The following is a 57,671-nucleotide window of genomic DNA, read 5'->3' as shown; positions in this document are numbered from 1 at the left end:
TGAGTAAAGCATTAGGTTGCAATACCAATACAGGTGATGGATTGCTGATGGCAGTAGAAGCTGGTGGCGAACTCTCCAGCATGGAAGCTTCTAATCACTATGCCATCTCGACGGCTTTCAATGCCACAGTGACACGGGGGGTTCCCTTTGGTTGGGCTAGCTTTAGTGATGAAGCGGGTAACGATCTTGGTGGTTATATCAATGGTCGTCGCGATCCATCGTTCCTTCCCAATGCACTCTTAAAAGGGCCCGTTTATGCTCGTTTGGATCGAGCTACACCTGAAGTCAAGGCAGTGATTGAGAAGTCCCATTTCATCTCTTATCTACCTTACAAAAAAGCTGGGATTGATCCCTATACAGAACGAGTCCCTGTCACCTTGGTTTTAGAAGGTACTGTTCGTGGTACGGGTGGAATCCGTTTGACTGATGATAGTTGCGGTACGAAAGTACCCGGACTCTATGCCGCAGGGGATGCAGCCTCACGCGAATTTTTAGCCGGTTTAGCTTCTGGTGGTGGTGGCCCCAATGCCGCTTGGGCGATTTCTACAGGTCAATGGGCTGGAGTCGGTGCAGCAGTTTTTGCCAAGAGTCTCGGCGCTCATGTAAATGAACGGGTTGCACGTCCTACCGGTCAAGCTGGATTGCGATCGCCCCAGGCGGACAAAACGCCGTCTTCTGCTTCATTCGATAGCGAAGCGATCGTCCGTGGTATTCAAAATGAGATGTTCCCTCTAGAGAAAAATCACTTCCGTTCTGAGCAGCAGCTTTTGGATTCTCTTTCTAAATTAGAGAAACTATGGGAGCAGGTACAGGCGAACCCGAAACAAGATACAGTGCGCGATGTGGAATTTTCTCGTCGAGCAGCGGCTCTAACAGCTGTAGCCCGATGGGGATATTTTAGTGCTTTACATCGCACGGAAACGCGTAGCGAACACATTCGCGTAGACTACCCCGAAACCGATCCAAATCAGCGTTATTACCAGGCAACAGGTGGCTTAGAAAGGCTATGGGTGAGGCGTGATTGGATCGCAGATGAAATTGCTACACCACCAGTGCTAACCACTCAAACCACACCTTCTGTATCAAAATTGTAGTCGGAGCATTATCATGATTGAGCTTGTCAGCCATAAACTCTGTATTAATTGCAATGTATGCGTCCAAGTTTGTCCTACCAATGTCTTTGACTCCGTACCCAACCAACCACCTGCGATCGCTAGGCAAGAAGACTGTCAAACTTGTTTTATGTGTGAAGCTTATTGTCCTGCGGATGCGCTCTATGTTGCGCCTGAATCTCATACCAATGTTGCAGTCAATGAGGATGATTTAATTGAACGTGGCATCATGGGTGAATATCGTCGCACCTTAGGTTGGGGATATGGCAGAAAAAACAATAGTGAATTGGATACTGCCCATAAATTGCGCCTACTGCCGCGCCCCTATCAAAGTTAATTGGGGATTACTAAAAAAGTAGAAAAAGATAAAGAGGCTCGAATAGGGGATGCAGGGGAGGAAAGAGGATTATTGTTCATTCATTCTTCTCTTCCCCTGCTTCTCCTCCGATGTATACATAAGTCGGATTCTTCTCTCGTTCCCAGTCAGAGACTGGGAATGCCTATTAGAGGCTCCGCTTCCGGCCAAAGATTGAGTCAGAGACTCAATGAATGCATTCCCAGTCTCCGACTGGGAACGAGGAAACGAGGAAAGTCATATCAAGCTAGGTTTTTAGAACTTGTGTGTACACTGTAGCCCTGCTTCTCTTCTACGCTTGCCTACCTTAACCGAACCGTATTGTCCTGCCTCCCGCTCTCTGCCTATCTTCGGTAACAATTTAGGCATTAACAATCACAATCAAGCTAACATCTCTCCACAGAAATATCTTTGGATCATCCTTTAATTTAACGACAAACTTTCAATTGCAAACTCTTTCATCTGGCACTTGCCAATCATTTTTTTGGGTTTTAATGTTCTTCTGTCTGACTTTAAGACATCTGTCTATAGTAGGGTAAAACTCTCAATATATATTTGATAAGGTTGCTAAGAATACTGAATTAATTGCAATTGGAGTTAATCATGACATATACGCAAACTAACGATCCAGTTATTCGTGAACATGTTCAAGCTTGGCAAAATTTAAATGTAGATCAACAACTTGCTTTGTTTTGGTTTATCTATAAAGAAATCGGGCGTTCAATTACTCCAGCCGCCCCAGGTGCCAGCACTGCTTCTTCGGAAATAGCTGAAGGTTTGTTTAATCAAGTTAAGGAATTATCTCACGAACAACAATTACAAGTTCAGCGTGATTTAATTAATAAAGTGGATAGCCTAATTTCTCGTGAATATGGCTCTTTGGGTGATACCACCAAGCTACTATTCTGGTATCTATTATCTCAAGGTATGGACAATGGTAGTATCATTCCTATACCTGATGATTATCAACTTTCTTCTGAATCTAAAGCGTTGTTTGGTAGAATTCAAGGATTGGAATTTGAACAGCAGATTACTCTTTTCCGTGATTATGTTTCCCCAATGGGTACTGAACCAAAACCAGGCGCTGAAATTTAGCAACTTTGAACTTTTTAGACTGCTTAAGGGTATCTATTAAGTAATTTACAGCAGGGAACAGGCAATAGGGATCAGGGTTGAAAATGTCTTACTATATGGCTTTTCTATTAGATTTTGTACCTCATTTACCTGAAATCTGCTGTATTTAAAAATACAGTTAACTTAAGGATAATCACTTACTTGCTGGGCTAAAGCAGTATCATCAGCTAATTGATAAGCCTGACTAATTAAATTACCTGCTGTTGAGTATAACCAAGTTCCATATATGTGGTAGCTGCTGCTGATGCCAATTCTAAAAAATTAAGAGCATCATGTAACAATAACCAAATTGCTTCCTCTCACCTTACACGTACACCCAATTTTGTATCCCAGCGCAGGGGTTTATCTGCTTTGGGCAACGGAGACTCCGGTATTTGACCTACTGAAACACCATATTTCCAATCTGACGGACAAATAGCAATGTAACGTGCATAACCTCCTAAACCACCTTTAAATTTCGGATACCCAATAGAGAGCAAAGCGCCTGTTTCTGGCACCTGCTCTAGATTTGTAACACCTTCTGCTTGGGTATATCCATTTTTTAATAGCCAAGCTTCTCCCTCCAGGGTTGGGGTGCTGTCTGTATCGAGGGGTTCGTGTCCGTGGAAAAGAATTTGGCGCTCAAGATGCAAAAACTGCAAAGTTTCTAGCTTCACCCCAGGAAACTTGGTTTTTGTAGCTAGTTCGGGGTTTGGCCATTCTTTAGACCAGTCAGAGCGAACAAATACAACTGAGCCTTGTGGAATCCTGCCATGTTTGCGTTCCCAATCCTGAATATCTTTGACACTCAGATGGTAATTGGGGTCTTTGGCAACTTTATCCTGAATCGGAATTACTACTAGAGGCCGAACAGCAAAGGTCGCTGGCAACTCATCGATAGCTGGATAGTCAGGATTCCAGTGAGCGGGTGGATCTAGTTGGGTTCCTAGCTGATCGGTGGATAAATCGTAATTAGTTGCTTCAAAACCATCCTTTTGGTAAGTGTATGGCTCACCTGTTTTTGGGTTGATGGCAGGTGCAAACTTGGATGAACCAAAACCTGACCATACAGGAATTGCTGGAGCGATTGCATGAGTCAAGTCAACATATTTTGCTGACTTGAGTGACTGCTGATAAACTTGCCATAGGGAAGGCTTACGCAATGGCTGTACTGCGTTCACAGATAGAAAACTAGCACTAAACAGAACTATTAAACAAACAATTCCCCACAAAGTTTTTTGAAATGGTTTCAGATGTGAATAGTTGAATTGCGGCAGTGTTCTCATGTTCGATCTGATTACTTTTGAAGGCTCTAATTGTTCTACCACAAATTCCTACACTGTCTAGCCTGTAATCCTTTCGGTGTATTTTGTGTTTCCCTAAAGCAGCTATCTCATCAGGCTTGGAGATTAGCGGTTCTCCCCTTGTATTAAACTATAGTTAAGTATTCTACCAATGGTGCAACTATGCTTGATATTAGGACTTAAATATGTCACTAAGAAACGAGATTAAAAATATAATTGTTGGATTTATTCTACTACTATTACTTCATCTAGCAGCCGCTCTTTTAATTCTTAGTTTTGCTGCTCTTACACAAAATATTTATAATTTATCTTTGATTATTATAGTTTATGGAATATACGGATTTTCTCTCTGGCAGATTGTATATGTGATTCCACTTTGTTTATGGCTGAAAAATAAAGGCAAAATTTATGGGGAGCATCTCACCTTTGCAAATATACCAGGCGATTAGAAATCGCGGCTACACAAACGTTCGCGTAGCGTCTCGCAGAGAAGTCCGCCTTGACTGCGGAACGCTACGCGAACGCGGACTTAAAGGATTTGAAACCCATGGAGGTGAGTTTTGTCTGTATAGCCAAGTCAGTGCGGTCTTGGGGGTTTCCCCATGAGCAACTGGCGCGCGAATTCCATTCGCTAGGGCAAACTTTTTTAGTTCATGGAGGATGCTTTTTATTAGTGATTGCTTCTATTGTCCGTTAATTTCCAGACGGGTACATCATTGCAGCAATTCTATGAGAACGCTATTTGCCCTATGCTGAAGCAGAAACTAAAAACAACAGCTATGAAATTTGCCCAAAATCCCATCCCTCACCAAGGCTTACTGAAAGCCCTGACTTTAGCTTTCTTTGTATTAGTATCTATAATGCCACCAATTGTTTTAGCCAACGAAAGCGAAAAAACGACATTCAACAGCACAACTACACTCCAAACCATACTCAAAAGCAGTCATCGCTCAGAGCAGAATCGCCTCCGAGACAAGTACCGCCACCCAGCCCAGACTCTCGAATTCTTCGGTCTGCGCCCAAATGTGACCGTAGTTGAATTGTGGCCAGGAAACGGCTGGTATACTGAAATATTAGCCCCATTTCTAGCTGCCAAAGGACAACTCATAGTTACTAACTTGGCTAATAGCGCGAGTAAACCCGCTTTGGCTTTTCAAGAAAAACTAGCAGCTAATCCAGAGATTTTTGGTAAAGTCAAAGTAGCTCAAATCAATCCCCCAAATGAACTTACCCTAGCCCCAGACAACTCTGTAGACATAGTTGTTACCTTCCGCAATATTCACAACTGGGTTAAAGCTGGCTATGCCGAGCAGGTTTACGAGGCGGCTTATAAAGCACTTAAACCAGGGGGCATCTTGGGAGTGGAAGAACACCGTGCCCTTGCGGGGACTTCTTTAGAAGAAAGTATTAAAACTGGCTATATGTCTGAAGATGGGGTAATTGCTGCTGTGGAGAAAGCTGGTTTCAAATTGGTAGGCAAATCAGAGATTAACGCCAACCCAAAAGATACCAAAGACTATCCAGCCGGAGTTTGGACACTACCTCCAACTTTAAGCCAAGGTCAAAAGGACAGGCAACGCTTACTCAACATTGGAGAGAGCGATCGCATGACCCTTAAATTTGTCAAACCCAAATGACAACTCTGTTAATAATTGCCTTCCTCACCACCATTCCATTAGATCAACGGTTAACAGTACTCATATCAGGGTAGCGCTCACCTGCGGCCACATTTTTTGGTGCAACTGCTTCAAGTCGATCTAAATCTTGTTCTGTCAGAGTAATTTCGGTAGCTGCAATATTCTCCTCTAAGTAAGTACGGCGTTTTGTACCCGGAATTGGTACTATATCTTCGCCTTGAGCCAAAAGCCATGCTAGTGCAAGCTGACTAGAAGTTACTCCTTTTTCGGTGGCGATCGCCTTGACTTGCTCCACTAATTGCAAGTTCTTAGAGAAATTTTCGCCTTGAAAGCGGGGTGAATTTCTTCGATAGTCATCAGGTGCAAGATCGTCAGGACTGGTGATTGCACCTGATAAAAACCCTCTTCCTAATGGGCTATAGGGAACAAACCCAATTCCTAATTCCCGCACAGTATGTAAAATTTCATCCTCTGGCTCTCGACTCCAAAGAGAGTATTCTGTTTGTAGTGCAGTAATGGGGTGAACTACTTGCGCTCGTCGAATTGTAGCCGGCGCAGCTTCCGAAAGTCCTAAATAGCGCACTTTACCAAGCTTGACTAACTCTGCCATTGCCCCGACTGTATCTTCAATGGGTACAGTTGGATCTACCCGATGTTGATAATAGAGGTCAATAACTTCAACCCCTAGACGTTTTAGTGAAGCATCGCAAGCTTGATGGACATATTCTGGTCTGCCATTAACACCTTTAAAACCACCATCTTCAGTACGGACATTGCCAAACTTAGTTGCTAATACTACTCCATCTCGGCGATCTTTAATTGCTTTGCCTACTAATTGCTCGTTGGTAAAGGGCCCATACATATCAGCAGTGTCGAGAAAATTTACCCCAAGTTCTAATGCCCGATGAATTGTGGCGATCGCCTCAATTTCATCACGACCACTATAAAACTCAGACATTCCCATGCAACCAAGTCCAATGGTTGAAACTTCTAACCCTTGTTTGCCTAGTTTCCTGGTTGTCATAAAATAATACCCTAGTCAGTAATAGTTCTGTAGAATATTAGGTCTTTTCTATTCAGCAAGTCATCTATTCTTAGAAGTATTTACCGAGAGACTTTATCCAATCTTGTGGGGTGGACATCTTGTCCGCCCTTGGCTATGAGCGCTCGTGTCCATTGGTGTCAACTTAAACTGAAGCTCCTTTAAAACCCAATACGCTTGGGTTAGGTTTTCGAGACGCGATAAATCGCCGTCTCTACAAGTGTTTTGTTGCTCATTCTGAACTGTATTGCTTTAAAGGCTCGTTTCCAGACTGAGGCTGGAAATGCTGCTCCTGGCGGCTCTGCTACAAGCAAGGGAGGCGGAGCCTATAGGACGGCATTCCCAGTCTCCGACTGGGAACGAGGAAAGTTTTTCAAGTCTGCAATGGAACCCTGCTCAGGTAGGATTGGGGATGACGATTTCAGGGTTGACAGGGGTAATTGCTCAAACACCCATTGGGGCATTAGTTGATCGGTTACGCCAGAAGCGATCGCTAAAAGCAGTGGGCTTTCACGCTCCCGTTATCTCCGGTAAGCTCTAAGTCGGAGCTTGCGACATTTAGGGAATAGAGCAATGGTAGTTCTGCGATATCTGATTATTATCCTCGCCTACATCGGTTTAGGACTAGGATACTTACCTGGACTGCGGATGAATCGGGCCACGATCGCCATTGTTGGTGCTGCCTTTTTGATGGCATTGGGAGTATTAGATTTACCTGCGGCGTGGGGCGCGATTGACTACAAAACTCTAATTTTCTTGTTTGGCATGATGGTAATCAGCGCCAATCTCGCCGCTTCGGGATTTTTCCAGCTTGCCCTGGATTATACAATCCGTCGCATCCACAGCCCATTCGGGTTACTGGTGGTATTAACTTTTGGCAGTGGCATCCTCTCGGCACTTTTTCTCAATGATACAATTGCTCTCATCTTGACACCTTTGGTAGTTGGTGTTACCCAGTTACTCAAGCTTAAACCTATTCCCTATTTGCTGGCGCTGGCAGGTGCAACTAATCTCGGTTCCGTTGCCACCTTGAGCGGTAATCCCCAGAACATTTTAATCGGTTCCTTTTCTGGCATTAGTTATCTAGACTTTGCCAAAGCTTTAACGCCACTTGCTTTGATATGTTTGACGATTCAGGTAGGTTTGCTGTGGTGGTTATATCCAGAAGTGCGATCGCTTCGCCCTTATTTAAAAGTCAAACCACCCCGTTACCACATCTTCAAGCCATTATTAGCTAAAAGTCTATTAATTACTATCGGATTACTAGTGGCATTTTTAATCGGAATTCCCACTGCTGAAGTTACCTTAATTGCTGCCGCACTATTACTGGTAACGCGTCGTCTCAAACCAGAGCGAATTTTACAAAAGGTAGATTGGGATTTGCTGTTAATGTTTTGTGGATTGTTCATCCTTACTGAGGGTGTACAAAAACTTGGTTCTTTGGAATGGCTTTCTCGTTTTGTTCACGATCCCTTGAGCATTTTGGGAATAACGGCGTTGCTATCAAATCTAGTGTCAAATGTGCCGGCTGTTCTGCTACTACATCACCTAATTCCCCATCCTGATACCCGCACTTGGTTACTACTAGCGGCGGCTTCAACACTGGCAGGAAATCTCACTCTGTTGGGTTCGGTGGCAAACTTGATTGTGGCGGAGGCTGTTGCCAAACAGGGATATCGGCTCACTTTTGGAGAACATTTTCGATTTGGGCTACCGCTGACTGTTATTACCTTGGTGCTTACCTATTTTTGGATTTATTAGCATCTCCGAAAAAGAATGTACAGACGTAGCAGTGCTACGTCTGTACAAGGGTTATGGGTAACGCATATTTAATTTCTGGAGATGTCGTCTATTAAGTTTACGTGCGAACGCTACGCGAACAAAACTTGGGTAGTGGTCTGAATCCCCGAACAATTTTCCCAGTCCCTTTTTCAATGCTATTAAAGCTAGCGGAGTCCACCCGCGATGTACAGTGTTTCGCCAGTAATCCAGGCGGAATCGGAGGACGCGAGGAAAACAACAGCAGGTGCAATGTCCTGCGGCTGTCCAATGCGACCAAGTGGGGTTTGCGCTTCAATCTGTTGGCGGCTTTGACTGTCGGCTGTGGATATTCCTGCTGTGTGCGTGCCCTCCGTTTCCACCATGCCAGGATTGATGGAATTAACGCGGATGTGGTGCGAACCCAATTCCTTGGCCAGGGACTTTGTTATAGCATCGACAGCAGCTTTAGTAGCGCTGTAGACCGAGGCATTTGCAGGCGTGAGGGTACTAACAATCGAACTGATGTTAATAATGCTGCCACCCTCTGAGCCGAAGTGCTTGACGGCTTGTTGTGAGGTGAGAATTAATCCCAGCACATTGAGATCAAAGTGCTTGTGGAAGTGTTCTTCGGTGATGCTTTCGAGCGGGGAAAATTCATAAATGCCAGCATTATTGACCAAGATATCGAGCTTGCCGAATGTCTCCTGCGTCTTTGCAAACAGACGTTCGATTTCTGTCCTTTGGCTAACATTTGCTTGTACTGCGATCGCCTTACCGCCATCACCGAGAATCTTGTCAACCAAGCGATCTGCTCCCTCTTTACTAGAGGCGTAGTTGACAACAACGGCTGCACCTTCCGCTGCCAAATCCAAGGCGATCGCAGCACCAATTCCTTTGGAGGCACCTGTGACAATTGCAACTTTTCCTTCTAGTTTTTTCATGGTTATGAGTTTCCTATGTTGTTGAATTTGAAAAGCCATCCGTGGACATCATGTCGAATGAGCAAAGATGTTGATGCGATCGCAACAACATCTTCAATTAAGGTATTCCCAATGAAACGAGTTTCAAAAGCCTTGAATAATAAGAATAACTGGGAACTGGTATTTTTACTCAGCACCTATCACGGGCTAAACCTTAGCTATCCGCTAACAGCACTCTCAAATCAGAGGCGATATTACCAAAACGTTTGATGTCCCACCCAGCGATCGCGTGACAGAAATATTCTAGACGGCTAAATTGAGGATGGAACGAAGCGCTGGACAAAGGCAAGAGAGATGTCGGCGACTTCTCGCCAGCCGCTATCAATTGTCAGTGCGTGTCCTCGGTTAGGGATCTCGACAATCTCAGTCACGCCGCTATTGTGCTGTTGTTGCTGGAACGATGCGTTTGCGATTTCCCACGGAACCGTATTGTCCTTCTCGCCGGAGACGATCAGCAATGGCCCGCGCTCTGGGTTCTCGGTGTCTACCTTCGCCTCAGTCCACGGGTTGAGGTTGGCGGTTGCCGCCTGAAAGAGTGGCACACCTGATGCTGGCACCGAGAAGGTTTCGTAAAGCTCTTTAGCCTCCTCCTCGCTCACAGCATTGGCGAAACTGAAGCGAAACTGCTCATAGGTGAGCGGGATCGCCCGATTACGATTCGCTGGATTGCCAAGAACTGGCCATGCGGACTTCAGCGCGGAGAACGGTAGAGGCAGCACACCTCGAAACGGAGCCGGATCGATCGCTACTGTTGCTGAGGACAGCCCGCGTCCGGCGAGGATCTGCACGAGCAATCCGCCGAAGGAATGACCGATGATCGCAGGTTTTTTGTTCAGCCTACGGATAATCTCATCGAAGTGGTCTGCAACCTGCCTAACGGTCTTGTGTGCGAAAATTTCGGGGTTTGCATTTGCCTCGGCAACAGTCTCCGGGTCGTCGGGCCAACCGGGCGTCAGTACGGTGTAGCCAGCCTCCTCAAACACTACTGCCCAGCGATCCCAACTGCTTGGCAGCAGCCAGAGTCCGTGGACAAAGACGATCGGTTGCTTTTTCGTCGCGTTAGCACGCTCAACCTGTTGTGCTTCATGTTCTGCGATCGTCCCCGTATGGGTTGGCGGGGCCTGGAATGGTAAGCTAGTCATGGTTATCCTCCTAGATAGCGATTACGCAGCGCTAATAGTCAGTTTGGCAATGAAATTTTCGGTGGATACTTGCACATTTTTCAGCAAGGGTGCAGTCCAGGGGGACAAATTCAGCTTGGAGACTGGAAATCGCTTGTTAATTGAATTTACCTAAAAATGAAGACCATTTTTGACAAAGTTATCCTGTCGTTACAATACTTTTTCATCTTCTAGCTGTTTAAGCTTTAAAAATTATCATGAGCTTTAAGACTAATTTGAGTATTTTGACTGATTGACAAAAAACATTCGATATTAAATTTATCATAAATGATTTATACTTCATCCTTTTGGCCAAAGAGAAGATGTTCTGGCAAAATTGTGCGTCCAGCGGAAAGGATCGCTGCTCGTTCTAAGGCGAGAAATTAAAGAGGAATTTTTTGAGCTTACCTTGAGTATGTGCTTTTACGGACTGTGGTGCTATATTTTTTTTTGTGATTATTAGCTAATGCTAACTATTTGGCTACAATTTACTTACTAATGGCTAACCATCAGTTAATTATACGTAAATAACTGAACATTTTTACAATCAAGGCACTTACGCGCCCGCAGCTTTTCGCCTCCCCCCCACCCAGCCCCATCAGCACGGAAATATACCCACTGACTTACTGATTCTCCAACGGTACGACCCCAAGCAAAATTTTGTGAACCGCAAATAGGACATGGCGTTTCTTGTGGTATGTAGCTTTTTTGATCTGGTTGGTTGTTCATAAACTCGACTCTAAATAATTGATGCAAAATCCTGAGTTGCTCATGTTGGTGTTTCAAGACTCCTAGACGAAATTGGAATCGTCAAAATAGTATCGCCCCTGGACTTGAAATATGCGTTCAAAGAGTTCTGGAATGCTCTTAGCAATAACTATGGGACTTTGAAGCTGATTATGATCTAAAGTCTGCTTGCCCAAAAGAATCAAACATTCGCTCTTGCGAAAGTTAAAGATATATGCAATACAGCGCCCATCTTCGAGATCAATTAGGTGGGTTGCATCATAGCAGAAAGAATTTGGCTTAGGGATTTCGTAGGTTTTACCAGAATTAAACTTTGGAATTTGCCAAGAATGACCGCTATTAGCATAAAGTATGGCTCCATCAAATCGCTCCAGGATTTGAATGTGTTCCTTGGGAACTGCATCAGAAAAGTTTGTATAAAATTCTGACCAATTAATAGGCGCTTGTGTGATGTGCTGCTGTTGAATTTTGTCGAGTAACTCTGCAAAGTTATTATTACGTTCACGCACAGCCCAGCCAATTTCGGGTTGTAAAGTTTGCTCTTTGGAATCTTGATGAACGCCAATGAAACCAGCAAGTAGTTCTAGAGAATATTCTTGTCCATCTGGCGTTATCAGCTGAAATGGAGTTTGAGAGAGTCCCAAAGGCAAGCATTCAGGAGAAATACCATGAGCAATTTGTTTGAAAAATAATGGTTCAGATAATGACGCGTTCGGAAGTTCGCAGCGATCAATTTCCAGAACGGGATTCTTCACCGAGGGGGCTTTAGTTACTGAATGCGTAATATAAGGGAACAAATCTGTCAACCAGCCAGTAATTAATTCAACACCATAAACAGGTTCAGGTTTGTAGATACAGCGCCAAAACTCTAGTGATGGTCTTCCTGAAGCCGTTTCTACAAATTCTCGACAAATTGGCATTAAACGATCTGTCCACCAGTCTAAATCATACTCAGCCATCATTTGAACGCGATCGCTGATACTTTGCCAATCTTCTACAGTCCCCAACAGCGTAATCTCAGGAATGCCACACACGCAGTACATTACGTAGTCAAAATATTTTTGGAAGGCATTCATCATTACGACATGACTAGCTGTGTGAGTGATGGGTGTTGTAGTACTGAAGTTACACTCTAGCAATCGATATAGATCCGCTCCTACATAATTGCGGATATGCAATGCCCATTCTTGAACTGCTTGACTCCAGTGCTGGGGATGGCTGGGTATTTGTCGAGTTTCAATTATCAGTTGTTGTTTCCCCTGGCGATTAACCAAGCGCGATCGCAAACTTTCTGCATGATTGTTAATATGTTGAGCAAATCCTTGTGATAATGTTATCCAAATAATGTCAGGTGTTAACAATAACGGGCGGTGTTCGCTAAAGGCAGTGTGAACAGCAAGCGCCAGCGAATGAATACCTTGGTCTGGAATTACCTCAAACGTATCATTGTGGCTAAATGCCAGCAGTTGTTTCCCTAATTGCTTCTCTAACTGAAATTTCGCATTTTTTCCAGGTAATCGCTCCTGTGTGCTTTTGACATCATCTACACAAAAGCGAATCTTACCCACAGTTTGTTCAAGGATAGGTGCCAGTACTGTCATCAGCTAACTCGACTTAATATTTTCATCATGAAGAAATTCTGGCACTTTTTGGGAAAATGTAATATGGGTATAATCCCAGGAGTTTGAAATAGAGACTCTAATTTCAAAGTAGAATTTTCACTAGTTTTTGGAGTCGCTAGGGAAGCCCAGAATAAAGGTAGTATCTGAAGATGATGGAATCCCCAAGAAGTTATTACGATGCTGAGTTTGGACAGATGAGATTGGAAGATAGCCACTGGACTTTAGCACAATACGCTGTTTTGGGCGATCGCCGTGTATCGATTTGTGTGGATTTTGAACAGGGGCAGATTGGGGAACTTTCATCGCTTCAGCGTGAAGCTATTCGGCAAGCTCTAGCCTTGCCACCCGATGTGTTACGCATCACTGCTCCTCTGGTGCTGCAAAATTATGATGTATATCGTGACATGATTGGAGATGATTCAATGCCGCTGCTGGCTAATCCCATTCAGGTCTGGGAGCAGGTCACTTTCTCATATATCTATGTGCCGCCCCACGTTGAGTTTGATCTGCATATTACTACCTTTCAGTTGCTAGCTGAGTGTGACTGGGACCCAGAACACGGCTTAGAAGTACGCTTTCGCAATGGAGTAGCAGACGATGCAGATCAGATAGGTGAAATAGGATGGTAAAAACTATCTAGCTTGGTATAAAACCGTGGTGAATTGAAGCATATCGCTTATATGCTGCGATCGCCATGTTTACATCTATAGTCGGTGGAGACAAGAGACACGATTTAGGGTGAACAGTATTGGCATTGCTCCTACCGTAGCTCTATCAGATAAAGAAAGTAAGACTCAAAGCCTCTCTCCTAAAAGCAGACAAATTCTATTCCATGCAATTCAGAACCACTACAATCGCCAGTTTTACCAAAAGCCAAAAAAATAGAGCAGTTGCACTGTAATACAACTGCTCTAAAAAGTACTTAGATAGATATTTTCTATCTATCCACAGATCCCATAATTACGTCAACACTACCGAGAATCACCACAATATCTGCAACCTTCATGCCGCGCAGTAAATGTGGAACAATTTGGAGATTGTTGAAATCTGCTGCGCGAATCTTCCAACGTGCAGGAAATACGTTATCGTCGCCAACCAAGTAAATTCCTAATTCACCTTTACCACTTTCTACACGGGCATAGATTTCACCTTTGGGAATTTTAAAGGTGGGGGAAACTTTTTTACCGATGAATTGGTAATCAAATGCGTCCCACTCAGATTTTTTACCTGCGGCTAAACGCTTGGCTTCCAGATTTTCGTAAGGGCCGCCAGGAAGTCCTTTAATTGCTTGGCGAATAATTTTCACAGATTCGCGCATTTCCCGCATCCGCACCACGTAACGGGCAAAGCAATCACCGGCAGTTTCCCACTGTACATCCCAGTCGAAATCGTCGTAGCATTCGTAATGATCAACTTTCCGCAAATCCCATTGCACGCCAGATGCGCGTAACATTGGGCCAGAAAGTCCCCAGTTAATTGCTTCTTCACGGGTGATAGTACCAAGTCCCTCAACACGTCGCCGGAAGATGGGGTTATCGGTTACTAAGCGTTCGTACTCATCAATTTTAGGTAATAAGTATTCGCAAAATTCCAGACACTTATCTACCCAACCGTAAGGTAAATCGGCTGCTACTCCACCAACGCGGAAGTAGTTGTTATTTACCATCCGATAGCCTGTGGCAGCTTCCCACAAATCATAAATCATCTCCCGTTCCCGGAACTGGTAGAAGAAGGGAGTTTGAGCGCCTACGTCAGCTAGGAAGGGGCCAAACCATAGCAAGTGGTTAGCAATGCGGTTCAACTCCAGCATGATGACGCGGATGTAGCTAGCGCGTTTGGGGACAGCGACACCTGCAAGCTTTTCTGGGGCGTTGACAGTGACGGCTTCGTTGAACATTCCCGCAGCGTAGTCCCAGCGACTAACGTAAGGAACGTACATTACATTAGTGCGGTTCTCAGCAATTTTTTCCATTCCCCGGTGCAAATAGCCGATAACTGGTTCACAGTCAACGACATCCTCGCCATCCAGAGTCATGATTAGCCGCAGAACCCCGTGCATTGAGGGGTGGTGTGGCCCCATGTTTAGCACCATTGGTTCAGTGCGGGTTTCTAGTCTGGTCATAGATTTTGTGTTCTCCGTTCGTGAAAAGATTGAATTCAACCGCGCAGATGCCAACTAGACCCAATTTATCTTGTTTGTCAAGCCAAAGTAAGGGTTGTGGGAGGAGAGATTTGATTTGATGTTTAATTTTGTTGCACTTCTTCAACTATTATATGGAAGCTGGATATGCAGTTAATTAAGGCATCGAATTTTTTTATCTCATGGGGCTGGGATAAGAAGACGGGGTGCAAGAAGACGCATTTTCTCAGTGATGACTATTGACTTCTGAGCTTTTACGTAAGCTATAGAGATATTGTGTCAGCTATATTACAGTTTCATGAGGCTGATACAGACGCTTTGCTGCTTCCCGCAGGGTAGTCCGCGCAGGCGGACTAAAGGTGTTTTAAACCCACCTCCGTGGGTTTTGTCTCGTGTAGATGCGGTTTCTAACCACCCTTTTACTATGAACACACAAAGACACAAACAAAAGAATACATAATTAAAGTTGATCTGTGGTTTTGTGCCCTAAGTCTCATGAATCGTCAGCTAGCTATTGAAGAACCGATATTTTCCCATCTACCAGTGTTACCGCAAGAAGTGATTACAGGTCTAGCGGTATCTCCCGGAGGTCATTATCTTGATACGACGGTAGGGGGTGGTGGTCATAGTCGCCTAATCTTAGAAGCTGCGCCAGATGTGCGGGTAACGGCAATTGACCAAGATGAGGATGCTTTAGCAGCAGCGAGGAAAGAATTAGCAGAGTTTGGCGATCGCGTACAATTTATTTATAGCAATTTTGCTGACTACGAATTTCCCCCCAACACTTTTGATGGTATCTTAGCCGATTTGGGGGTGAGTTCTTACCATTTAGACCAAGCAGAAAGGGGTTTCAGCTTTCGCCAAGCTGCAAATTTGGATATGCGAATGGATCGGGGGCGATCGCTAACTGCTGCTGATGTGATTAATAATTGGGATGAAGCCGAATTAGCTGATATTTTTTTTAAGTACGGTGAAGAGAGATTATCGCGGCGCATTGCGAGACGTATTGTCGAACGGCGGCCGTTGCACACGACTACAGAATTGGCTGATGCGATCGCTTCTTCAGTTCCTCCCAAATACCGTTATGGGAGAATTCACCCCGCTACCCGTGTTTTTCAAGCTCTGCGAATTGTCGTCAACGATGAGTTAAAATCCCTAGAAACCTTTTTAGATAAAGCCCCAAATGCCCTTGTCCCTGGTGGCAGAATAGTGATTATCAGTTTTCACAGTTTAGAAGACCGCCCGGTGAAGCATGGTTTAAGAAATTCACCTTTATTAAAAGTTTTGACAAAAAAGCCGATTACTGCACAAGAAGAGGAAATTAGCAAGAATCCGCGATCGCGATCGGCCAAGCTGAGGGTAGCAGAAAGAAAGCAGGAGTGAGGTGACATAGAGATGATAAAAATCTGGTTAATCCTCATATCATTTAGTACAAGTCATGAAAAAGTAGGAATGCATCCCGAAGAAAATTTCCAAGAGAACAAACATAGATAAAAGGAAAATGGCGTAGTGGTACATTACTCTACACCATCCTTGAAAATGAATTTTCCTCTACTCGCTCTTGACTTTACCCAGTGAGAAGAAATCTGACAGCCTGATTTTTAAAGCAGAAATTACCAAAATGACAGTTTTCAAAACATTATTAAGATTAACCAGCCAACGAGGATAACCTTTATACAGCATTTCACTATTGACTTCGTACAAATCCCCTAGCCATTCTTCGCGTCTTTCTGGAGGGAAGAGGTAAGCAATTTGGGAAGCTATCCACCTACTAGTCCAAGTTTCAGCAGGATCAGATTTTTTATACTTGCGTAATTTCTTCCTTAACTTAGAAAGCTTCTCTAGATTTTCTACTGAGTCTTCTAAATCGTCCACGACTTTCTGAACTATCAACTCTTCCCCAACTTTGATAACTTCGTCTGATTTTAAAGATGTTATGTCATGTAGGTGTTGTGCGTTTAGTTGAATTTCTTTTATAGTAAATTCCCAATCGTTATCCTCAATTTCTGTGCCTGCTGTTCCGCTAACTGGGCTGCCAAGTAAGTAGATTAGAGCGGAAAGACTGGACGGCTTCGAGAGTCGCAACACCGCTGCCTGTAAGTTTGTAATAGCGCCGTCTTGCTCCACCTCGTTCTTCACGCCCTTCATCTCCCCAACGGGATTCGACAAGCCCTTTCTTTTCCAGAGAATGGAGAACAGGGTAAAGGGTGCCAATCCCCATCTTAGTATTACCGCCACTAGCCTCTTCCATAGCCTGCGGAATTTGGAGACCATAAAGTTCTTTGTTGTATAGTGCGAGCAATACGATTTCTTCTCGTGGTGAAACTTGGACATTCGTTGAACCTTTGTTAAGTATTATGATTTCTTCTCGCGCCATATTTTGTACTCTCATGTGTCCTTTGCTACTTAGATATTTCTCGTTGTTACGACCCCTGTTATGGGGCAACGAGCCTACTCACTGTTACGACTCTTGTAACGGGGCAGTGAGGCTTTTATCTTAAATACAGTATATCTTATAAATTTGATAGTTATTGGAAATATCTATACAGCTTCGGCAAGCCGTACTTGCTGCCTGACTTCAGTTGGTGAAAATTCTATTTCCATAAGAGGAAATTAATAAGAATCTGCGATCGCGATCAGCCTAGTACAAAATTTTTTTCACCACCGCCAAGCGTTTGAGGTCACATAAGCGTTAGCTTAAGAAGATGTACCAGTTGTGCTAAACAAAAAGTAATTTTTAGAGATTTCTAGGAAACTAGTAAATAACTATATAATGAAAAACTTTCAGGAGGAGCGGTAGTGAGCCTACAAACTCTCGTTGACCAAGCCACCATCCCCCCAGATTCAGGGTCAGCATCTAGTCCCTTTGAGGTAGATAGCTTTAATGAAGCTGTCATGTCCACCTATGGACGGTTTCCCTTAGCCCTAGAACGGGGTGCTGGATGCCGGGTTTGGGATACACAGGGACGAGAATATCTGGACTTTGTGGCGGGAATTGCCACTTGTACTTTAGGACATGCCCACCCAGCGATGGTAGAAGCGGTGACACGCCAAATCCAGAAGTTGCACCACGTCTCTAATTTGTACTATATTCCTGAGCAAGGTGAATTGGCAAAATGGATTGTCAATCATTCCTGTGCCGATCGCGTATTTTTCTGCAATTCTGGAGCTGAGGCTAACGAAGCCGCAATTAAATTAGCCCGAAAATATGCCCACACAGTATTAGACATTGAAAAACCAATTATTCTAACCGCCAATGCCAGTTTCCACGGACGGACTTTAGCGACCATTACCGCTACGGCACAACCGAAGTATCAAAAGTACTTTGACCCATTGGTTCCTGGGTTCCACTACGTAAATTACAACGATATTAACGCTGTGGAAGTGGCGATTAGTGAGTTGGATGAAGGCGATTATCGGGTAGCGGCAATTTTAATCGAGCCATTGCAGGGAGAAGGCGGTGTACGTCCAGGAGATGTTGCCTATTTCAAAAAACTCCGGCAGATTTGCGACGAAACTGGCATTTTATTGATTTTTGATGAAGTGCAAGTTGGTATGGGGCGCAGTGGCAAATTATGGGGTTACGAACATCTCGGCGTTGAACCGGATATTTTCACCAGTGCCAAAGGCTTAGGTGGCGGTATCCCTATCGGTGCAATGATGAGCAAGAAATTCTGCGACGTTTTTCAACCAGGGGAACACGCTAGCACCTTTGGCGGAAATCCTTTTGTGTCTGGTGTAGCACTCGCTGTTTGCCAGACATTAGAACGGGAAAATATTTTGCAGAATGTGGAAGATAGGGGTGAACAGTTGCGATCTGGATTGAGAGCGATCGCAGCCAAATATCCTCAGCACATTAGCGATGTTCGGGGTTGGGGTTTAATCAACGGTTTGGAGTTGCGAGCCGACATTGCCCTAACCGCAGGCGATGTCGTCAATGCTGCCATCAAAGAGGGCGTATTACTAGTACCAGCCGGGCCCAAAGTAGTCCGGTTTGTGCCACCGCTAATTGTCACAGAGGCGGAAGTAAACACTGCCTTGCAAGCTGTGGACAAAGCAATCGCGGTTCTCACCAAATAGAATACTGTTTGTTTTGTGTAGAGACGTTGCAATGCAACGTCTCTTTTTCATTCTGGGGAAATTTGCCGATAAGCTTGTCGGCATTGCTCATAATTGTCTGGCAAAATATCGGCATTACCAAAACATAATTGCTCGTGAGTGGTAATTAAAGTTTCATAAGGCTGTATGGGAGTCACAGCCGATCGCAGTAATTGCAGATATTCTCCATCTGTACGGCTGAGTTTGTGAGGTGCGATCGCCTTTTGATGTAACTGCTGCAACATTGCTAAATAAATACAACGGCAAGCTTCACGGTAGTTACCTTGACGGTAAAATTTTTGCGATCGCTCCAACAAAAGGGCTATGGATAACTCACTAGAGGGAGTTTTTACGCGAAAATCAATGAGATTGCCAGTTTTATTCAGCCAAGAATATATGTAAGGACTGAATTCTCGCCATAATCGCCAACACACCCAAGCGATAAACAAGCCCAGTACCAGCCAAAACAAGAATTTCAGCAATTCACTCAGCCAAGGGCTAATCGACCATCCAGTAGGCAATTCTGGCAAAGCTTGTTCAAAGCGGTAAAACTGGTATTCCCACCATTCACCCGCTTGTTGTTGGAATTGAGATAACTGCCAATTCCAGTTAGTTTTTTCAAAAGTTTCTGTCATAGGGGAGAGTGAGGGGCAGGGAGCAGGGAGCAGGGAGCAGGGAGCAGGGAGCAGGGAGCAGGGAGAAGAATTTTCTCCTCCGCCCCCCGCACTCTGCCCCTCTGCCTCTTTTCAATGCCCAATGCCCAATGACTAATGACTAATGACTAATGACTAATGACTAATGACTCTTGACTCCTTTTTTATCATTATCCAGCCGATAACAACAAGTAGGGCACCGAATGCAAGAAACCCTAAATCCCAAGCTAACTGATTTGAGCCTGATTTCACGTGATGAACACCGAGAATTTGGTGGTCAATTAAACCTTCAACCAAGTCAAATAACCCAGTTCCAATCAGTATCGAGCCAATAAAAGTCTGTGATGACCAAGGAACATCATCACGCCCTCCAGCACGCCATAGTAACACAAGTCCGACCACGGTAAATACCCAATTCAAGGTATGAAATAACCCATCCCATACTATGTTCAAATCTATATTTGCCGTGTTGGTCAGAGGTCGAATGCTACTGAGCATGTGATGCCACTGGAGGATCTGATGCAGTAAAATCCCATCAATAAACCCTCCAAGACCCACACCAAGAAAAATTCCAGCAGTAATCAGTGGTGCGCGTCGGTTGAGGTTTTCACTTTTCGCCTCCATTGTCAACCTCATAGATAGGCTTTTTTACAAAAATACAACTCCTTGAGGAGAAATATCTTCTATCTTGAGACAAGTAAAATCATTCAATTTACGGCGTTTTTCAAGTAATTGAACTACACCATTTACTTGAAAAATGCTGTAAATTAATCAATCTTCAAATTTAATCTGCATACCCGCCTTCACTGGATCGAAATCTTGAGGAAAATGGGTGTTGCGTTGGCGTAGCCTACCGTAGGTAATCGTAGTCTGCTTTTTCCAGGTTCGCTCCTTTGAGAGAGGCTTGACGGAGATTCGCTGACATCAATAATGTTCCCCGAAGATCGGCATCCTTCAAATTCGCTTGACCCAGATCCGCAAAACTCAAATCAGTTCCCCTCAAATTAGCGCTACTCAGGTTAGCTTCACTCAAGTCAGCATAACTAAGGTCAGATCCTTTCAAGTTAATGCTTTGCAAATCAGCATTACCTAGTTCTGCTTTACTAAAGTTTCGTTTTCCGGCTGCATAACTCTCCACCAGAGTAGCGGTACTATTGATGGGCTGCTGAGAATTGACTTCAGGCATATAACAGCGTTATGGGTTGCTAGTTATGACTTTCAGATACCCTTTTTAATTACGAATTACGAATTAGTAATTATTTGGTCATCCTTCCTAAATGTAATACATTAGCTCCTTCTGTTCTCGGATTGCTCTTCGATCGCAAAGGTCTTGGAGTGTATATTTTTCCAAAACAGAGTTAGCAGCCTGACGTGCTTCCTGCCACACTTCCTGAATTAGCTCACCTTCTACCGTGTTGGGAGTCGGCTCACAAGGAGAGACAACAATATCTGATCCTTCCATGCAGCTAAAAGCATCAAACACTGTAATCTTTGCAGGATCTCGTGCCAAAACATAGCCACCTTTGGCTCCGCGTATACTTTTAATCAAACCTCCACGTCTTAATGTTGCTAGAAGTTGTTCTAAATAGCGGTTCGGTATGTCTTGCAATGCCGCTATTTCCCGAATTTGCAGGGCTTCACCCTTAGGGTAGCAGGTTGCTAACTCTAACAGGGCTAGAAGCGCATATTCTGATTTATTAGAGATTACCACAGGCGTAATATTTTAAACTGATACCTAAAAATACAAAGTGTCGAAGCCTGTTTCCTTAAGCTAATGCTAAGAAAACTTTACAATCAACCTATTGTCGACCGGCTAACTCTACTTTAAATACCTTTTAGGATAGAAGCAAATACTTTTGTTTTTAAATTCAATAAATAAAAGTGATTGACTATTGTACCGTTTTCATAGGTGAAAAGTGAGTTAAGAGCTTACGTATCTAGCCTTCAATCCAGTTTTAATCAGCATTTCAGAGATTGTACGGGTGAGGATTATGCAATTAATGGAGTGAAATCGTAGCTGGAGTTATGATAAAAGCACTTTTTTGGGGTTGTGGAATTTTTACACTTACCCCTTAGTGCATTTGAGATACAGGAACCTAGCTAGAAGGAGGTTCAGCAAAAAAAATTGTTTCGTCTCGTGGCTGTTCTCCGCCAATGCGTTCGACTTTTCGCTAACAACAGCCACAGATAAAATAAAAGCGAACGCTGTCAGTGTCGGGTTTTATTAATTTAGCTAAACGCGATCGCAATTTAGCATACTGAGTGGAAGTGATATCGCACTCAAACACACTCAACTGCATCCATTGTCCGTAAGACTTGAGAATTGAATGAATTTTAGTCCGACGCTTATCTTCTGGAATGTCGTAGCTGACAACAATATACATGGGAGTGGGGAATGGGGAGAAATTACAAGTTATTTGAGAACTAGGGGCGGATATTTATCGATTTCGTTCATGAGGTACTTACTCAATAACCTCGCCTGAATTTCAAAGGCTTCCTGGTAGGTGCATTTGTTTCCCATAACTGGATGCTTGAAATTCGATTGTTTCTTTTGTTCGTAGGCGCGAAGAAATGTATGCAGTCCTTCTTTGGTCAAAGACACAGCACCACTGAGCGGTTCGGTGGTAAAGTCAGTTAGCGTGAGCGATCGCTTGTTAATCAGCGACAACACCATAGCATCCACTATTAAAGGACGAAATTCTTCCATCAAGTCTAAGGCTAGGGAAGGTCTACCATAACGCTCGACGTGTAAGTATCCTAGATAGGGATCAAAGCCAACAATATTTAAAGCACTTTGCACATCATGGCGTAGTAATGAATACCCAAAACTCAGTAGGGCGTTAACTGGATCGGTTGGTGGGCGGCGGTTTCTGGCTTCAAATCGAAATTCTGGGGTTTTGATTAGGTGTTGAAAACAACCGAAATAGGCTGCACTACCCGCACCTTCTAAGCCTCTGAGGGAATCAATACTACTAGTGTTTTCGATTGGTGCGATCGCGTTTTCCAATCGAGTGATGTTATTATTCAGGTCAGTATCAGGATGTTCTCGCTGAGTGCGAAGTAAGCTATGGCGGTAATTTTTCAATTTACCCCGCACAAATCCTCTGACTAAATGGATTGCTGGTTCTGATTCTCCCACAGCTTGCCATTGGGCTTTACGAACAAAGATATTTTTAGTAGCTTCTGGTTCTAAACGCCCTAAATATCGTCCGTTTTGTGTAAGAAATGTTAAACAAATGTGACGTTCTAAAAGTTCACTGACGATGGCGGGAGAAATAGTAGCCCGTCCTAGTACTACAATTCCCTCTATTTTAATTAAAGGGATATCCAATATTGTTTTTTGTTCAGCTTTGACGGTAAGACGTTCGTCAACTTTACCGATAAAAGCATCGGCTTGTGTTACGTAAAGTGTTCCCATTTTTGATTCTTCCTAGTAATAATTGGGGGTTGGGCAAATAGATTTATCAGGTATAATTCAATACGGCTCAGGCAGGGGTTGTTGGTGTAAATAATTGGTTTCTTAAGACGCGATTTATCGCGTCTCTACATGATGGTTTTGTTGCTCATTCTGAACTGTATTGCGGTATGATTTAATGTACTTCTTGATAACTTTTGACTTTACCGGTTGCTTTGGGCAAACATTGCGAATAAAGACTGCATCCTTGGCAGCGTTTGCTGTAAATTGGTTTTGGCATTGCTCCTGTTTCTAGGAGATTTGCGACAGATTGAATAGTCGCGATCGCACTTTGCCGTAATTCTTGATTAATCTCTACTAATTGCCGTTGATGGGAGTGGGCATAATAGATATATCCAGTGTTAACAGGTTGTCCGGTCATCTCTTCTAAACATAAGGCTTGGGCACAAACTTGCAACTCATCGTTATCCCATTCGCCTTTGCGTCCTCGTTTGTATTCTACTGGATAAACTTGACCTGATTCGGCTTCAATTAAGTCAGATTTGCCGATGAGTTTGTATTGCTCAGACTTCAACCAAATTGCTCGAATCTGCCAAGTTTCTCCTCGCTGTATATCGCTTGTGGTGTGGACGCGATCGTGTAAAGTTGTACCTTCAATTGTATATTGGTTATCGGTAAATTCACATGCACAGAACATCCGCCAACAGCGATGGCGGACAATAGGCATATTGATTCAATGCCGCAATGGAAATATATTCGGTTTGATTCATAACTTAGGTGGTTTTTAAATGATGTTTGAAATTATGGAGAAGACAGGCGCCGCGTCATCCCCATGCCCATTGTTGTTTTACGACCAATTCCTGCATACAAAGCAAAGTCAGCTAAAGCATTAATTTGCTTAATTTGTATCGGTTCAATTTTTCCCAAAATCTTGTAGGTAACTTCGCCAATAATGCCAATAAATTTGCTGCGAGAATCAGCTAATATTTCTGTGTGAATATTGACAAATGAAGGAAAGATTGACTCAATAGCAATCTGAGTAAATTCTATACCACTGTATTTATTCCACCGCGAAAGTAGAGAATTGAAAACAGATTCTCTGGTAGGAAGGGTAGTATCATACTGTCCTTGACGGAAGGCGGTAGGCGTGGAAAAGGTAAGATTAATAGAAGAATTGCGTAGGCGTAGTCCGTCGCAGACATCGCTAGCTTCTTCGTATAATTGAGCATAAGTACTGGCATTCGCCCAAGGTTGAATAGATTGGGGTGTGCCTTGAATGCTGGTAATGTACAAGTCAGCTGGGCCAAGATGCCAAGGGCGGTTGGGATTAAGATTTAGCCAGAGTTGGGTAAGTTTGCTAAATAAAGTGTCATCTAATAAAGAGATGCGCCACCAACAAGGAGTTCCGGCGGGAATGGGTTGTTGATGTGAGTACTGCAATTTAGATCCCCCCTTACCACCCTTCAAAAGGGGGGAATTAACTTGTAAGGGAGAGAGGGTGAAAGCTTTATCTGCGGTGGAATCGTGCAAGCGATCCCCTAATGTGCTATCTACAGAACTAACGAGAGTTAAAAATAAGGCGTGGAGATGTCTACCTGTAAGATACTGTGGTGGAATGGGCGATTGAGGTAGCAAATTCAACACTAAACTATGAGGCATACTTTCTCTTTTTGGTTGTAGACTGAGTGCTTCTTGACTCTACAGTGAACTCAGGGATTTCCTGGAGTTCAGCATCACTCAAACTATACTGCTCACAAACGAGACTTAGGCGATTTCCTGGGGTTTTGACAGCATTAACCGAATGGGTTAAATCACCTTGAAAATAAACTAAAGTATTGAATTGGGGCTTAATTTGCCCAAGTTGGCGTTTGTGCGATCGCAATACCAGTTCTCCCCCTTCCATATCCGCAGGTACGCGCACATAGAGAACACTGACAACCGCAGGCGGTTCAATGGTTTTGGAGTAGGAACGTAAGGAGCGATCGATATGCGGATCGACGCGGGAGCCTTCTTTGAGCTGTAAAGGATTGAGGTAAAAAGCATTACAACTCGGCTGGAGAGCTAAATCGAGGTAAGGCTTGAAGTAGGGAAACTGCTGTTCTACTTTTGCTAATCCAGAACGCTGAAATACTACGGAAAATCCTTTAGTAGCGACAAAATCGCGGTTGAGGTTGTTGATAGCAAAGTAAGGACAAGCTTGGATTTCTCCCCACAAGTTGTTTAGGTAATCGCTGGGGAAAGCGTTAGATTGTTGTTGATAGTGTTTCACGGGCGATGTGAGAAAAATATACTTATAAATTGATGTTCTACAAATTCTCGCACCATTGGTGCGAGAATTTAATTACTTATCACACAATAAAAACCTCATCATCTGGAAGACGTAATTGTTTAAACTTCATTGCCATTGTTAAAATTCCTGACAAGCCTGTAAAGAATCTATATTCTTTCTCCATATCATTACAAACGATGGTTATTGGATAAGAAATAATTCCTTGCTTGTTTAATTGAAAAATAACAGCAGCATTTGTTCTGGGGCAAAGAACCGAGCGTTTCGGGCTTAATAGTGGCGATCGCACAACAATCTGTAGAGGTCGGAAATCCCTTTACGCTTGACTCTAACCAAGTTAATGCCTTACAGCAAGCAATAAAAGCTTTGAATGATGCAGGTCAGATAGGAGAAGCGCAAATTGTACTTGCACTTTTACTAGAACGTGGCAATCTCGAAGCACCTCTTCGTCAATTGCTGATGAAACAACTTAGTCAACCTATCCAAGAATGGCGAAATACGATAGAAGAACTAAGTAAAGCTAAACAGCCTTTCTACATTCTCTATTCCAACTCTCAAGGTCACGAGTTAGATTACAAAGTTCGTCATGCTGAGGTGCGGTTTTTTGAGAAACGCTTTTATCTCATGATTTGGTGCGAAGAGACAGCAGACGTAGAAAACGATATCCCAGAATTACCCGAACTTTGGCACAATCGTTGCTTAAGCTTTGAACGAATTAAGTCTGTTGTCCCGACAAGTGGAGATTGGCGGGGTCAACTTGATTATGTAAAAGTGCAATTACACTTTCGAGGTTGGTTAGCCAAAGCCTATCAACCCAAAGAAGATGATATTGAGGATGACATGATTAATGATGTGCGTCAGGTGGTGCGGCGAGTAGCTAATCCTTTCTGGCTGATTCGAGAAGTATCGCGGTATTGGGAAGATTGCGTGATTGTATCACCTGAGAGTCTGCGCGATCGCCTCAAACAAAAACTCCTCACCCTATGTAATTTATACGATATCGAAACTAGGAGTTAAGTCTTGTGAGGTTAGGCATCTTATCTACTCTATTAATTATCAACCAATTGTGTATTCATTTGTTTCTGCAATCCTTTACTTATCGCAAAATTTGCTCAATCATCCGGTTGGCTTGGGAAGCATAACCGCCGCCAAATAAATTGAAGTGATTCAGAATGTGATACAGGTTATAGAGCGTTTTTCGGCGTTCATAGCCTGCATCTAAAGGAAAGACTTCGTTATAACTTTTATAAAACGCTGCTGGGAAACCACCAAATAATTCTGTCATGGCGATATCAACTTCGCGATCGCCAAAATAAGTTGCTGGATCAAATATCACTGGTTCTCCCGATGCAGTACACCCAGCATTTCCACCCCATAAATCGCCGTGTACCAACGAAGGTTGTATTTGATGATTTGCCAATAGTTCCGGGATAGCTGCTAGTAACTTGTCTTGCTGGGGAAAATTACCTCCCCGTCGCCTTGCCAACTGAAATTGATAACCCAAGCGATGTTTAGTATAAAATTCTGTCCAGTCTGCTGTCCAAGTATTGATTTGGGGTGTGGAACCAATGGTATTGTTAATTTTCCAACCAAAACCTTGACTGCTGCTAGCTTTATGCATTGCCGCTAACTTGCGTCCCATCTCTTCCCATGAGTTGCCGTTACCGCTAGCAAGTTCTAACCATTCCAGGATGATGTAGCTAGAATTATCAGCAGTACTCCAGCAAATTGGTTTGGGGATGCGAATACTAGCTGTTGCTTGCATTTCCTTTAAGCCCAACGCCTCAGCTTCAAACATCGGAACTTGGGATGCTTGGTTTAGCTTGACGAAATAGGTTATCTCACCATTGGAGACAGCATAACCTTCGTTGATGCACCCACCGCCAACCGATCGCCTTTGCTGACTCTGAAATTTTTCGCCAGTCACCTGGCTAATATGGGTGTCGATTTGAGTCCACATCATGCAATAATTTTGGATTATAGATTTTAGATTTTGGATTAGTAACTGGGCATTGGGTACTGTTTATTAATTATCTTTCCCATGCCCTATTCCCAATTTTTAATTTACGGCTTGACGAAGACTACACCATAAGCATCTGAAGATAGATACTCTTTGGCTGCTTGCATCAAGTCTGTTGCATCTTGGCTCTGGATTATTGCTGGGTAGTTAAAGGCGGGTTCCAAATCTCCCACCAAAGATTGATAATAACCATACAATCCAGAGCGATCGCTTGGTGTTTCGTTTCCAAAAACATATCTATTAGCTACTCGTCGCCCTATACGGGCAATTTCTGATTCTGTTACCAACTCTGTTTGTAGTTTGCCAAGGTGTTGAGCGATCGTATCCTCTACAATTACTAAATTTTCTACTGCACATTTAGCTGAAATATAAAATATCCCTTGCAGCTCATTGCTCATGTTGCTCACAGAAATTGAAGAAACTAATCCCCGTTCTTCTCGTAAATCCCTCACCAGTCTTGATGTCCTTCCGTGTCCCAAAATTCCGGCTAAAACATCCAGTCCATAGGTGCGATCTAACTGTGTCATTCCGGGAACTCGCCAAACCATCACTAGCCTTGCTTGTTGCAGACTTTCATCGATAAATTCTCGACGAACAATTTCTGTAAATGGTGATTCAGGATTCAGGGGAGAGACGCGATTAATCCCGTCTGTACTGGGCTGGGGAGTAGCTTTTGTAAATCCTTCTGCAACAGTTGCAATTAATTCTTCTACGGGCAAATTACCCACAGCTACAGCAGTAATTGACTGGGGTTGATACCAATTAGCATGAAAATCTCGCATCTCCTGGGGTTTCAGTTCGGCAATCACCGATTCTGGCCCCAATACTGCACGGCGATAGGGTAGATGATCAAAGGCTGTCTCCATCGCCCGCCGATATGTACGCCGTTGAGGATTATCCTCGGAACGCCTAATTTCTTCTAAAACTACTAATCGCTCACGTTCAAAAGCATCATCAGGAATACTCGCATTCGATACTACATCTATTTGTAGTGGCGCAAGCTCGGCAAAATCTTTGGGAGCAGTGGTTATATAGTAATGAGTATAATCTTGGCTCGTAGCGGCATTGGTAACAGCACCCCGCTCTTCAATTCGACGTTCAAACTCGCCGCTAGCCAGTCGTTCTGTTCCTTTAAAAATCATGTGTTCTAGAAAGTGAGCCATACCGTTAATGGCATCAGGTTCTACAGCAGAGCCAACTTTAATCCATAAATTGAGGTTTACGGCTTCCACTGGCATTTGCTCGGCAATGATTGTCAAACCATTGGGCAGCTGATGCAGTGTCGGGGCATTGAGACGGGGAAGTTTCCGTAGGGTTGAGGTCATTGCTACTTGTGTGTGAGGAGCGATGTTACTTCTTTATCTTATCTGGGACTTAAAAATAAGCACTCCGATCGCTTCTTCTGTCGGAGAAGCGATCGCATGAGCAAGTAAGGCAAGAATTTCCCCTCGTCCATACTTGGGTTAGATAACGAACCACAGAGGTGCAGAGAACACGGAGAGGAAGACCCTCACCCAGCAATTTTGGGTTGGTCAAGTAGTACTCATGAAGTCATTAATCTCGATAACGCTGTAAAATTATGAATAGCAATATTAAGAATTATAAAGATAAATATCAATGTCCAGCATTTCTGTTGACAAAACTAAATCTCATGTAGTGGTTATTGGTGCAGGAATCGGTGGACTGACTGCTGGAGCATTATTAGCTCATAGAGGTTACAGCGTCTTAATTTTAGATCAAGCGATCGCACCAGGAGGCTGTGCTTCGACATTTAAACGCCAAGGATTTACCTTTGACGTGGGCGCAACTCAGGTGGCGGGGTTGGAAGCCGGGGGAATTCACCACCGCATTTTCTCAGAATTGCAAATAGATTTGCCGACAGCAACGCCTTGTGACCCTGCTTGTGCGGTGTATTTACCTGGGGAAAGTACACCTATCAACGTTTGGCGCGACCAAGAAAAATGGAAAGCAGAACGACAAAAACAATTTCCTGGTAGCGAACCGTTTTGGCAGTTGATGGCAACTTTATTTGATGCCAGTTGGGAATTTCAAGGACGCGACCCGGTACTACCACCGCGTAATTTATGGGATTTGTGGCAGCTAATCCAAGCGGTGCGTCCCAGTACATTAATTACCGTACCCTTCACCTTATTTACGGTAGGAAATGCTTTACGTTTATGTGGACTGGGAAATGACCAACGACTAAGAACTTTTTTGGATTTGCAACTGAAGCTATACTCCCAGGTGGATGCAGACGAGACAGCATTACTTTATGCAGCCACAGCCTTGAGTGTATCCCAACTGCCCCAAGGATTGTTTCACCTCCAGGGAAGTATGCAGGTGTTGAGCGATCGCTTGGTACAATCTTTAGAAAGAGATGGCGGCAAGTTGTTGATGCGCCACACTGTAGAACAAATCAAAGTAGAAAACGGTAAAGCTACTGCTGTTGTAATTAGAAATCAGAAAACTGGCGAAGTCTGGACGGAAGCAGCCGACCATATAGTTAGTAACGTCACCGTGCAAAACTTGGTGCAGTTATTGGGAGAACAAGCGCCATCTGGATATAAAAACCGGGTGGAAAAACTACCCCAAGCATCGGGCGCATTTGTGGTGTATTTGGGTGTAGACGCCAGCGCGATTTCGCCTGGGTGTCCTCCTCACCTGCAATTTCTGTACGATGTCAATGGCCCCATTGGCGAAAATAATTCCCTATTTGTTTCCGTCAGTCATCCTGGAGACGGTCGCGCACCGGAGGGGAAAGCGACTATTATCGCTTCTTCATTTGTCGATCCTGCACAGTGGTGGCAGACTGAAGATTATGAAGGACTAAAAGAAAAGTTTACCCAAAAAGCGATCGCACGTCTTGCTCAATACTTTTATCTCAAACCAGAAACGATTATTTATCAAGAAGCTGCAACACCCCGCACCTTTGCCCACTTCACAGGGCGCGATCGCGGTATAGTTGGCGGTATTGGTCAAAGAATACCTACTTTTGGCCCCTTTGGTTTCGCCAATCGAACACCCATTGAAAATTTGTGGTTAGTTGGTGACTCGACCCATCCAGGGGAAGGCACTGCTGGGGTGAGTTACTCAGCGTTAACGGTAGTCAGGCAGATTGAAGCGCAAATATAGTATTTTGTCAATCTGAATTCTGAATTCAATTACAACTATTTATATAGAGCCGAAATTTTATTAAATAGTATAAATCATACTTATAACCGATGCCAAAGGGGACGCAAAACTGATGAAATAAGGATAATGTTGCTGACCCGGAGTAATGAGAGACAGCGTTTTAATTATTGGTGGACGGGGGCGGATTGGTAGCAGTGTTGCTCAGGATCTCGCTACCCATACGCAGGCTCAAATTACGATTACTGGGCGTTCTGCGGAGTTTGGCAAGGCTGTTAGCTTGTCTTCGGGGGGACAAGTGCAGTTTTTGATATTAGACTTGGCAGAAGTTGACAAGTTGCGAGATGCGATCGCAAACTCTAATTTAGTCATTCACTGTGCTGGCCCATTTCACTACAGAGATACTAATGTTCTTGAAACCTGTATTGCCCAAGGCGTTAATTATCTAGATGTCAGCGACCATCGTTCTTATACCAGCAAAGCTCTAAATTATCATGAAAAAGCTGCTGCTGCTGGTGTGACAGCAATTATTAATACTGGCATTTTTCCTGGTATTTCTAATAGCATGGTACGTCAGGGAGTTGAACAATTTGACCAACCAGAAAAGATCCATTTAAGTTATTTAGTTTCTGGTTCTGGTGGTGCTGGTATTACAGTGATGCGGACAACTTTTCTGGGGTTACAGTATCCTTTTGAAGCTTGGATAGATGGAAAATGGAATACAGTCAAGCCTTATAGTGAAAGAGAAGTAATTGAGTTTCCATCTCCTTATGGACGCAGTGGAGTTTACTGGTTTGATATGCCAGAAACATTTACACTGCCTCAAGCCTTCCCATCAGTGAAAACTGTAATTACTAAGTTTGGCTCTGTTCCAGATTTTTATAATCATCTAACTTGGATTGCCGCGAACGTTTTTCCCAAGTGGTTAATGCAGCAACGTTCGATGATTGAATTCCTCTCTCGTGTCAGCCATTTGATGACAGATGTCACTAATAATTTTAGTGGAATTGGGGTAGCCGTTCGTTCGGAAGTTACAGGGCAAAAAAATGGTGAAACTGCCATTTATCGCTCAACTATAGTGCATGAAAATACATCTGTGGCTTCTGGTTGTGGTACGGGTAGTATTGCCCAATTATTGCTAGAAGGCAAACTCAAAAAGCCAGGTGTTTTTGCTGTAGAAGAAGCACTCCCAACAAATTTATTTGAAGAGGTAATGCAAAGCCGAGGAATTAAGATTACTCATAGTTGGTTATAAAGCAATATAGTTCAGAATGAGCAACAAAACACTTGTAGAGACGACGATTTATCGCGTCTTGTGATGATTGCAATGGTAATGTAAGTGCCCTTGTCTATGGGTTCAGTACGGCAGTTTGACTATTACAAAAATTTAGACAGTTCTAGATACTAAAAGATTTAGATAGGATTGACTGAACTATAGTTAAAAATTAATATACCTTACGGTAGAAGTAAGAACTGTAACTAAACACTTAGGATGCCTGTGAGCTTTAAATATTGCATATATCCATACATGACACAGGCTCACAAAAACTAGGAGTGTTTTACCATGCAAAAAATTCTATTAACTTTAAAGCAAGCGTTTCTTTCAAGCCTTTTGGTTATTTGCTTGATGATCTCTATCAGCTTGTCAGGTTCGTTGATTTTCTTTCAACAAGCTAGTCATGCAACTACACTTGAAGAATTGAAGTTAATACCTCCAGAGTATAAACCAAATTCTGAAGAAAAAATTAATCGCGCTAACGAATACGATCCAGGTGTTGGCGTTCAAGAAGAAAAACGAGAAGAAGCTTATGAACAAGCAGTAAAAGATTCAAAAAATCTTAATACTATCGAGAAGGCTTACGAAAGAAATTTGAAGGCTGAAAAAGCACAAAATCCTCCAGAAAGTCTTGGTGAAAAGGCGAAAGAAGTTCTTGAAAAAGTGACAGGTAAATAGAGAATATAGATATAATTCCCAACCCGCTCACTACTAGCGTTGGGAATTATATTCAAACCCACATTCTGATTTAGAGTGAGATTAAAAAGCTAGATCATATCAAATTTTAAGATAGTCGCGATCAAAAATCGCTTTTACTCAAATTCATCAATTGTGGTGGGAGGAGTAGTCTTTTTATTATTAGCAAAGTTGCGCTCATACCACTTCATTAATGGAGTTGCACTAATTCCATGCACAATTACCGAAACTACAATGGTTGTGTAAGTTATCCAAGCAATTTGTTCGCCTGCTTCACCTTTTAAGCCATGACCAAAGGCATAGGCAAGATAATATAAAGAGCCGACACCGCGAATACCAAACCATCCGAATAACCAACGAGTTCCTGGGTGTAAGGTTCGGCGGTGTGAGTCTAGAGGACGTTTGCCAATTGTGCTAATCCAAACTCCTACAGGTCTGATGATCAAGAATAACAAAATTATCACTAAAAAAGATTGCATAGCATAATTAAGCATTGGTTTCAATAATAATATTGAACCTAATAGTAGGATTGTCCCCACTTCCAGCAACTTTTCAACTTGCTCAATAAATTCTAACTGTTTTAGCGGTTTTTCATGATTTCTGTAACTGCGTTGGACAACTAACCCAGCAACAAATACTGCTAGAAATCCATAGCCATTCACCATTTCTGTTAAGGAATAAGTTATTAGAATTGTGCTGATAGCAATAAAATCTTCCATTAACTCGTCAGCAGGACGGAGTTTGTGAACTCTTTTTTCAATCCAAACTATAGATTTTGCAACAACAATTCCCATAATAATACCAGTTGCGATCGCCCATATTAAATCAACCGTAATCCACTGTTTAAACCAGTTACCCCAGTTGTTATCTTCTAAGGCATGAATGCCAAAATAAACGAAGGGAAAAGCTAAAGCATCATTTAACCCACCTTCAGAAGTTAAACCAAATCTTAACTCATCTTGGTCTTTGGCATCGGTCAGTTGTACTTCTGATGCTAAAACCGGATCGGTAGGTGCAAGAATTGCTCCTAATAAAATCGCTTCTCCCCAATTCATTCCTAAAAATAATTTACCAACAGCAGCCAGAGCCAAAATTGAAATTGGCATCAAAAATAAAATTAATCGCGCCGTAATATCCCAAACCCCCAACCTAAGAGGACGAACAATTTTTAAGCCGCAGCTAAATACAGAAATAATTACTACAAGTTCTGTTATTCTCTCCAGCAGTTCGGTGTTAAAAACTTCATCCCGACGTAATTGAATCAGCCCTAGACCATAAGGGCCTAGAAAAATACCAACTAGGAGATAGATAATGGCAAAAGAAAGAGGTAAGCGAGTAATCCAACCTGACCCTAACGTTACTATCAGCAAAAGTAGACCTATCACAAATAGGTCAATAATATAGACATCTACCATATAGCTATTTATACAAAAATTAGGTGTTGTTCTGTCAGCTTAATTGCTATAGCTTTAATTAGAAATTGCCTATAGGAAGATATTCTAGGATTGAGGATTCAGACGCGCCACCAAATTGGCAGAGAATAGATAAATTTGGCGTTGGCTTTAACCCAATACGGTTGGGTTAAGAAATTTATCCGTTGAGGCAGGTAGGGGGAGCAGGGGATGCAGGGGGGAGAAAAAAGCTTATCTGAAGCGTATTGGGCTTTAACCCGCTCTAGACATGGCGCTTTGATTGTTCGTGTAGCCCCAAAACAATCAGATACAGCTAATACAGACCTGTACGCACTCCTAGCAATGATCTATATTCCCTACTTTTTTACTCAGATATCGTCCAATTTAGTACAAATATACTATAATAAAAACAGCGTTCACAAAGCCTAGCCAAATGCATAACGGCTCTGTGAAAACCTTCTGGAAGATGGATTCAAGGGTTAGTTCGATGATGAAGCATTATATTCTCAACCTCAATCCGACTGCCAAGCATGAATGGGATCGGTGTATTTTACGCGATCCGCTGACTGCCAAACGCCCAGACATTGCTAAACTAATTGCTGAAGCGGTTGGTGCTGATACAGGTAGTTATTTAGTGAGCGTGAATATCGAAGTTCAAGTTTTACAGCAAGCCGCAGTACCTCAAGCCGAACAACTCTCGCTTTCATTTCCAGAGGTGAGTGTGTCATCACAACCACAACTGCGGGAAGCAGCTTAAGTATAACTAAGTTGTGAGATCCCCGACTTCTCTAAGAAGTCGGGGATCTGAACATGGTAAATTAAAAGACTGGGTGCGATCGCTATTTGGAAATATCAGAATGAGTAAGTGCGATCGCCAGCATTAAATCAGTTTTTTTATTTCTAGATTTAATGATAATCGCACTAATTCTCTCAAAAAGTGCATATCTTAGTCAAAATAAAAGTGCAGGAAAAATATTTAAAGTTTCCACATAACAATGCCTGACCAGATGAAAGGAATGCTGACAACTAGGCATAGAATAGAAACTGGTACATCACCTTTAAAAAGTAAGCTAAATCCCGCGATTACAGAACATACGCCCAAATAAATGCAAAACCCAGCAGTTATCCGCCGTAGCACTTTTAGTATGGGATTATGGGTTTTTGGTGTAGTTGTTTGATTTGATGAAGAGGATTTTGGCTGATAAGGAATCTCCACACGATGATGTGGCTGTACTGATGGTGGAGCCTCAGAAAAGTTAATAGGTTGATGTGTGGCTTCTTCTGCAATTAGTCTTGCCTCAATTGATTCCACATCTTTCCTGTTAAGTCCTAACATTTCCTGATAACGCTCCAAATCATGACGAGTATAATCACTCAAAGGAAACTCTCTCTTCATCTCATCAACTAATGCCTGCTCATATTGCTGCAATTTTTGCTTGTACTCTTGATAAGGTTTTAAAACCTCAGCTTCAATTGCAGCAACTTCTTCAGGAAGCAATCCCAAATTGTCACGTTGGCCATCTAATATTTTGCGACCAATCATAGGAATCTCGCCCCTACTAGCGTAATGCTCAACTTCTTTGCGATACCTCAGTTTTGGATTGCCAATTGGTGCTTTAGCCAAAAAGATTTTGAATCCTTCTCTGAATGCAGAGATTCCTGGCCGCATCGCTGGAGATGCTTCTTGAACTTTCTTTTTGGCGTACTCATGCAACTCATCAACTGAAACCGCACCATCGTTATCTTGATCTGCGGCACCTGTTTCAATGCCTTCAATCAAATAACGAGTATAAATCGAAAGATTTTCTCCCGATTGCTGGAAAGAATACTGAGTAGCAGTGGAAGAACTTAGAACAACTCGCCCTTCTCCTCCCATTTCAACTTGAATATTAACAGAACCGTCATCTTTAGCTGACCAACCTTCAGGAAATGCCCCACTAAAGCAGCAATCAAGAATTATGACTTGTCGCTTAGAGCGGCTTTCACTCATAATGTCTTGAATAAAACTCGCAGGAACAGCAGTTGATTTGATCAGCCTTCCTTGGGGATTTTTGCGGGTAAAGCGAGTAGCTAGGTGAAGTTTGCCGTTCTCGTCTTTAATGCCGTGACCGGAAAAGTAAAATACTACAAGGTCATCTTTGGTACGATCGCTAAACAACGTCTCGATCGCTTCCTGCATTTTCTGAGGATCGGGATTCTCCAGTTTTTGGATGTCTACTTCAGCAAATCCGCCCATTTCTGGATGCTGCAAAACTTTGGCGATCGCTTGCATATCATTGACTGAGGCTGGTAATGTCTCAAGACCAGGCTCATATTCGCTGACTCCGATTAGAAGTGCTACCCTTGCCATCTTGTTATCCTCTTTTTTCTTATGGGGTTTCTTAACCTACGCCTACAAACCTTTGAGCGGCTTCCAGCGCTGCTGTTAATTCTTCTTGGCTGCTGACTGTAATTTTCAGCTTTTTACCGTTGGCTTCTACTTCCAACTCAATTGGTTTATTTCCCAAGCGCTCGCCCAAAAATCCCAACAATTTCTTAAAATTATTAATACTCACCTCTGCCTGCAATACTCCCAGCAAAAAACCTCCAAACGCTTTTGAGCCTGGAGGAGTTTGTGTAACTCCCACAAGTTCAGCACTTTCTACATCTAAATCTCTAATCTCTCTGAGCAGATTCCGTGTTTCTCGTTCTTGCTCTTCTGCATCTAAGTCTGGATTAGAAAGAGCGATCGTTAGTTTGACGTTAGATTCAGAACTCATTTTGTACCCTTTTTCAGTTTTTAAGCAGTTGACTGTCAACTATATTGCTGTGATTTCTCTATTGACATCATATCCGCTATGTAATTTTCCTGAAACTTCTTCAAAATTTTTACAAAAACTCATAAATTTTAAGTAAAAATTAGTAGAATCGAGGGGCGATCGCTCTGAATCTAATATTCTGTTTGGATAGTTAATTATCAATACGGTGCAAAGACGCGATAAATCGCCGTCTCTACAAGTATTTTGTTGCTCGCTCTGAACTGCATTGCCACAGTTATTTCACGCCACACGCAGAATTTCTGGGGCGTTATACTCTTCCATACTTTGAGTAAATTGAGAAGCCTACACTGTACCGGACGGTATAGTGTAGGCAGTAGAAATTATGTGAAGTTAATTAAAACAAGTTCAAATCTGTCACAGCACCAATGCTGCTAGAAGATACTAATTTGGCATATTTCGCCAACACGCCTTTAGTGTAACGCGGAGCGGGAGGTTGCCAGTTGGCACGACGACGGGCCAATTCTGCTTCAGATATATTCAACTGCAATAAACGAGCGGGTGCATCAATAGTAATACTATCGCCTTCTTCTACAAGGGCGATCGCACCACCAACTGCTGCTTCTGGTGCAACATGACCAACCACCATACCGTAAGTACCGCCAGAAAAACGTCCGTCGGTAATTAATGCCACAGCATCACCCAAACCAGCACCGATAATTGCAGAGGTGGGAGCTAACATTTCTCGCATCCCAGGGCCACCCTTAGGCCCTTCGTAGCGGATGACTAGAATATCACCAGGTTGAATTTTACCCGCTAAAATTGCATCTAAAGAAGCTTCTTCCGATTCAAACACTCGTGCAGGCCCAGTAATCACTGGTTTTTTCACCCCGGTAATTTTGGCGACAGCCCCTTCTGTTGCCAAATTACCTCTGAGAACGGCTAAATGTCCTTGGGGATACATTGGGTTATTCCAAGGACGAATCACATCTTGATTGGCGGATGGTTCTTCGGGGATGTCTGCTAATATCTCTGCAATTGTTTTACCAGTGATAGTTAGACTATCACCATGTAATAAATCATGTACAAGTAGCATCTTCATTACTTGGGGAATGCCACCAGCTTTGTGTAAATCTGTAGCGACATATTTACCGCTTGGTTTTAAATCACACAAAACGGGAACACGGCCGCGGATAGTTTCAAAGTCGTCTATGGTTAACTCTACATCAGCGGCACGGGCGATCGCTAATAAATGCAACACTGCATTGGTCGAACCACCCACCGCCATGACTACTGAGATGGCATTCTCGATAGATTTGCGGGTGATAATTTGGCGAGGCAAGATTTGTTTGCGGATAGCTTCGACTAATACAAAGGCTGATTTCTCGGTGCTATCAGCTTTTTCGGCATCTTCTGCCGCCATTGTCGAAGAATAGGGCAAACTCATCCCCAGCGCTTCAAATGCTGAAGACATGGTGTTAGCTGTGAACATTCCCCCACAGGAACCAGCGCCAGGACAAGCTCGATTTTCAACTTCTAATAATTCTTTTTCGTCAATTTTTCCGGCACTATATTGACCAACAGCTTCAAAAGAACTGACAACAGTTAAATCGCGTCCGTTGTAGTGACCAGGTTTGATTGTGCCGCCATAAACGAATATTGCAGGGATATTGATCCGGGCGATCGCTAGCATTGCCCCTGGCATATTTTTATCACAACCGCCAATCGCAATTACACCATCCATACTTTGTCCAGTACAGACGGTTTCAATGGAATCGGCAATCACTTCCCGCGATACTAGAGAATATTTCATCCCTTCAGTTCCCATCGAAATCCCATCGCTAATGGTAATTGTGCCAAACACTTGCGGCATCGCCCCGGCAGTTCTAATCCCAACCTCTGCCCTTTGTGCCAGTTGATTTATCCCCATATTACAGGGAGTGATCGTACTGTAGCCATTGGCAATGCCCACAATGGCTTTGTTAAAATCTTCATCTTTAAAACCAACTGCACGCAGCATAGCCCGATTAGGCGATCGCTGCACCCCTTGCGTCACAATTTGGCTTCTCAAATTCTCCGACATTTTTTTTCCTTCCGTGGCATCATCGCTTGTATTGCGATTGTATTATCTGATTTTCTCATGATAAGAACCCCACTTCTAAGAGCGATCGCTTAGGAGTGGGGTTTAGTGACTTTTACAAAAAGTCTATTAAAGGATAATGTCGCTTGCTACTAGTTGTGATGCGCCTGCAAGCTGAATTTCAAACTCAGCTAGTAGATCCCCATCAGTACTACCTTGCAGAATACCTCCTGAATAACGGATCTGACCGATTGCAGAGAATGCGGCACTTCCAATGAAAGTGAAGGCTTGATTGCCCACTGTAATCGAATTAGCGTCAATGGTAGATAGATCGATTTGATCGCCTGCCAAGATACCATTGCCAACAAAGTCAGTAATCACATCCCGCAACAAACCAGGTTGACTCTCAGAAACGAAGTTGAAATCGAAAACATCGTTACCCGATCCTCCAGTGAGGATATCAGTCCCACCAACACCAACGAGGATACCACCGTTACCAAAATCACCGCTAATGGTATCGTTGCCAGATCCACCAATAAGGCTATCATTGCCAAATCCGCCAACAAGGCTGTCGTCGCCAGAACTGCCGTCAATCTTATCGTTGCCCGCTCCGCCGTTAATTGTATCGTTGCCTATCCAGCCGATTATTGTATCGTTGCCAGATCCGGTGTTAATCCTATCGTTGTCATATCCACCGTCAATCGTATTATTGCCATCACCGGCGTTAATCGTATCGCTGCCATATCCGCCGATTATTGTATCGTTGCCAGATCCGGCGTTAATAATATCGTTGCCAAATCCGCCGTCAATCCGATTATTCCCGGCTCCAGCGTTAATCGTATCGTTGCCAGATCCGCCATTAATCGTATCGTTACCAGATCCAGCGTCAATCTTATCGTCACCAGATTGGCCGTCAATCCTATTGTTGCCAGAACCGCCGTTAATCGTGTCGTTGCCAGATCCGCTTTGAATTTTATCATTGCCAGATCCGGTGTTAATCGTATCGTTGTCAGATACGCTGTAAATCGTATTGTTGCCATCACCAGCATTAATCGTATTGTTGCCAGAACCGCCGTTAATTGTATCGTCGCCAGATCCGGTATTAATGATATCGTTGCCAAATCCGCCGTCAATTATATTGTCGCCAGATCCGGCGTTAATGGTATCGTTGCCAGAACCGCCGTTAATTGTATCGTTGCCAAATCCGCCGTCAATCTTATCGTCGCCAGATTGGCCGTCAATCCTATTGTTGCCATCACCAGCGTTAATCGTATCGTTGCCATCACCGCTTTGAATCCTATCGTTGCCAGAACCGGTGTTAATTTTATCGTTACCGTCAAATCCTCCATAAATCGTATTGTTACCATCACCGCCGTCAATTGTATCGTTGCCAAATCCGCCGTCAATCGTATCGTCTCCAGATCCGCCCCTAATGGTATCGTTGCCCCTTCCGCCGTTAATCGTATCGTCTCCAGATCCGCCCCTAATGGTATCGTTGCCAGATCCGCCCCTAATGGTATCGTTGCCATCAAATCCATTAATGAGATAAGGGAGAGTAAAAGAAGGATTACCAAGACTGTCAGGGCGATTAGTACCGTTAATTGTTGGCATTGTGGTTGATCCTGAATTTTAAGGGTAAAAAATTACCTCGTCACTTCCCCATCAGAAAACGGCATTGCTAATTAAGAGGATGAATTTGCTTTCCCCTAAAGGCACAAAGGAAATAGTTTCTAATATAGAATTTTGGAATTTCACACTTTTATTCAGCAATGCCGAGAAAATAAAGTGAGGAAATAACGAGTGTGAAGATATAAACAAATTAGACCTGTTTTAATCAGGTCTTTTCTGTTACAGCTAAAGCAATGGATAGATTGATAATTTTGGCATCAAAATCGATTGTGCCAATGGTCATTTTATGTCCTTGCGCCTGATGTGTTCACAGATTCTAACAGTAGGCTGCTAGAGAACAAGCAGATTATATCCTACGGAATTGTATAGGTTTTAGGACATTTTTAGTGTATTTGGAGTAACACAAGCATAATACTATCCTCAAACATAATTTTTTCTATCTATAAGAAATAATAATTAATTCTATATTTTATTACTCTCGCCATCACGAAATCTGAAACCTTTACTCACATAGGGTTTTTTGATCTAGATCGGAATCAAAAGGTCGTGATAGTACGCTGTGGGGTAGTTTATTTTATTTATGTATAAAAAAAGTGGCATTCATTTGTAAAAACTGAATACCACTTGATATTTTCTCTTAAAATTCTTGATGAGGGTAATATTTTAACGAGGTAGAGGTATCCCCATAACGGCCACTGCTCCAGCGATCGCACTAGCCGCAAGAGAAGTAATCGCTGTCCCAAATATCCACCACGCAGCATTAGCAACGGTTTTTTTAGTTTCTTCCGCTTGCTTTTTAGCTTGATTTTGAATCGCTTTCAGGCGTTTTTGGGTTTCTTTCTGGATGCGTTCGGCTCGTTGTAATACGCCATCCCGCGCCGATTCTATTTGGTTAATAATGCCGTTAGCATCTGCCTCGGAAATATCTTCACGAGAACTCAATACAGCAACTAAGGTGTCACGATCGAATTCACTGAGGCGATCGCGCAATGCTTCAAATCCGGCTTGGGGATCGTCGAAGACTTTCGCGAAGTCTTGCTTAATGCCTTCATAGTTGAGTTCGGAACGATCAAGAGAGTTAAGATAGTTGCGAACTTTGGCAAAAACTCCATCTAGCACTGATTGCACTCTCTGCTGAATCTGTTGGAATTGTTCAACAATAGAACTACGAATAGAATCAATTTGATCCACAATTCGGTTAGCTTCTTCTTCTGAAATATCCTCCCGTTGGGATAATAGCGCCACAATTGTCGAACGGTCAAATTTTGAGGCGCGATCGCTTAAATTCCCAAGTCCAGCGCGGGGAGAAGACAGCAGCAATTGTAAATCGCGTTTGATTCCTTCGGGGTTGAGTTCATCTTTGTTGGTATTACGCAGATATCCTTCCAGATTGGCTTCAAAATCTAAAGCTTGTTGGGTGGTACGCTTGGCTAAACGTCGTGGCGCTCTCAAGATATCACCAATAGCATCTTGAGCGCGATCGATAATCTGATTAACTTGCTCTTGGCTCAAGTCTCCCCCCTGACTCACGAGTTTTACCAAGGTTTCTCGATCGACATTAGATAAGCGATCGCGCAGTGCTAAGGCTCCAGCTTTGGGATCGTCGAGTAATTTTTCTAAATCGCCTCTAATACCTTCTGGATCGAGTTCTTCCAAGTTGGTATTGCGGAGATATTCAGCGATCGCTTTTGTGGTTTTTTCGTACTGTTCTTTCGCTTGCTGCGGTACTTGCAAAATACTATCTCGGACTGCTTCAAGCTGATCGAGAGTTTGATTTATCTGTTCTTCGCTCAAATCTTGACGCTGACTGAGCAATTGTACCAATGTATCCCGGTCAAATTGCGATAGGCGCGATCGCAAAAGGCTAATTCCGGCTTGCGGATCGTCTAGCAAAATTCTAAACTCACGTTTGATAGCTTCAGGATTAAGTTCGTCTTTGTTAGTATTCCGCAGATATTCTTCAACCCTTTGGCGCAGTTCATCGGCTTTCGCTTTTGCTTGCTCTTGCAATTCTCTAGCACGATTCAACAGGTTATCGCGGTTGCTTTCGAGTTGACTAACTATATTATTAGCTTCCTCTTCGCTGATATCTTGACGCTGTTGGAGCAATTGTACAAAAGTATCACGGTCAAATTGCCCAAAGCGGCTACTTAAATCTTCAAACCCAGCTTGTGGATCGTCCAGCAACTTAGCAAAGTCCCGTTCAATACCTTCAGGATTGAGTTCTTCTTTCCCCGTCGAACGCAGATAATCTTCAATGCGGCTGCGGAAATCTTGTCCTTTTTCGCGCGCTTCGGCCTGTTTGACAGTCTCTAAAACTTCCAAGCGATCGCTTTCCATTTGTTCGGAAATTTCTTTCACCCTGGCTTCGCTGATATCACCCCGCTGCTGTAGTAAATTGGTGAAATATTCTTGATTAATTTCTTCCAATTCTCGTCTCACAGTTGTTGGATCTGCATTTACGTCATAGATTACTTCTTTAAATTCATCTACTAAGGTAATTCGATTGAAGTGCCAAGGGAACGACTGCAATATGTAGTCTTCTACATCTGCCTTAATTGCATTTTCTAGTGATATTGGTAATTTTGCAGATACTTGCTCAGTTGCTTGATCTCTAAACTTTTTGAATTGTTCTGTAATTTCATCGACATCGACATCTTGAACTTTTTCTTTCAGTTTTTGCAACTGAGTTGTAATTTTGTTCACATCGATATTAGAAAGATTTACTCGCTCCAGAACTGCTGGTGCAGCAGCACTCAAGCCATATCGAATTGCTTGCTTAATTACACCATTGCCATTACCGCCTCCCACTGTAACCAGTTGTTGAAGCCGTTCACCCAATTGCTCTGAATTCAGTTCTTCAGGAGTAGCAGACTTAAGTAAATTGATTACTTGTTCTGTGGGATTTTTACGATTCAAAGCTTGTTGCCAAGCATCTTGAAATTGGTCAGCAATGCCATTGATATCTTCTTTAGATAAATCTGCACGACTGCTGATTAAATCAACAAAGGTTTGACGGTTAACATTTTGTAGTAAATCACTATTGGCAACAGATTGTAAATCTGTATCTTTAAGAAGCTGGTCAAATTGAGTGCGTATTTGTTTGATATCCAGCTTTGGTAATTGCAGAGAGTTTAAGGAACTTTGGAGCGTATTTTTAATACCTTCGGAATCAAAACCTGAAGTTAATTCCCGTCGGACTGCGGCTGTAATATCTTCAGCAGTAGAAACTAACTGTTTTTTTGCAGCATTAGCACCAATGCCAGCATTTGCTGTACCCAGCAGAGCTTGAAAACCAGAAGTGACAGTATTAGATATAGAACCAATTAAAGAACCTACCGCCGATGAACCCAACCAAATTACTAGTGAGAAATAGATAGACCAGATAACTACACCAATAATTGCTCCTAAAAATGCACTTTCGATTAAACTAAGTTTTACGGCTAAAAAACAAGCAATAAATAATGCAATGCTCGCGGTTATTAATGCCCAAGCACCAACTTTCGCTTGAACTTTACGAATAGTCTTACCCAAACCTTCTGACTCATCATCAGAATCAGAGTCAATTTCCCAAGATGAAATTCCGGCTGCAACTGAAAAGTTTGTGAGTAACAATTGAAAGGCAAATGCCATTGAAACTCCAGCCAGCAAAGCCACTAAGAATTTAGATCCCGAAAAAAGAACTGATGCTTTTTCTGGAGTTAGTATTTCCTGAGCTAAATTTACAGGCGCTAATCCGAAAGGCAACCAGTTCCATCCCAAAATGGTTAAAACACCTTGAAACATAAGATTTTCTCACTTGCACTCAATTACATACCCATTTAGAAAATGGCTTATTTATTAGCTTAATTATCAGTTATCTACGCCGAAAGTTTCTTAGGTAGTAAGTTTACTTGCCAAAAGTTGGATCTTTAAAGAATATTTTTTCTTTTACTAAGTAATGTAGTTTTAGTTAATTCATGGAAATAGAAAATATCAAAAAAGCAATCTTTTGTAACATATTTTTAAAACACTCATTGATAACTAGTAGCAATCAATATTTAACTTTTGATACTTGAAAAGTATTTACTCATTTAGATAAAGTCACCTCTGTCTAATGATAGAGATAAAAATTCTTCCAAGCGATTGATGGGAAATGAGTCTAAACATGTATTAATGATGGTATTCCAAGCTTTAAATTTGTGAATAATTGACTATTGCTGAGGAGATAAGATAATGGTTGTAGGTGTTGTACATAAACGTGGTGTAGGTGTATTTTCTAATCGCCGGGATGTTGAGAATGCACTACATGAATTGAAAAAAGTTGGTTTTGACATGAATAGAGTTTCTGTCATTACCCAAGATGGGGACAGAGATGATATTGCTGGGGCTGAAGTACGCGATCGCGTCGGCGATAAATCTGACGAAGGTGCTAAAGTCGGAGCAGCCACAGGCGGTGCTTTGGGCGGATTAGCTGGCTTACTAGTCGGTCTTGGTACTCTGGCAATTCCTGGCATTGGGCCAATTATGTTAGCTGGAGCCGCAGCAACTACTCTAGCTACAACTCTTGCTGGTGCTGGTATTGGTGCAGTAGCAGGTAGTTTACTTGGTGCATTAATTGGTTTAGGAATTCCCGAAGAACGAGCCAGAGTTTACGACGAACGCGTGAGACGAGGACACTATTTAGTGATCCTTGATGGCACGGATGCAGAAATTTTGAGAGCTGAAGCAATTCTAAATCGTCAGGGTGTAGAAGAGTTTGGCATTTACGACAACCCAGATGTGGCAAATGTAGGCACTGGTAATGTTACTCCTACTCCAGCTTATAATGGTGTCGCTAAACGTGCCATCGGGGTATTTTCACATCGTCGAGATGCAGAAGCAGCAATTACAGAATTACGAGATGCGGGTTTTTCTTTAGATAGAGTCTCCATCATCGCCAAAGATACAAGCGGTCATGGGATCGCTGGCGTAGATGTAGACAGAAGTGTTGGTACAGGTAATAAAGCAGACGATGGTGCAAAAGCTGGAGCCGCAACAGGTGGAGTTGTCGGCGGTTTGACTGGCTTATTAGTTGGTTTGGGGACTTTAGCAATTCCTGGAATCGGTCCCGTGCTTGCAGGTGGTGCAGTGGCGACAACCTTGGCAACAACATTAGCTGGTGGTGCCATCGGTGCGGCCGCTGGAAGTATTGTTGGTGCGCTCGTTGGCTTGGGAATCCCTGAAGATAGAGCTAGAGTATATAGCGATCGCTTCCAAAGAGGCGACTACTTAGTAATTATTGATGGTACGGAAGCTGAAATCCGCCAAGCTGAAGCAGTTCTCAAACATCGAGGTATTGAAGAATTTGCTATCTATGATGCCACAGAAATTAGTGAAGATCGCCCAGGTTTTGAACGAGTCACGCATAATAGCGATCGCACCAATTACTCAACAGAGCCTCATAGAAACGATCCTGCTGTAGTCATTGTTGATCGTCGTGATGAAGCACTTTAACCCAAAGTAGTTGTCACTCGAATTAATTTCCCAAAATTGCAAGAGCAAGAATTTGAAAAATTTGCTCCTGACTGAAAAAACTTGCTCCTCTGTTCTGCCGTAAATATCAACAAGTTTCACCTTCCGATTGCGAATTAAATCTATGCAAAAGCTAACTCCCTTCTTAATTAGCACCCTCTTAATGTTTGGTGTTGTTGCTTGTGATAACGCTTCTAAAACAAGTGAATCTGCACCCAGTAATCCTAATGAAGCTCCCCAAACACCGACTGCAAAAACCACAGAAGCTTCTCAACAAGATGCACAAAGTGAAGTTCGCAGAAGACAGCTAAATGAGGATATTCGCGCCCGCGAACAGCGCAACAATGCCACTGGTGGCGATACAACAAGAGCTAAAGGTGACTTAGCAAGTGAAGTTCGCTCCAAGTTGGAGGCTAATATACCCAAAGGTCAACTAACAGTTAATGCCGCAGACGGTGGTGTTGTGACTGTTGCGGGAACTGTTAGTAATCAGCAGGAATTGGCTAAAATCGAAACTTTAGCTAAACAAATTAAAGGTGTCAAAACTGTAGTTGTTAAGGCAACTGTTGCCCCACCAAAAAGCTAACAACAAATCCAACTGAGTAGGTATAAATAAAATTAAATATTCTTACTCAGTATTAGTGGTCAGTTATACTTATAACTGACCATTAAGAATTGACGACTGACGACTCAAATAATTATTATTTATTATTTACGATTAGTCAGTTATACAAACTCTTGTAATTGCCCCAAATAAAAACTATGGGAACTGAACAACAGCAACGAGAATCGAGCAATGCTTCATTCTCACCAGGTACACTAGCACTTGAAGGTACTGATACTGCAAACTTGCCAAAGTTACCACCAGCCCGTGAACCTGAATCTCAGTGGCAACAAATTAGCAGACAAATTACTCAATTTTTGGAGCAACTGCCCCAATACTTAACTAGCTTTTTTCAAGACTACAAGCAGCCTTTAATAACTGTTGCTTTAATTTTGGCAGCGATTGTTACAGCCAAGATAGTGCTAGCACTTTTGGATGAAATCAATGATATTCCACTACTATCACCGCTCTTTGAGTTAGTTGGAATTGGTTACGCCACTTGGTTTATTTCCCGTTATCTACTGAAGGTTTCAACTCGGCAAGAATTGTCGGCTGAAATTCAATTCCTGAAAAACCAGTTTGTGGGCGAATAAATTTCCTGAACACTAAACTAGTAATCTGTCAATAAATAATTGATGGGTAGATTTCCTGTAGAGACGACGATTTATTGCGTCTCTCTAACCGTCAAAATGAATTTAACATACTACTAGTGGTCTCTCAGGCGGGGAAGCATCTTAACGAAAGCAAATATACCAGGCGGTTAGAAATCGCGGCTACGCAAACTTAAAGAATTTGAAACCCACGGAAGTGGGTTTTGTCCGTATAGCCGCGTTCGCCCTTGGGTGCCGGAAGCATCATTCCATTGCCATGGCAAGGTGTATTTTTACTTAATATGATTTTTTTGATACCTCAAAAGATAGAGAACATAACATTATATTTAATTTTAAATCACTTCTAAAGATAGTAGTTCGGAGATAAAAAACAGCCTAGTCTAGTTCTTGAAGTTATTTAATAGATTCTTTAACGAGGACATAAATTATGGCTAATGAAGCAGTTAATAAAGGTATAGATTCATCTGATCGGGCTGAAGTAGATACTTACGATCGCGGTATTATCCCAGCAGAAACAGCCGCTCGCATTGAAAGAGAAGGAAATAAGTATAAAACACTCCCCACAGAAGAAGGGGAGGCAGATGTATCTACCGACGACCAAACCGATCCAGAAAGTATACGCACCACCGATGGCTATACCGTGGACAAAGAAGGTTTATTAAACAACTATGCGATTGAACCGGAAATTTACTACGAACAACCAGGCGATGCACGCCAACAAGCAGCAGAAGAGAGAGCAGAACGTATTGAAGAACTTGGAGAAATTAATCAAGACGAGGAAGGCAAGTTAACAGAAAATAGTGACAGTCGGGGTAGAGGGCCAGGAGTAATTTAATTAGGGAACTCCAAGAAACAAATTATCCAATATTGTGGGGTGGCCATCTTACCCGCCATATAAGCGCCACCCCACAAGACTTACAGCTATTTTTAGGTAAATAGACCACGCGGTAGGGGCACAGCATTGCTGTGCCCCTACGACAGATGTGGTTCAAATACATGAAAACCAGTGTAATTGGATATTTTTTTGTCAGTCTCTTATGTATTAGCTCTTACTACTTTATCTGCAATTACAAACAAATAATCTCCGTGCTTGTTTTCATACTTATTGACAATCTCGGTTATGCGTCCCGTATTAATATCTCCTGCGAGCCTTTGACACCCGGCGGCGATTTCATCCGCAGAAGCTAGCAAAGCAAACGTCGAAATTCCAGAACGGACATTTTTATCTAAATATATTTCAGGACGATATTTACCACTATATAAAAATAGGTCTTGTAAGTTTTCTGAAATAGAATAAGGTTTGATATCTACTGAATTAAAACCTGCCTCATTGAGAGCAAATCTAATATTTTCTAAACTTGGCATCTGTTCAGCAGATTTATATATAGCCTCTGGAAAATATTCGACTAACCAATATTCGCTCATTTGCTCTGGTGTAGCAGTAAACAATACCAAATGACCACCCATCAACACACGGTAAATTTCCTGAAAAACAGGGGTTAATGCAACAAAATGATGTATTGCTAGAGTGCATAGCACACCTGAAAAAATCTCATTAGCATAAGGTAAAGCTTCAGCTTCGGCAACTTGCCAAGCTACAAAATTACTCTTATTCTTAGCAGCATCAATCATCTGCTTTGACTGGTCTATTCCATGCCAAAGACCACCATGTTTTGCTAAAGCTAGCGTGTAATTTCCGGTGCCACATCCCACATCAAGATATGAGGAATTTGATTTGATTTGGAGATGAACAGCTAATCGGGCAGCAATGTCAGGGTCAGCCCGACGAGTCAAATCATAGCCTTTGCCAATTTGCTCATAAACAGCCATTTGTTAAAGTTTTTCACTAATTCTTCAAACAGTGAATATATTATACAGAAATCGTATTTGATTTTTGAAAAAACTCAGTATACATCTATTTGCTTCTGTTCCCTGTTCTTTTACATACTAAACTTCAATCATGAACCGTACCATCGGGCATAATCGCTCCTTGGAAATCAATGTCAGTGAGAATTGCTCCAGTTAAGTCTGCTCCTTGCAGATTAGCCTTTCGCAAAATAGCGCTATTTAGATTTGCATAGCTCAAATCTGCTCCTTGCAAGCTAGCTCCGCTTAAATCCGTTGCTAAATTTTCTCATTGTATTGTCAGACTCAGATTTGCCTGACACAGCTTTGCTCCATCTAAATTTGCATGATGCAATGAAGCACACCCGTAGGGGCAATACCCCTGCGGGAAGCCGCTAAAAACCCCTCCAAGCTTGGAGGGGTTAAAGTAATTTTTGCTAATGGGATGGTGATTCGGGGGAAAAAGCAGCTTTTCTTTGCCTGTGAAACATTTTCTTGTCAAAGCAATGAGATGAGAGTACAGCATTTCATAAATCCGTTACGAACCTCTTTAACGCTATACTTAGTTGGATAAATCACTATTAATCTCAATTGATGTCAGTTGCGATTCGACAGCGTTTAGATAACCTGTATCATTCAAAGCTTGTGCTGGTAACTTTTTAGCGTTGACAGCAGCCTTAACCACATCTAGTGCAGTCAAGTTTCCTTTTTGGTATTGAAATAACAAAGCACTACCGCTAGGAATTCCCTGTGCTTTCAGATTACCTTGATAAGCTAGAAATGCAGTCTCAAAGGGTTTTGGGTAGCTAACGTTTGTAGAATGAGTGGATAAATTGTTAGAGTTGATAACTATAGCTTCGCCACTATTGTTAGTAGGTGTTTGAGCGCCACCGATTCCAGGTAATAGAGCAATAGAAGCAACAATGAATACAGAATCTAGCAAGGTTGAGAGTTTCATAGAATTATCCTTAGTTATAGTAAAGTGCAATTAGTATTCTTAACTAATAGAGTCTTATTTTTTATCGGTCTAAACTTCCTGCACTCAGTTCACCTGAACGGTTGATTTGTTCCTCACCCATTCGGGTGATTTAATTGAGCGCATCCGACAGTTCATTCAAAATTGCTAAGACCCATCATCTGATAAGCAAGAACAGCAGTATCAAAGGGTTCAAGGTAATTGATATTTGGGGAATGGCTGCGTAAAGTATTAGATTTGATATCTGTGTTGATTGATATGCCACTCTTGCTATGAGTTGTGATTGCAGTCTTAGCGATTCTAGGTAGGACACTAGAATCAACAATATGTGTCAAATTGAGCAAGGGAAAGAGTTTCATCGCTGACATTGTGTTATTTAATAAGTCGACTTGAACAGATATGTATTTAACTGAGGTTATCTAAAAATTTATGCAGTGCTATTATTTAGTTGTAGGCATAACCCAACCGAGGCATTGCATTTCTGCGCTGTCCCCTTCAATAGCAGATTGATAACTGAGTCTAATTGAATCTAATTTATCTATTAGGGTTTACCGAACATATAAATTAGGGCAAACCGTAATTTCTCATATTTAATTTGGTACGGTAATCATCAATTAGTTGGTGATAATAGCCGAATATACAGCAAGTTTAACTCTACGTAATATAAATATGTAAGCACAAATTGAAGTGCAAAATTTATTAAACAAAGTTAACTAATGCGAGGAAGATTTATGACACTAGTTCGTTGGAATACTTGGAGAGAAATTGACACTCTACAACATCAACTTAATAGTTTATTTGAAGATACCAGGCTACCATCTGCATTGTTTGACAAAGGCTTAAGCAAAGTTCCTGCGGCTGAAATACAAGAAACTGAGGATGCGATTCATCTGAAGCTAGAATTGCCAGGAATAGAAGCTAAAGACCTAGATGTGCAAGTCACAGAAAACGTTGTTTACGTTAGCGGTGAGCGAAAATCTGAAACTAAAACTGAGGAAAAAGGCATTACCAGAAGTGAGTTTCATTACGGTAAATTTCAGCGTGTAATTCCTCTATCTGCTCGGATTCAAAATACTAACGTCACAGCAGATTATAAAGACGGCATCTTGAATTTGACACTGCCTAAAACTGAGCAAGAAAAGAACAAAGTTGTCAAGGTTAATTTGGAAAGACCTACTTAATGGGCAATCCGGTTCGGTTAAGGGTTATTGGTGTAGATAATTGGTCTAGAGAAGACGAGATAAATCGCGTCTACACATCAGGGTTTTGTGGCTCTATCTGAACTGCGATCGCACTATTTTACCTCTACTGATTCATTGAGATAACTAAAAGCCTGGTTATGCGAATAACCGGGCTTTTTTCTGACTACTCGATACTTTCGAGAGTTTTAAGCACATCTGCGGCTGACTGATATCGTTGAGTGAAGTCAAAATGTACCATTCTATTTAAAATCATAACTAACTCGTTTGTCGCATCAGTTATTTCGCGCCAATGTTGCCAAATCTGTTGATTGGCATCAGTTCCACTTTGGATAATGATTTCACCAGTATTTGTGTCTCTACGAAATTCTCTCGGATCTACCCCAGTTAAACCTTGTATTCCCATAATTCCCAAGGCATAAATATCACTATTGAGTTTTGGCAACCCGCTCATTTGTTCAGAAGGTGCATAGCTAGGAGTGCCAATTGAAATTGTCTGAGCTTCTTGCTGCTGAGGTTGAATCTGTTTAACAGCACCAAAGTCAATTAAAACAATGTGTTGATCTGATTCTCGCCTAATCAAGTTACTAGGTTTGATATCTCGATGAATTACGCCATAGCTGTGAACAAAGATCAGTACGTGTAAAACTTCTTTGAGCATCTCCACAACTTCAGCTTGTTTGAGTCGCTTCCCATAGGTTAGCTCATTATCCATAGCGTGCCCTCGAACAAATTCTTGCACTAGAGAAAATTGGTGATTTTCTTCAAAAAAAGCTAGCAGTTGGGGAATTTGTGGGTGCTTACCTAGAGTTTCTAAAATTTCTGCCTCAGCGTCGAATAAGCGTCTGACGACATTTAAATATTCTGCATCTTGGCGGGGAGGTCGCAACTGTTTAACCACACACTGCGGATTCCCCGGACGCTGGATATCGTTAGCGATATAAGTGTTGCTAAATCCTCCAGAACCCAAGCGTTCAGTAATTTGATAACGCTTGTTTAGTAGCGTGCCTAGTGCAATGTCTTGCCCGATGGAATCAGCAATTACCGTTGGCGCTTCATTAGAGGCGTCGCCGCGCTGCCGTAAAAGACCTTGCAATTCCACAATTAATTGTTGGTGTTCTTGAACCCGTTGGGTAATTTCTTTTTGCTCTTGCTTGGTTTGATAAGAACTATAGGCAAGGACACTCCCAGCAGTAAATACTAACCCCAACGCCGGAGGTATAACTGGGAACCATCCAGCTTGGGTAAAAATGACAAAATTAGCTCCAAATAACACTGCAAGGGCTGTTGCTGCTGCTAATCCTAAACCTAGTGGATGTTGAATTCGCCATACCAGCAACCCACCAACTACAGTCCATCCCCATATCCAAAGGATTTTACCCCACTCAGGCAAAAACCAAAATAAAGGCTGTTTGTTAAGAACAGCACTGAGAATTTGACTAACGCTGTGGGCATGAATTTCAATTCCTGCCATCTTGCCGGAATTATCTGACTTACCACTAGCAAATGGCGTATTAAAAATATCATTTAAACTATTGGCTGTTGAACCAATCAAAACGATACGGTCTTTTACCAAATCTGGTTTAACTTGATTTGCAAGGACTTCTGTAATAGTTACTTGTTGGGCAATCTGATGACCAGAACGGTAATTAAGCAGGATTTGGTAGCCATTTGTATCTGCTTTCTGATAACCGCCAGCGCTACTTTGCAGGGGTTTAAAGACTGTATTACGTAGTCGTAGCTCCTTTTTGGGAGTAAATTCTAGCTGGATACCTCCGACTTCTAAATATTTGAGTGCTAGTTGTAAGCTAAAAGAATAAGTGCTTTGACAAGAATCGGACTTCTCTGCACTTACTAATAATAGGTTGCGGCGAATTGTAGCGTCAGTATCTTCTACAACATCATTAAATCCAACTCGCTCTGCTTCCACGCCTTTTGGTGGTGCGATTCCCGGATTGTTAGAACCAGAATGTTTACAAATAGGAATGATAATATCACTCTGTTGTAGGCGTTGCAGTAGTTTTTCATGACCTGGCTGTACTGGTAAGTCACGAAAAATATCTAGACCAATGGCTCGCGGTTGATATTCTTCAAGCTTGCCTAACAGCCGATCTAGAAGTTCGCTAGATAAGGGCCAGTTCCATTTTTGGATATCTTTTTCAGTTAAAGCAACAATCAACAGACGAGAGTCTGGGCCGGGGTCGGCACGTAATTGCATCATTTCGTCGTAGACTTTCATTTCTAGAGGCTCGAAAACCCCCAGTTTTTGAATGCCTACTAGTAAAATTGTAGCGATCGCACTTGAAAGAATAACTGGCTGTCTAAATAAAATTTTAAAATTTACAACCATTTTTTTAATAAGTTTTACTTTAAAATATAAGTATATTTTGAGATTAATTTTTATTATTGAAATTATTCTATGCAATTTGCAACTTTTCAAAAACTATAGGAATTATATTTTACTTGCAAACCCTAAAATGCTCAGATACCCGACTTCTTTAAGAAATCGGGTATCTTTGTGTTCATAACTCATTTAGAATTGCTATATGTGTTTCAGATAATGCACGATCGCCTCTGCTGTTGGCAAATTAGTCGCCAGTAGAACTTGATTAATATTGCATAATCTCAGCAGTGCTTCTTCATTTGCTTGACCAGGTTGCGGTTGCAGCAAATCTCTCAGAAAAATAACTGCTAAAATTTCTCCTGCTCCAACCAATGAAGCAATTGTTTGATATCCTCCAGAAGTTGGTGCGGGGGTTTGTTGACTAATAGTTATTCTTGACTGTTGATGCAGGACTTCGCTAACAGATGGCCATGTAATCGTAAAGCTCTGTGAGAAGAATTCTTGATGCTGAGAAACAAATTCAGCAAGTTCTGATTTCTTGCTTTCATGAGCGATGAGTACTATATTTCTTTCAATGATTGCTTGAGGAGGCTCACTGACATTTGCTTCTTCTAAAGTTTCTTCTGAGGTTTCATCAGGTTGAGTTGCTTCTATGTCAGAAATTTCTTCAATAGTTTGACTGATATTCTCAGTAACTCCACTCTCTCTTGTTTCCAAAGATTGAATATCAGCGAATTCAGATACTTCACTTACTTGTGCAGAAACATCATCAACATCTACACTGACTTGTTCAGTATTTATATTAGGCAAACCAATGTCTTGATTGCTAAAAACTGCCGCAATGTTATCATCAAATGCGGTTGATACTTCAGAAATTTCGCTGATTGTTTCATCGACAACCGGACTCGTTTCTACTTCGTCAACAACAGTTGATACTTCAGAAGCTTCGCTTATTGTTTTATCGACAGCCGGACTAGGTTCTACTTCCTCAACAACAGTTGATGCCTCAGAAACTTCGCTGATTGTTTCATTGACAACCGGACTAGTTTCTACTTCGTCAACATCTGCGCTATCTACTGTTGTAATTGGCGTATCTAAATCTACTGCTTCATCAGTGATATTTTGTGTAACTTGGCTCAATGCTTCTTGCGGCTCAATATCCGTGTCTTCAGCAACATCTGTACTTTCTACGGCTGGCGTATCCAAATCTACTATTTCATCATGAGTAACCTCTGGAACGGCGCTCTCCTCTTCAGATACTTGGTGGAAAATATCGCGCGGCTGTACGAAGGTGACTTCTGCTTCTAGTGCTGCTTCTAATGCATACTCATCGCTGCTAACTTCTAGAATGGCATTCTGTGGAGGAACTTCATTGAAAATATCGCGCGGCTGTACAAAGGTGACTTCTGCTTCCAGTGCTGCTTCTAATGCATACTCATCATCGGTAGCTTCTGGAATTGGACTTGTATCACGTCGCTGAACGAAAGTAGATTCTGTTGCTAGTGCTGCTTCAAAGTCTACAGCCTCATCGTGGTTAGCTTCTGAAAAGAGAATTTCCTCTTTAGGAGTTTCAATGATGTTTTCAGGTGCAGCGATCGCATCATCAGCTAAAGTAGAAGAAACTTCTGAAGCTTCACTAATTTCTGGAACCTCAACTTCTTCAACATCTGCGCTGATTTCTGGTGCAACTAATGTTTGCAAATGCACAATTTCATCACGAACATCGTGTGGAACTTCGTTGGCTGCTTCTGTTGGCTGAATGATGTTTTCAGGCGCGGCTATCTCAACAACTGAGATAACATCATCACTTTTATTGGAAACAACTGCTGAGATTTCGCTGATTTCTGAGGAAGGAGGATTAATTTCAGGGGTTTCTACTTCTTTGACTACCTCTTGAGGTGGATTAACAACATTGGCAGCGCTGACATTTTCAGGCGATCGCGGCCGAGAAAACAGTGAAGGATCTATAATTCTAAAGACTGTCTCTGGTTGCTCATAAGCGGGAGCAACTGCTTCCAAAATCAAAACGTAATCTGCAATCCGAATTACATCTCCATCACTCAAAGAATATGGTCGATCTTTTTCAGCTTGTTTTCCGTTAAATATTGAGCCATTTCTACTACCCAGGTCAGAGAAGTAGTAATTTCCATTTTTAACAAAAAACTTAGCATGTACCCGACTGATATCAGGGCTGTCTAGGAGTAAATCAGAATCAGGAGAACGGCCTATTAGCCATTCTCCTCTCGTTGGAGTTTCTGTGCTAAGGTCAACTTCATTGACTTCACTTAGATTTGGTGAGTAGCTAACTTTTACTTTCATATTAATTTTTGGTTAATTTTATTGATTTCTGCCACCCAGCGCTGACGGGTAGTATGTTCTAAATTTAAAATATCATCTTGTGACCAGTGGAAATGATAAGCAATAAAAGCTACCTCCTCATATAAAGTCTCAGAGGGGTAGCTTACGACTCCCCCGCCAGTTCTAGCTCCACTGAAAATTGAGTATTGCAGTGGGGACATTGTGTCGGAATATGTACATTACCTTGTTGATTGATTCGATTATAAAATTCTCGGAGATAGGCAATGTCATGTAAAAGAAGTTCTTCGAGTAAATCAGGACTAACAGAGTTGAAACTGCCCAAGCGACTGATAACCCTTGCAAGCATTACCAAGACACCGTAAGCTGGATTTTCTTGAACTTTGCGTTCTTGTTGCACCAAAATTTCATCTTTGGCGGTGGCTAAACGCATCACTCCATGACGATGTACTCGGTGTTCGCTATCACTCAATCCTCTAGGAAGAGTGAAGGCAAATTCTGTACATAAAGTATCTTTCTTACGGCGCATAGATTTTTTAATTTGGGCATTGGGCATTGAGGGGATGAGTCTTTGAACTCCGTGAACGAGTCTTTGAACTCCGTTGATGAGTCTTTGATACTCGTGAACGAGCCTTTGAACTCCGTTAATGAGTCTTTGATACTCGTGAACGAGTCTTTGAACTCCGTTGATGAGTCTTTGATACTCGTGAACGAGCCTTTGAACTCCGTTAATGAGTCTTTGATACTCGTGAACGAGTCTTTGAACTCCGTTGATGAGTCTTTGATACTCGTGAACGAGCCTTTGAACTCCGTTGATGAGTCTTTGATACTCGTGAACGAGTCTTTGAACTCCGTTAATGAGTCTTTGATACTCGTGAACGAGCCTTTGAACTCCGTGAACGAGTTTTATATTTTATTCTCCCACTCTCCTGCTCCCACTCCCCATGCCCAATGCCCAATGCCCCATTCGCAATTCAATTATGAAGAAGCGCTTCGGGAGAATTTACTGTATCTTCTGGGATGGGAGTTTCGCTCTCCAAGCCATTAATTCGACGGTAAAAATCTTGGAGATAATTTAAATCTTGGGAAAAAAAGTTTTCCACTATTGCAGGAGTCACTTCTGATAAAGCACCCAAGTGAGTAATCACTCGTGACAAGATAATAATTGTGGCATAAACGGGATTAGCTTTAACGCGTGGGTCACGCAAGGGTGCAATCTCGTCTATCGCCGTTGATAACCGCATTACACCTTTGCGGTGGAGGTTGCCTTCAGAGTCTAGATACCCCTTTGGCAGTGTAAATTCAAACTCTGTAGGAAACATAATCCTCCTAATTACTTCACGCGTTTAAATTCCTCAAAAGCAACCTCCACTTCCTCAATTTCGATGTCATGGCTGCGGGCGTTAACATCGGCAATCTTGTAACTTGCAGGCCAAGCACCGGCTAATTCAAATCTAGCGATTTCTTCATTTGCCTGATTATAAATAGACAAAGCAACAAGTCTACGTTGCTCAGACCAATTACCCTTTTCGACTTTTTCAAACCACTTCCAAAAATCCATAGAGTTGGTAGTACCTCTACGCAAAGTTAGATTACCACTCTTAGGATTGCTAGGAAGCTTAGTCCTCACCACCTGACCTTTTGATTGCCCTTTTTTACCCCAGGTTTGAGAAGTGACTTCACAAATTTCAATTACCTCTTGGGTTCTTTTGAAGCCTTGACACTCCAAAAAGAAACAATTGGCATCGTTTTGACCTTCTAGTGTCAGTTCTAAATAGAACCGATGGGCTGTCAGAACTTCGGGAATTCGGCTTGCGGATTGTACCACTGTTAATTACTACAAATGCTAATTATTTGAT

At 42.4% G+C, this 57,671-nt stretch carries 54 protein-coding genes and 4 pseudogenes (2 of these 58 cut by a window edge); 21 read left to right on the top strand and 37 right to left on the bottom strand.

What is annotated here, in order from left to right; genetic code table 11:
* The 3 genes from HWQ39_RS17235 to HWQ39_RS17225 form a co-directional block, all read left to right on the top strand.
* A protein-coding gene (locus HWQ39_RS17235; RefSeq protein WP_292847401.1) for an FAD-binding protein crosses the window boundary here: on the top strand, positions 1-1,094 show its 3' portion. It extends 565 nt beyond the left edge of the window; 1,094 of the gene's 1,659 nt are visible here — the last part of the coding sequence; its start codon lies off the left edge, out of view; its stop codon occupies positions 1,092-1,094.
* Between the two features lie 13 nt (positions 1,095-1,107).
* Positions 1,108-1,449 (top strand): 4Fe-4S binding protein, encoded by a 342-nt coding sequence (locus HWQ39_RS17230; RefSeq protein ID WP_292847398.1) that lies wholly within the window; start codon positions 1,108-1,110, stop codon positions 1,447-1,449.
* A 621-nt stretch (positions 1,450-2,070) separates the two neighbouring features.
* Positions 2,071-2,562, top strand: a complete 492-nt coding sequence (locus tag HWQ39_RS17225; RefSeq protein ID WP_292847395.1) for an orange carotenoid protein N-terminal domain-containing protein — start codon at positions 2,071-2,073, stop codon at positions 2,560-2,562.
* Positions 2,563-2,900: 338 nt separating this feature from the next.
* On the opposite strand, the gene HWQ39_RS17220 is transcribed toward HWQ39_RS17225, so the two are convergent.
* A complete protein-coding gene (locus HWQ39_RS17220; RefSeq protein WP_292847392.1) occupies positions 2,901-3,866 on the bottom strand; it encodes a cyclase family protein in 966 nt (321 codons plus the stop codon).
* Between the two features lie 203 nt (positions 3,867-4,069).
* On the opposite strand from HWQ39_RS17220, the gene HWQ39_RS17215 reads away from it, so the two are divergent.
* Both HWQ39_RS17215 and HWQ39_RS17210 read left to right on the top strand, forming a co-directional pair.
* Complete coding sequence (locus HWQ39_RS17215) at positions 4,070-4,333, top strand: hypothetical protein (RefSeq protein ID WP_292847389.1); 264 nt, start codon at positions 4,070-4,072, stop codon at positions 4,331-4,333.
* Positions 4,334-4,663: 330 nt separating this feature from the next.
* A complete protein-coding gene (locus tag HWQ39_RS17210) occupies positions 4,664-5,521 on the top strand; it encodes a methyltransferase domain-containing protein (RefSeq protein WP_292847386.1) in 858 nt (285 codons plus the stop codon).
* A 43-nt stretch (positions 5,522-5,564) separates the two neighbouring features.
* On the opposite strand, the gene HWQ39_RS17205 is transcribed toward HWQ39_RS17210, so the two are convergent.
* Positions 5,565-6,545: an aldo/keto reductase gene (locus HWQ39_RS17205; protein ID WP_292847383.1), complete on the bottom strand. Its 981-nt coding sequence runs from the start codon at positions 6,543-6,545 to the stop codon at positions 5,565-5,567.
* Between the two features lie 301 nt (positions 6,546-6,846).
* Between HWQ39_RS17205 and HWQ39_RS17200 the strand changes: the two genes are divergently transcribed.
* Positions 6,847-7,104: a hypothetical protein gene (locus tag HWQ39_RS17200; protein WP_292847380.1), complete on the top strand. Its 258-nt coding sequence runs from the start codon at positions 6,847-6,849 to the stop codon at positions 7,102-7,104.
* A gap of 32 nt (positions 7,105-7,136) precedes the next feature.
* On the top strand, positions 7,137-8,324 hold the full coding sequence (locus tag HWQ39_RS17195) for an anion transporter (RefSeq protein WP_292847377.1): 1,188 nt from the start codon (positions 7,137-7,139) through the stop codon (positions 8,322-8,324).
* Positions 8,325-8,509: 185 nt separating this feature from the next.
* On the opposite strand, the gene HWQ39_RS17190 is transcribed toward HWQ39_RS17195, so the two are convergent.
* On the bottom strand, positions 8,510-9,265 hold the full coding sequence (locus tag HWQ39_RS17190; protein ID WP_292847374.1) for a glucose 1-dehydrogenase: 756 nt from the start codon (positions 9,263-9,265) through the stop codon (positions 8,510-8,512).
* 57 nt (positions 9,266-9,322) lie between these two features.
* Between HWQ39_RS17190 and HWQ39_RS17185 the strand changes: the two genes are divergently transcribed.
* Positions 9,323-9,514, top strand: a complete 192-nt coding sequence (locus HWQ39_RS17185; protein ID WP_292847371.1) for a hypothetical protein — start codon at positions 9,323-9,325, stop codon at positions 9,512-9,514.
* A gap of 41 nt (positions 9,515-9,555) precedes the next feature.
* Here HWQ39_RS17185 and HWQ39_RS17180 read toward each other — a convergent pair whose 3' ends face one another.
* The 3 genes from HWQ39_RS17180 to HWQ39_RS17170 all read right to left on the bottom strand — a co-directional run bounded on the left by HWQ39_RS17180 (position 9,556) and on the right by HWQ39_RS17170 (position 12,812).
* Positions 9,556-10,446: an alpha/beta hydrolase gene (locus tag HWQ39_RS17180; protein WP_292847368.1), complete on the bottom strand. Its 891-nt coding sequence runs from the start codon at positions 10,444-10,446 to the stop codon at positions 9,556-9,558.
* 531 nt (positions 10,447-10,977) lie between these two features.
* Positions 10,978-11,193, bottom strand: a complete 216-nt coding sequence (locus HWQ39_RS17175; RefSeq protein ID WP_292847365.1) for a hypothetical protein — start codon at positions 11,191-11,193, stop codon at positions 10,978-10,980.
* Between the two features lie 62 nt (positions 11,194-11,255).
* Entirely contained in the window at positions 11,256-12,812 is a 1,557-nt protein-coding gene (locus HWQ39_RS17170) for a DUF4419 domain-containing protein (protein ID WP_292847362.1), read from the bottom strand.
* A gap of 170 nt (positions 12,813-12,982) precedes the next feature.
* Here HWQ39_RS17170 and HWQ39_RS17165 point away from each other — a divergent pair, with 170 nt between their 5' ends.
* Entirely contained in the window at positions 12,983-13,462 is a 480-nt protein-coding gene (locus HWQ39_RS17165) for a hypothetical protein (RefSeq protein ID WP_292847359.1), read from the top strand.
* Positions 13,463-13,770: 308 nt separating this feature from the next.
* Here the strand turns inward: HWQ39_RS17165 and HWQ39_RS17160 are convergent, their stop codons facing one another.
* Positions 13,771-14,955 carry an NAD(P)H-quinone oxidoreductase subunit H gene (locus HWQ39_RS17160; protein ID WP_292847356.1) on the bottom strand — a complete coding sequence of 395 codons (1,185 nt, stop codon included), beginning with the start codon at positions 14,953-14,955 and terminating at the stop codon, positions 13,771-13,773.
* Positions 14,956-15,468: 513 nt separating this feature from the next.
* On the opposite strand from HWQ39_RS17160, the gene rsmH reads away from it, so the two are divergent.
* Positions 15,469-16,356, top strand: a complete 888-nt coding sequence (rsmH, locus tag HWQ39_RS17155; RefSeq protein ID WP_292847353.1) for a 16S rRNA (cytosine(1402)-N(4))-methyltransferase RsmH — start codon at positions 15,469-15,471, stop codon at positions 16,354-16,356.
* 168 nt (positions 16,357-16,524) lie between these two features.
* Here the strand turns inward: rsmH and HWQ39_RS17150 are convergent, their stop codons facing one another.
* Complete coding sequence (locus tag HWQ39_RS17150) at positions 16,525-17,112, bottom strand: hypothetical protein (protein ID WP_292847350.1); 588 nt, start codon at positions 17,110-17,112, stop codon at positions 16,525-16,527.
* Entirely contained in the window at positions 16,997-17,365 is a 369-nt protein-coding gene (locus HWQ39_RS17145) for a PadR family transcriptional regulator (RefSeq protein WP_292847347.1), read from the bottom strand. Before HWQ39_RS17145 ends, HWQ39_RS17150 begins: the two co-directional genes overlap by 116 nt.
* Positions 17,366-17,772: 407 nt before the next feature.
* On the opposite strand from HWQ39_RS17145, the gene HWQ39_RS17140 reads away from it, so the two are divergent.
* A complete protein-coding gene (locus HWQ39_RS17140; protein WP_292847344.1) occupies positions 17,773-19,053 on the top strand; it encodes an aspartate aminotransferase family protein in 1,281 nt (426 codons plus the stop codon).
* 47 nt (positions 19,054-19,100) lie between these two features.
* Here the strand turns inward: HWQ39_RS17140 and HWQ39_RS17135 are convergent, their stop codons facing one another.
* From HWQ39_RS17135 to HWQ39_RS17090, 10 genes and pseudogenes are all read right to left on the bottom strand, one after another.
* Entirely contained in the window at positions 19,101-19,706 is a 606-nt protein-coding gene (locus tag HWQ39_RS17135; RefSeq protein WP_292847341.1) for a DUF4129 domain-containing protein, read from the bottom strand.
* Positions 19,707-19,859: 153 nt separating this feature from the next.
* Positions 19,860-20,348, bottom strand: coding sequence for a DUF2243 domain-containing protein (locus HWQ39_RS17130; RefSeq protein ID WP_292847453.1), 489 nt, complete (start codon positions 20,346-20,348; stop codon positions 19,860-19,862).
* Between the two features lie 147 nt (positions 20,349-20,495).
* Positions 20,496-20,910: pseudogene (locus HWQ39_RS17125) on the bottom strand (pentapeptide repeat-containing protein).
* 87 nt (positions 20,911-20,997) lie between these two features.
* Positions 20,998-21,435 (bottom strand): Rrf2 family transcriptional regulator, encoded by a 438-nt coding sequence (locus HWQ39_RS17120; RefSeq protein ID WP_292847338.1) that lies wholly within the window; start codon positions 21,433-21,435, stop codon positions 20,998-21,000.
* 463 nt (positions 21,436-21,898) lie between these two features.
* Positions 21,899-22,108: pseudogene (cas2, locus tag HWQ39_RS17115) on the bottom strand (CRISPR-associated endonuclease Cas2); the annotation flags it as partial.
* A gap of 29 nt (positions 22,109-22,137) precedes the next feature.
* Positions 22,138-23,142 (bottom strand): type I-D CRISPR-associated endonuclease Cas1d, encoded by a 1,005-nt coding sequence (gene cas1d / locus HWQ39_RS17110; RefSeq protein ID WP_292847336.1) that lies wholly within the window; start codon positions 23,140-23,142, stop codon positions 22,138-22,140.
* A 172-nt stretch (positions 23,143-23,314) separates the two neighbouring features.
* A pseudogene (gene cas4, locus HWQ39_RS17105) lies at positions 23,315-23,909 on the bottom strand (CRISPR-associated protein Cas4).
* Positions 23,910-23,940: 31 nt separating this feature from the next.
* A complete protein-coding gene (gene cas6, locus HWQ39_RS17100) occupies positions 23,941-24,798 on the bottom strand; it encodes a CRISPR-associated endoribonuclease Cas6 (RefSeq protein ID WP_292847333.1) in 858 nt (285 codons plus the stop codon).
* A complete protein-coding gene (locus HWQ39_RS17095) occupies positions 24,788-25,408 on the bottom strand; it encodes a 2OG-Fe(II) oxygenase (protein ID WP_292847330.1) in 621 nt (206 codons plus the stop codon). The genes cas6 and HWQ39_RS17095 overlap by 11 nt, the downstream gene beginning before the upstream one ends.
* Before the next feature lie 79 nt (positions 25,409-25,487).
* Positions 25,488-25,715, bottom strand: a complete 228-nt coding sequence (locus tag HWQ39_RS17090) for a hypothetical protein (RefSeq protein ID WP_292847327.1) — start codon at positions 25,713-25,715, stop codon at positions 25,488-25,490.
* Between HWQ39_RS17090 and HWQ39_RS17085 the strand changes: the two genes are divergently transcribed.
* Positions 25,703-26,443, top strand: coding sequence for a WYL domain-containing protein (locus HWQ39_RS17085; protein WP_292847324.1), 741 nt, complete (start codon positions 25,703-25,705; stop codon positions 26,441-26,443). The genes HWQ39_RS17090 and HWQ39_RS17085 overlap by 13 nt on opposite strands.
* 79 nt (positions 26,444-26,522) lie before the next feature.
* Here the strand turns inward: HWQ39_RS17085 and HWQ39_RS17080 are convergent, their stop codons facing one another.
* Entirely contained in the window at positions 26,523-27,386 is an 864-nt protein-coding gene (locus HWQ39_RS17080) for a fructosamine kinase family protein (RefSeq protein ID WP_292847451.1), read from the bottom strand.
* 104 nt (positions 27,387-27,490) lie between these two features.
* Positions 27,491-28,771 carry a pitrilysin family protein gene (locus tag HWQ39_RS17075; RefSeq protein WP_292847321.1) on the bottom strand — a complete coding sequence of 427 codons (1,281 nt, stop codon included), beginning with the start codon at positions 28,769-28,771 and terminating at the stop codon, positions 27,491-27,493.
* Positions 28,772-29,063: 292 nt separating this feature from the next.
* Here HWQ39_RS17075 and crtD point away from each other — a divergent pair, with 292 nt between their 5' ends.
* The 3 genes from crtD to HWQ39_RS17060 all read left to right on the top strand — a co-directional run bounded on the left by crtD (position 29,064) and on the right by HWQ39_RS17060 (position 32,529).
* The gene (crtD, locus tag HWQ39_RS17070; RefSeq protein WP_292847318.1) at positions 29,064-30,578 is read left to right on the top strand and encodes a C-3',4' desaturase CrtD; all 1,515 of its coding nucleotides are present in this window, start codon (positions 29,064-29,066) and stop codon (positions 30,576-30,578) included.
* Between the two features lie 145 nt (positions 30,579-30,723).
* Positions 30,724-31,830, top strand: a complete 1,107-nt coding sequence (locus tag HWQ39_RS17065; protein ID WP_292847315.1) for a saccharopine dehydrogenase NADP-binding domain-containing protein — start codon at positions 30,724-30,726, stop codon at positions 31,828-31,830.
* A gap of 309 nt (positions 31,831-32,139) precedes the next feature.
* Complete coding sequence (locus tag HWQ39_RS17060) at positions 32,140-32,529, top strand: hypothetical protein (RefSeq protein WP_292847312.1); 390 nt, start codon at positions 32,140-32,142, stop codon at positions 32,527-32,529.
* Between the two features lie 134 nt (positions 32,530-32,663).
* Here HWQ39_RS17060 and HWQ39_RS17055 read toward each other — a convergent pair whose 3' ends face one another.
* Positions 32,664-33,962 (bottom strand): sodium:proton antiporter, encoded by a 1,299-nt coding sequence (locus HWQ39_RS17055; protein WP_292847309.1) that lies wholly within the window; start codon positions 33,960-33,962, stop codon positions 32,664-32,666.
* Between the two features lie 484 nt (positions 33,963-34,446).
* Between HWQ39_RS17055 and HWQ39_RS17050 the strand changes: the two genes are divergently transcribed.
* Positions 34,447-34,716 (top strand): hypothetical protein, encoded by a 270-nt coding sequence (locus HWQ39_RS17050; protein ID WP_094330359.1) that lies wholly within the window; start codon positions 34,447-34,449, stop codon positions 34,714-34,716.
* Between the two features lie 219 nt (positions 34,717-34,935).
* On the opposite strand, the gene HWQ39_RS17045 is transcribed toward HWQ39_RS17050, so the two are convergent.
* The 5 genes from HWQ39_RS17045 to HWQ39_RS17025 all read right to left on the bottom strand — a co-directional run bounded on the left by HWQ39_RS17045 (position 34,936) and on the right by HWQ39_RS17025 (position 44,210).
* On the bottom strand, positions 34,936-36,309 hold the full coding sequence (locus tag HWQ39_RS17045; protein ID WP_292847304.1) for a caspase family protein: 1,374 nt from the start codon (positions 36,307-36,309) through the stop codon (positions 34,936-34,938).
* A gap of 31 nt (positions 36,310-36,340) precedes the next feature.
* Positions 36,341-36,718: a hypothetical protein gene (locus HWQ39_RS17040; RefSeq protein WP_292847301.1), complete on the bottom strand. Its 378-nt coding sequence runs from the start codon at positions 36,716-36,718 to the stop codon at positions 36,341-36,343.
* Between the two features lie 394 nt (positions 36,719-37,112).
* A complete protein-coding gene (ilvD, locus tag HWQ39_RS17035) occupies positions 37,113-38,798 on the bottom strand; it encodes a dihydroxy-acid dehydratase (RefSeq protein ID WP_292847299.1) in 1,686 nt (561 codons plus the stop codon).
* Positions 38,799-38,924: 126 nt separating this feature from the next.
* A complete protein-coding gene (locus HWQ39_RS17030; RefSeq protein ID WP_292847296.1) occupies positions 38,925-40,406 on the bottom strand; it encodes a calcium-binding protein in 1,482 nt (493 codons plus the stop codon).
* A gap of 681 nt (positions 40,407-41,087) precedes the next feature.
* Complete coding sequence (locus HWQ39_RS17025) at positions 41,088-44,210, bottom strand: MFS transporter (RefSeq protein WP_292847293.1); 3,123 nt, start codon at positions 44,208-44,210, stop codon at positions 41,088-41,090.
* Positions 44,211-44,639: 429 nt separating this feature from the next.
* On the opposite strand from HWQ39_RS17025, the gene HWQ39_RS17020 reads away from it, so the two are divergent.
* The 4 genes from HWQ39_RS17020 (at position 44,640) to HWQ39_RS17005 (ending at position 47,967) form a co-directional block, all read left to right on the top strand.
* Entirely contained in the window at positions 44,640-45,899 is a 1,260-nt protein-coding gene (locus HWQ39_RS17020; RefSeq protein WP_292847290.1) for a general stress protein, read from the top strand.
* Between the two features lie 142 nt (positions 45,900-46,041).
* A complete protein-coding gene (locus HWQ39_RS17015; protein WP_292847288.1) occupies positions 46,042-46,503 on the top strand; it encodes a BON domain-containing protein in 462 nt (153 codons plus the stop codon).
* A gap of 176 nt (positions 46,504-46,679) precedes the next feature.
* The gene (locus HWQ39_RS17010) at positions 46,680-47,114 is read left to right on the top strand and encodes a CAAD domain-containing protein (protein WP_292847286.1); all 435 of its coding nucleotides are present in this window, start codon (positions 46,680-46,682) and stop codon (positions 47,112-47,114) included.
* A gap of 445 nt (positions 47,115-47,559) precedes the next feature.
* Positions 47,560-47,967 (top strand): hypothetical protein, encoded by a 408-nt coding sequence (locus HWQ39_RS17005; RefSeq protein WP_292847284.1) that lies wholly within the window; start codon positions 47,560-47,562, stop codon positions 47,965-47,967.
* A 200-nt stretch (positions 47,968-48,167) separates the two neighbouring features.
* Here HWQ39_RS17005 and HWQ39_RS17000 read toward each other — a convergent pair whose 3' ends face one another.
* From HWQ39_RS17000 to HWQ39_RS16990, 3 genes and pseudogenes are all read right to left on the bottom strand, one after another.
* Entirely contained in the window at positions 48,168-48,962 is a 795-nt protein-coding gene (locus HWQ39_RS17000; RefSeq protein WP_292847281.1) for a class I SAM-dependent methyltransferase, read from the bottom strand.
* 124 nt (positions 48,963-49,086) lie between these two features.
* A pseudogene (locus HWQ39_RS16995) lies at positions 49,087-49,338 on the bottom strand (pentapeptide repeat-containing protein); the annotation flags it as partial.
* Between the two features lie 201 nt (positions 49,339-49,539).
* Entirely contained in the window at positions 49,540-49,935 is a 396-nt protein-coding gene (locus HWQ39_RS16990; protein WP_292847278.1) for a hypothetical protein, read from the bottom strand.
* A gap of 749 nt (positions 49,936-50,684) precedes the next feature.
* Here HWQ39_RS16990 and HWQ39_RS16985 point away from each other — a divergent pair.
* A complete protein-coding gene (locus HWQ39_RS16985) occupies positions 50,685-51,134 on the top strand; it encodes an Hsp20/alpha crystallin family protein (protein WP_292847275.1) in 450 nt (149 codons plus the stop codon).
* A gap of 184 nt (positions 51,135-51,318) precedes the next feature.
* On the opposite strand, the gene HWQ39_RS16980 is transcribed toward HWQ39_RS16985, so the two are convergent.
* The 7 genes from HWQ39_RS16980 to HWQ39_RS16955 all read right to left on the bottom strand — a co-directional run.
* Entirely contained in the window at positions 51,319-53,502 is a 2,184-nt protein-coding gene (locus tag HWQ39_RS16980) for a CHASE2 domain-containing serine/threonine-protein kinase (RefSeq protein WP_292847272.1), read from the bottom strand.
* Between the two features lie 192 nt (positions 53,503-53,694).
* Positions 53,695-55,815 carry an FHA domain-containing protein gene (locus tag HWQ39_RS16975; RefSeq protein ID WP_292847269.1) on the bottom strand — a complete coding sequence of 707 codons (2,121 nt, stop codon included), beginning with the start codon at positions 55,813-55,815 and terminating at the stop codon, positions 53,695-53,697.
* Positions 55,812-56,015 carry a DUF6760 family protein gene (locus HWQ39_RS34435; RefSeq protein WP_366932280.1) on the bottom strand — a complete coding sequence of 68 codons (204 nt, stop codon included), beginning with the start codon at positions 56,013-56,015 and terminating at the stop codon, positions 55,812-55,814. Before HWQ39_RS34435 ends, HWQ39_RS16975 begins: the two co-directional genes overlap by 4 nt.
* Positions 55,958-56,341, bottom strand: a complete 384-nt coding sequence (locus HWQ39_RS16970; RefSeq protein ID WP_292847266.1) for a phage tail assembly protein — start codon at positions 56,339-56,341, stop codon at positions 55,958-55,960. The genes HWQ39_RS34435 and HWQ39_RS16970 overlap by 58 nt, the downstream gene beginning before the upstream one ends.
* Positions 56,342-56,786: 445 nt before the next feature.
* Positions 56,787-57,134, bottom strand: coding sequence for a hypothetical protein (locus HWQ39_RS16965; RefSeq protein WP_292847263.1), 348 nt, complete (start codon positions 57,132-57,134; stop codon positions 56,787-56,789).
* A gap of 11 nt (positions 57,135-57,145) precedes the next feature.
* Positions 57,146-57,640, bottom strand: coding sequence for a phage tail protein (locus HWQ39_RS16960; RefSeq protein ID WP_292847260.1), 495 nt, complete (start codon positions 57,638-57,640; stop codon positions 57,146-57,148).
* Between the two features lie 22 nt (positions 57,641-57,662).
* Positions 57,663-57,671 carry the 3' end of a phage tail protein gene (locus HWQ39_RS16955; protein ID WP_094331970.1) on the bottom strand. The gene runs 447 nt beyond the window's last position, so only the last 9 of its 456 coding nucleotides appear in the window; its start codon lies off the right edge, out of view — the gene reads right to left on this strand; it ends in the stop codon at positions 57,663-57,665.

The sequence above is a fragment of the Nostoc sp. NMS8 genome (genome assembly GCF_017115045.1).
GTDB lineage: Bacteria > Cyanobacteriota > Cyanobacteriia > Cyanobacteriales > Nostocaceae > Nostoc.
Note: the sequence above shows the minus strand (reverse complement) of the source record. Positions and strands in the feature narration are given on the sequence as shown.

Excerpts from the sequence above, each read along its gene's own strand:
- HWQ39_RS17230 (WP_292847398.1), top strand. The coding sequence starts at position 1,108 with ATGATTGAGCTTGTCAGCCATAAACTCTGTATTAATTGCAATGTATGC.
- HWQ39_RS17225 (WP_292847395.1), top strand. The coding sequence starts at position 2,071 with ATGACATATACGCAAACTAACGATCCAGTTATTCGTGAACATGTTCAA.
- HWQ39_RS17220 (WP_292847392.1), bottom strand. The coding sequence starts at position 3,866 with ATGAGAACACTGCCGCAATTCAACTATTCACATCTGAAACCATTTCAA.
- HWQ39_RS17215 (WP_292847389.1), top strand. The coding sequence starts at position 4,070 with ATGTCACTAAGAAACGAGATTAAAAATATAATTGTTGGATTTATTCTA.
- HWQ39_RS17210 (WP_292847386.1), top strand. The coding sequence starts at position 4,664 with ATGAAATTTGCCCAAAATCCCATCCCTCACCAAGGCTTACTGAAAGCC.
- HWQ39_RS17205 (WP_292847383.1), bottom strand. The coding sequence starts at position 6,545 with ATGACAACCAGGAAACTAGGCAAACAAGGGTTAGAAGTTTCAACCATT.
- HWQ39_RS17200 (WP_292847380.1), top strand. The coding sequence starts at position 6,847 with ATGCTGCTCCTGGCGGCTCTGCTACAAGCAAGGGAGGCGGAGCCTATA.
- HWQ39_RS17195 (WP_292847377.1), top strand. The coding sequence starts at position 7,137 with ATGGTAGTTCTGCGATATCTGATTATTATCCTCGCCTACATCGGTTTA.
- HWQ39_RS17190 (WP_292847374.1), bottom strand. The coding sequence starts at position 9,265 with ATGAAAAAACTAGAAGGAAAAGTTGCAATTGTCACAGGTGCCTCCAAA.
- HWQ39_RS17185 (WP_292847371.1), top strand. The coding sequence starts at position 9,323 with ATGAGCAAAGATGTTGATGCGATCGCAACAACATCTTCAATTAAGGTA.
- HWQ39_RS17180 (WP_292847368.1), bottom strand. The coding sequence starts at position 10,446 with ATGACTAGCTTACCATTCCAGGCCCCGCCAACCCATACGGGGACGATC.
- HWQ39_RS17175 (WP_292847365.1), bottom strand. The coding sequence starts at position 11,193 with ATGAACAACCAACCAGATCAAAAAAGCTACATACCACAAGAAACGCCA.
- HWQ39_RS17170 (WP_292847362.1), bottom strand. The coding sequence starts at position 12,812 with ATGACAGTACTGGCACCTATCCTTGAACAAACTGTGGGTAAGATTCGC.
- HWQ39_RS17165 (WP_292847359.1), top strand. The coding sequence starts at position 12,983 with ATGATGGAATCCCCAAGAAGTTATTACGATGCTGAGTTTGGACAGATG.
- HWQ39_RS17160 (WP_292847356.1), bottom strand. The coding sequence starts at position 14,955 with ATGACCAGACTAGAAACCCGCACTGAACCAATGGTGCTAAACATGGGG.
- rsmH (WP_292847353.1), top strand. The coding sequence starts at position 15,469 with ATGAATCGTCAGCTAGCTATTGAAGAACCGATATTTTCCCATCTACCA.
- HWQ39_RS17145 (WP_292847347.1), bottom strand. The coding sequence starts at position 17,365 with ATGAGAGTACAAAATATGGCGCGAGAAGAAATCATAATACTTAACAAA.
- HWQ39_RS17135 (WP_292847341.1), bottom strand. The coding sequence starts at position 19,706 with ATGACAGAAACTTTTGAAAAAACTAACTGGAATTGGCAGTTATCTCAA.
- HWQ39_RS17130 (WP_292847453.1), bottom strand. The coding sequence starts at position 20,348 with ATGGAGGCGAAAAGTGAAAACCTCAACCGACGCGCACCACTGATTACT.
- cas1d (WP_292847336.1), bottom strand. The coding sequence starts at position 23,142 with ATGGGAACACTTTACGTAACACAAGCCGATGCTTTTATCGGTAAAGTT.
- cas6 (WP_292847333.1), bottom strand. The coding sequence starts at position 24,798 with ATGCCTCATAGTTTAGTGTTGAATTTGCTACCTCAATCGCCCATTCCA.
- HWQ39_RS17080 (WP_292847451.1), bottom strand. The coding sequence starts at position 27,386 with ATGTGGACTCAAATCGACACCCATATTAGCCAGGTGACTGGCGAAAAA.
- HWQ39_RS17075 (WP_292847321.1), bottom strand. The coding sequence starts at position 28,771 with ATGACCTCAACCCTACGGAAACTTCCCCGTCTCAATGCCCCGACACTG.
- crtD (WP_292847318.1), top strand. The coding sequence starts at position 29,064 with ATGTCCAGCATTTCTGTTGACAAAACTAAATCTCATGTAGTGGTTATT.
- HWQ39_RS17065 (WP_292847315.1), top strand. The coding sequence starts at position 30,724 with ATGAGAGACAGCGTTTTAATTATTGGTGGACGGGGGCGGATTGGTAGC.
- HWQ39_RS17060 (WP_292847312.1), top strand. The coding sequence starts at position 32,140 with ATGCAAAAAATTCTATTAACTTTAAAGCAAGCGTTTCTTTCAAGCCTT.
- HWQ39_RS17055 (WP_292847309.1), bottom strand. The coding sequence starts at position 33,962 with ATGGTAGATGTCTATATTATTGACCTATTTGTGATAGGTCTACTTTTG.
- HWQ39_RS17050 (WP_094330359.1), top strand. The coding sequence starts at position 34,447 with ATGATGAAGCATTATATTCTCAACCTCAATCCGACTGCCAAGCATGAA.
- HWQ39_RS17045 (WP_292847304.1), bottom strand. The coding sequence starts at position 36,309 with ATGGCAAGGGTAGCACTTCTAATCGGAGTCAGCGAATATGAGCCTGGT.
- HWQ39_RS17040 (WP_292847301.1), bottom strand. The coding sequence starts at position 36,718 with ATGAGTTCTGAATCTAACGTCAAACTAACGATCGCTCTTTCTAATCCA.
- ilvD (WP_292847299.1), bottom strand. The coding sequence starts at position 38,798 with ATGTCGGAGAATTTGAGAAGCCAAATTGTGACGCAAGGGGTGCAGCGA.
- HWQ39_RS17030 (WP_292847296.1), bottom strand. The coding sequence starts at position 40,406 with ATGCCAACAATTAACGGTACTAATCGCCCTGACAGTCTTGGTAATCCT.
- HWQ39_RS17025 (WP_292847293.1), bottom strand. The coding sequence starts at position 44,210 with ATGTTTCAAGGTGTTTTAACCATTTTGGGATGGAACTGGTTGCCTTTC.
- HWQ39_RS17020 (WP_292847290.1), top strand. The coding sequence starts at position 44,640 with ATGGTTGTAGGTGTTGTACATAAACGTGGTGTAGGTGTATTTTCTAAT.
- HWQ39_RS17015 (WP_292847288.1), top strand. The coding sequence starts at position 46,042 with ATGCAAAAGCTAACTCCCTTCTTAATTAGCACCCTCTTAATGTTTGGT.
- HWQ39_RS17010 (WP_292847286.1), top strand. The coding sequence starts at position 46,680 with ATGGGAACTGAACAACAGCAACGAGAATCGAGCAATGCTTCATTCTCA.
- HWQ39_RS17005 (WP_292847284.1), top strand. The coding sequence starts at position 47,560 with ATGGCTAATGAAGCAGTTAATAAAGGTATAGATTCATCTGATCGGGCT.
- HWQ39_RS17000 (WP_292847281.1), bottom strand. The coding sequence starts at position 48,962 with ATGGCTGTTTATGAGCAAATTGGCAAAGGCTATGATTTGACTCGTCGG.
- HWQ39_RS16990 (WP_292847278.1), bottom strand. The coding sequence starts at position 49,935 with ATGAAACTCTCAACCTTGCTAGATTCTGTATTCATTGTTGCTTCTATT.
- HWQ39_RS16985 (WP_292847275.1), top strand. The coding sequence starts at position 50,685 with ATGACACTAGTTCGTTGGAATACTTGGAGAGAAATTGACACTCTACAA.
- HWQ39_RS16980 (WP_292847272.1), bottom strand. The coding sequence starts at position 53,502 with ATGGTTGTAAATTTTAAAATTTTATTTAGACAGCCAGTTATTCTTTCA.
- HWQ39_RS16975 (WP_292847269.1), bottom strand. The coding sequence starts at position 55,815 with ATGAAAGTAAAAGTTAGCTACTCACCAAATCTAAGTGAAGTCAATGAA.
- HWQ39_RS34435 (WP_366932280.1), bottom strand. The coding sequence starts at position 56,015 with ATGTCCCCACTGCAATACTCAATTTTCAGTGGAGCTAGAACTGGCGGG.
- HWQ39_RS16970 (WP_292847266.1), bottom strand. The coding sequence starts at position 56,341 with ATGCGCCGTAAGAAAGATACTTTATGTACAGAATTTGCCTTCACTCTT.
- HWQ39_RS16965 (WP_292847263.1), bottom strand. The coding sequence starts at position 57,134 with ATGTTTCCTACAGAGTTTGAATTTACACTGCCAAAGGGGTATCTAGAC.